Raw genomic sequence first — 51,742 nt, 5'->3', positions numbered from 1 at the left:
GTCCATGAGGGGGTGGGCAGCCGGCCCGAGGGCGAACAGCACGTCGGGGTGGGGGCCCGACTGTTTCTCCTGGGCGGTGTGGCAACAGGCGGGTGAGGGCGGCGGCCTCGCCGGGGGCGAGGGAGGCGACGGTGTGGCCGCAGCCCAGCAGATTCGGCCGCTGCTTGGGGTCGAGCAGGTCGGGGTGGTGCGGCGTACCGCGTTGACCTGCCCGGATGGCGTGGCCGTGTACTGCGGCGAGGAGGCCCTCGCCTTCGGCGAACCGAGCGTGCGGGCACCCCTCCGCCGACCGCGGCCGGCGGAGGGAACGGTGGAGCTGCTCTTCGGGAACGCCCCGCGGTGCGCCATGGCGTTTCCCGCCGCGGCGTCGCGTGCAGGGCTCCGGCCCGCTCCCCTCGGTCCCGACACCGGCGCCCCCCGTTCCGCCGCCTTGTGAGGAGCTGGGAACGCTGACGGCCATCGGCGACGCGGCGCGCCCCACTGACCGCCCACGGCCGAGAGGATCCGGTCTCGGTGGCGGAGCGCTCCTCGCCCCCCTGCCGACGGTCCCGGCCTACCGGCGGTGGCCCCCGGCGCGCCGTTGCTGTACCAGAACACGTCCGGTTCCCGAGGCCCGAAGGCTCAGAATACTCCCGTGCCGCCTGCCAGCGGTCTCCTTTCCCACCCGCGCAGTGACACCCGGCATCCACGGGAATCCTCAACGGTGCTGCCAAACGAGCGTGTAGCGCCAAAACAGCCGACGACGCAGTCGTACACCGGGCAGAACCGAACGGGCCTCGCGGACGATGTCGGGGAAGCTCACTTCCGCCGGCCGGGTCGAGGCCGTCATCGAAACGGGACAAGGCGCCGTACGGCCCCTGTTCTTGAGCCATCCCACGACGGCGTTGAGCGGGACGGCCGCGGCTCCCAGCAGGTGATCGCCTGGGGTCGTCGGACGCGACAGACCAAGAACCACAAGAGGTCCTCCGGGCGCCAGGTGCCGGCGAAAGACGGTCAGAGCAGCGGACAACGGCAAATGGTGGATCGCGGTGACGCACGTGATGACGTCGTAGGAGACTGCCGGGATTTCGGTCAACGCGTCCGCGGTCGTGAAGGTGACGGCAGACGCCGGGGAGGTCAGTTCCCGTGCCCGGGCGACGATCTCCGGATCGCAGTCGATACCGTGCACCGTGCTCGCGCGTCCGGCCAAGAGCCTGGCCAGGTCCCCGGCTGCCGCAGCCGACGTCCAGGGCATGGCCGAAGCGCCGAGGAAGCCGACGCACAATCCAGGAGTGATAGTGGGCGTTGTGATCCCAGGGGTGAGCGGCATTGAACCGCTCAAGAGCCTCCAGGAAACGGTGCGGCCGTGTCGTCATGGCGTCACTCCGTCAAAAACTTCGGCGCGCCCATATTTCAACAGCCACACCGAAAACACCTCAAACGCCCGGGAATGAAGAGCCGGCCCGGCGGAAGAGCCGGACAACAACAGGGTGACCGGTTGAGGCAACGACACCGTCCTGTCCGGGGCCAGTCCCCACAGAACAAGACACGTCCGCGCCGGTCAAGTGGAGTTCGGGGGCACGGATGGATGCTAGCGCTGCGGCTCGGACAGACCGACCACACAACCGCGCACCCCTGCCAGCCGAAGATCGCCTCGGACCGGTCGGTTCTCCTTCCGCCGGTCGAGAGCGCATGGATCACGACCGAGTCAACCGAGAGGCAGGAGCCGAGACTCACTCCCCGGGAACGGGCACACCCGAAACAAGCTGGAACACCCCAAAGGTACGGCCCACCGGCCTTCGCTGAGCACCCCAAGCCACACCCCGCCCCCGGCAGCAGATACTTTTGGCATCCGCCGCCATCCCCCCTGTGCGAGGAGGAAACGCCTATGGCCGAGCTGATCCAGCGCGAAAGCGGCGAGCTTTTCATCGAATACAACGTCTTCACCGTGCTCGATCCCGACGTCATGGACGACTTCTCAGCCGACTTCAAGGAGACTGGTCTGCTCACCGTGGTCGAGGGCGGTGCCGCCGTTCTCTGCGGTACGCACACCGGCACCATCGAGGCCACGGCCGAAAGCTGGGACGGAGCACCGCCCCTGGACACAGCCCCCTGGCAGGACGTGGCGGAAGCGACCCTCCGGTGGCCGGGCCAGCGCATGGAGGTGTGGGGCGCCGGATACACCTACGACGAGGAACTGCCCCTCGCCATTCCCGGCCCCGGAACCTACCGGCTACGCGTATCCGGCCGGCACCGCGACGACGGCGAAAATCGCCACCGCGAGGGCACACCCACCGAGCATTACCTCCTCCAGCTTTGGACCGCGCCGCCCGCTCCCACCATCATGCACAAAGCCACCAGCGCCCTCGGCACCCGCTGGCGCTCCAGCCCTCCCACCAGCAACTGATCCCGTACCTTCCGGCGAGCGACTTATGCCAAAGTTCCCTGAAGCTCCCTGCCACCCAGCGCCATGGCCAAGAAAGCGAGCACGCGTCGGAGCACACGGGAAGCGAACGACCGACAGGTGGGGAAGACATTGGTCTGCGGCCTGCTGATCTTCAGCTCTGCCGCAGCCGGTGTCACCGACCACCCCCAATAGGCACGACCCTTCGCCTCCGGTCGCGTAGAGCGCATCCCCTGCGCCATGTCTTCTCCGGTTCCGTCTTCTCCCCGCGCATCAAGCGTCGCCGCCGCCCGGAAATACCCCGCGTCCTCGCAGCCCTCAGCCGCCCTCCGAGCCCCCTCGCGTACACCGGCCGCCGCGCGGCGGGGGAGGATGGGGGTCATGAACGAGATCCACACCCCCCGTCTCCTGCTGCGCCGCTGGGATGACGACGACCTTGCTCCCCTGGCGGACATCCACGCCGACCCGCACGTCATGCGCTGGATCGACGACGGCTCCGTCCTCGACGAGGACGGTACGGCGGAGACCGTCGAGCGGTGGGAAGAGGAGTGGGACGAGGAAGGCTTCGGCGTCTTCGCCGTGGAACTGCTGGGGTCGGGCGAGCTGGCCGGGGCCGTCGGTCTGTCCGTTCCGGAGTTCCTGCCGCAGGTGCTGCCCGCGGTGCAGATCACATGGCGGCTCGGCCGGCCGTTCTGGGGGCAGGGCTATGCCTCCGAAGCCGCACAGGCCACCTTGGAGTTCGCTCTCCAGGACCGCGGCCTCGACCGGGTCGTCGGCATCGTGCGCCCAGGCGATGAGAGCTCGAAGAACGTGCTGCGCAAGCTCGGCATGGTGCCGGAACGCGAAACGACCCACCCGGTCCACGGCTTTCCCCTGCATGTCCATTCCATCGATCTCACCGAGTACCAGGCCTGAGCACACGACGCACCGCAGGGCCCCACACCGCCCCGGCCGGACCCCGGCCCTCGTCGGCGCGCCGCGCCGTTTCGGGACGGCGTCGGTCCTGGGCCGAGCCGAAATCCGGTCGCCTCAGGGACCGCCGGACGGACATAATCCGGATGTTGTGAGGAGACCGGACGTTCCGGGACGGAAAGGCGGCGGCAGGTGGCGGACGTATTCGTGTGCGGGCGATGCGACAACACGCTGACCACGCCCGTGACACGGGTCGTTCTCCCCGACCACGCCCGCTTCTCCTACGGACACGAACTGCTTCCCGTCCTGATGCGGTTGGGGACGTACGCCGTCGATCCCGAGCCGTGGAGTCCGCCATGGCGCCCCTGGGACGAGGTCGGCCCGGAGGAAGCCGCCGCTCAAGGGGTCTACGCCCCCGTCCACGCGCTGCCGTCCGGACCCGCCGGGATGATCGCCCTCGCGCCGAGCGACAGCCGGGGCACCGTCCTGATCCCCGAGCGGACCGAGGGGTGCTGCTGCGGGCTGACAGGGGTCGGCGGCCCGAACCTGGCCTGCGCGCGCTGCGGCCGGGAGGTCGGGACGCTCGAGGATGACTGCTCGGTGGGCAGGCGGTGTGGCTGCTGCCGGACGCGGTACGTCCGCGCCCGAGGCCGGACGGCTCCCTCCGCCCGGCGGCCGACTGGCAGGCCCTGGCAGAGGAACAGCCCGGCCCCCCACCGCTCCACCCCGCCGGATGGTGGGATCCGCATTGGGAGATCGCGGCCGGCGCCGTACTGGCCCACCTGCTGGTGGCCTCCCAAGGAAGCCCCGTGATCTTCCCCGACGGCCTCCTCACCGAGATGTTCGACCGCGCGCTCACCGCTCTCCTCGCACCGGACAAGGCGCGCTCTCCGGCCAAGCGAGCGGTTCCGGCCGGTCCCGGTCTGCCGGCCTTCGGCGCCGACATCGCGCTGGTGCCGCGGCATCCGGTGACGGACGAGGCATGGCGGCCGCCCGGCCACGACGGGGCACGTCCGCTGACCGTGTCGCTGCTCTCCTGGATGTGGACACACCTGACCCGCCCGCGCAGCGACCGGTTGCCCGTACCGGCGACCGGCGGCCTCCCCCGGGAAGCCCTGCTCGACTTCCCGCCACCGCCGCGCCCGTGGCGGCTCTTCGGTCCGGAGACCGATGCCTTCCTCCATACCCTGGCCCGTCTGCCGGCCGTCAAGGAGCCCTGGCTCCGTGCGATATACGACCGGGTGCGCGGGCGCCGGTACGGCGGCCTGTTCACGACGGCCGCCGGGTGAAGGCAACGTGACCGCCCGTCCCGTCGGGTGAGTCGTGCGGAGCCGGTCCTCGTCCGACGCCGGTGTCCCTGCCGGGTTCGTCGCCGAATGCCCTCTCCCCCATTGCAGGGCCTACGACGAGTGCGCCAGGGACACCGGGTCGCGCCGTCTACCCGGTACCACGGGGGAATGGACGACGAGACGGACCCCGGCGCCTCGCTCCGCCTCCCCCGACCGCCGATCCGGTTGACAGTCGACGTGGTGGGGACAGAGGGCTATCGGTCGCCGTGCTGGTACGCGCGTGCCAGGAGGCCGGCGAAGGCTGCGGCTCGTTCCACGGTGTAGCGGCCTCCTTGGAGTTGTTGCAGCAGCGCACGGCCCACCTGTTCCGGAGCGAAACCGCCTCTCGCCAGTTCTTGGATCGTCTCCTCCAGGGACGGCGGCGGCGGGGCCTGTTTGGGGGTGCGCTCCGGTGCGGTCGTGGGGCGGGCCGGGGCTCGGACGGCCGGCGGAGGGGACGGCAGCGGTATCTCGAAGGGCGGCTGCCGGTCGCTGGCGGCGCCCCCGGCGGGGCCGTTCCGTGGGGGCCTCGCGTCGCTCGGGAGGAGTTTTTCGTCCAGCGGCCGGAGGTCCGGTCTGGCGCGGACCAGAACGTTCTGGCCGAACGGCAGGGTGCCCCAGACATAGGTGGCCTGGTGGCTCGCGGCCTGGGTGCCCGTGGGGGTGAGGGGTCCGAGGCCGGCCAGCGCCGGTCCCATGGGCGTGCGGCCCACGAGGTCGAGGGTGGCTTTGGGGGGGCTCCAGCGGAGCAGGTCCGGATAGGCGAAGGTGCCGGCTTCCCGTCCTTGCGAGATGTCCCACATGCGGCGTGCCTCGGAGTCGATGATCTGGGCGTCCTGCACGGCGCCGGGCGGGGGGGCCGCCGTGACGGCGCCCAGGAGCGCGCCGGCCATGGTGGCGATGGTGTCGGTGTCCGAGCCGAGCGTGTTGGCGGCGAGGAGAAGGCCGGCTTCGGGCGCGTCGGCGTAGGCATGGGCGAGGACGGCGGCGAGCAGGGTGGTGACCGTGCCCGATCCGCGTGTCGCGTCCCGGAAGCCGCCCCAGCGTTCCACCAGGGTGGCGTAGGACTCCGCGGTCAGGGGCGTCGTGGTGTCGAGGACTTCGAGTGCGGTACGGCACTCGTCAGCGACCGTGTTCGCGGCCGACGGGAAGTCGGTGCCCGCAGCGGCGCTCCAGCCGGGCAGCCACAGGTACGCGAGTTCGTCATCCTCCGCGATGACGTCCGGCACCTGTTCCAGCCAGTCGATGGCGGCGCGCCACCGTTCGGGCCCGGGGAGCTCACCGGTGTGCAGGGCGTCGGCCAGCAGGAGGGCGTGCAGGACGGCGCCGAGGATGCCTCGGGGGTGGCCGTGGGTGCTGACGGCGTTGCGTACGACGTCGCGGGTGAGGCGGGCCCGGTCGGTGAGGTCCCGTGCGGACCAGACGTGCGGCTGGATGCGCATCGCGGCCCCGTTGCCGCCGATGTCGACGTAGCGGGCGGCCTTGGTGGCGAAGACGTTCTGCGACCACTTGGCGTCGACTCTCATCAGGCCGGCGGCCGCGGCCTTCGTCCCGCGGCCGCCTCCCAGGGCGTAGGCCTGCCAGGCGACGACCTCGATCTTCGCGAAGGCCTCGGCGTCGAACTCGCCGTCGCCGCGGATGGCGCGGGAAGTGGCCAGGCGCAGCTGGGTGTCGTCGGAGTACGCGCCCGCGGGGAGTGGCATGTCCTGTCCGTAGCGCCCTCCGACGCGCCGTCTCCAGGGCACGGTGGCGACGACGTCGTCCCGTCCGATACGGCGGCGCACGCCGGAGGCGTCGGTCAGCTCGGTGATGAAACCGAGTGCGTCTCCGTAGGCGGCCCACTGGGCCGAGGCGCGAACGGCCTCCCACTGCATGGCGTTCACCGTAGTCCTTACCTGCCGAACGTGACCGGGTCGACGATGATGTCCACCTCATCATGTCCGCTGGCACTGACAATGGCCTCGGCCTTCGCCGCGTCCTCGTGCGTGAGGGTGTAGACGCGTCGTAGGTACCGGGTGGGGACGGTGCGCGGGTACAGCACTTCGGCCTGGGGGTTGGTCGGCAGGTGAGGCGCCCGGTCGCGGCGGCGCCGCATCGTCTTGCCGAACCCTTGGGGGACGTGTTCGGCGAAGAGGGCCTCGGCGCCGGCCCGCCCCGCGGCGGGGGTGATGCCGGAATAGCCCATGTTGCCGGGAGCGAACAGGACGCCGGGATGCGTCATGATCACCGGGTCGAAGCTGAGGACGGCCCAGAACAGGTCTTCGTGCGCCCACCAGTCCTCGCTGCTGATGCGGAGGAAGCGGTGGTTGGGTTCGCTGACGCTGAGGTTGACGTAGGTCAGGTAACGTCGGTCTTCCCTGCGGTACTTCGTGTTCTGGTGGTAGATGCTCTCCAGGTACTCGTCTCGCGCCAGGAGGGCCCGCGCCTTGCACTCCCGCTGTACGAGGATGCCGAGCAGGCCTCGATTGGTGGTGAAGTGCACCACCTCGGTGATCTCGCGTTCCTCGACGAGCACGCCGACTCCCCCGGCGTCTCTCTCGCCGTCCGCTACGGACGGGCCGGGTTCCGTGGTGGTCATGCGGTCTTCACCTCGTAGGTCTCCGGGTCCATACAGGCGATGAGGTCGCTGGCCTCGGAGGGCTTGTAGGTGATGGTCAGCGTCTTGCGGGCGCGGCCGGCGGACATGGCCAGCAGGCGCAGGTGGGCGTCGCGTTCGCTGTCGCCGGGTTCGGTGGCGTGCGGCATGACCTCGCTGTTGAGGCCGACGACGATCACGTGGTCGAACTCCAGCCCCTTGGCGGAGTGCATCGTCGACAGCGCGACGTTGACCGGTCCGGTCGGCCACTCCGCGTTCCGGGTGAGTTCCACGTAGGCCAGTCCGGCGGCGTTCAGGCGGTTCTTGACCTCGCCGAACCAGCCCTTGGGGTGCAGGATGGCGACGGACTCGTCGTTGTCCGGCCCGAGATCGCCGAGAAACCGCACCACATGGTCCAGTTGCCGGGTGAAGGCGCCCTCGACCAGCAAGGGCTTGTCGCCGTCCTCCGTGCAGGAGGTGAGGTCGGGAATGGCGGCGTCGTCCGTCGTCTCCACGTCCTTGAGCAGCGGTGCGGCGAAGGCGGCTATCTGGCGGGTGTTGCGGAAGTTCTTCGGCAGCAGCTTGCTGTTGTGCGGGCCCACGTGCAGGCCGACCTCGCTCCAGGTGAAGCGCTGCGGGTAGATGCGCTGGGCGGCGTCGAGGACGAAGGTCAGCGTGTGCTCGTCGGCGAGGTGGGTCAGGACGGCCCGGACCTGGTTGGCGGAGAAGTCCTGGGCCTCGTCGACCACCACCACGTGGTAGGGGTGGCCCGTACGCCGGGCCGCCATCGCGTTCGCCAGGTCGGACCAGTCCCACGTCTGCCGCTCCCTCTTCCACTCCTGGAACGGTTGGATCACCTCCTCCAGCAGCCGGCGGCGCAGGGGTGCCCGCATTCGCGGAACGCGGCCGCGGCCCTGGCGCTCGCACTGGATGTACTCGGGGAGGCGGTCGGGGGTGAAGCGGCCCAGGACGTAGTCCACTTCCGCGCGCACGAAGTCGGCGGACAGCGGCAGGGCGGCGGCAAGAGCGTCCAGCTTCTCGCGGCGCTCCCGGTCCTGCAGGATTCGCGCGCCAGCGACCCGGTCGGTGGCCCACTTCGCGAAAGTGGAGATCGTCAGCTCGATGTCCTGGCCCTTGAGCTGCTCCCGGGTCAGTTCCTCGATGTAGCCGCGCAGGGTGCGGTTGTAGGTGAGGACCAAGACGCGGACGGGGCCGTCGATGAAGCCGTCACGGCGGCGCCGTTGCCAGAAGCCGGTGGTGAACTTGAGCCGGTACAGGGCCGTGGTGGTCTTGCCGCTGCCCGCGGCGCCCCGGACGACGAACACCCCCGGCTTGTAGTTGTTGATCACTGTGAGCTGTTCGCTCGTCGGTTGTGTCGGCCTGAGCACCTTCATCCGCGCGATCCCTCCCCGTGGCTGCTCCCCCAACCTGATGTCATGTTAGGAAGCGGCCGTCTCGGACGGACCGGAAATCGCACAAGTCGTTCGATGTACGGTCTTCGGCCGGCGGCCGGGGTTTCGCCCTGCTCGGGGGCGGTGCCGCCGTCGCGTGTTCATCGCCGGGCGCGGGCGCCATTGTCGGACTGTGCCCGGGCCCCGATGTCCGGGGCGCGGGCCCTCGGCCGCGCGAACGACGAGAGGCGGCTGCGGATGCCGGAGCCCGGAAAGGCCGAGAACGTCGCCGCGCAACGCGGCAGATTGGCCGAGGAGTTGCGCGCCTACGGAGCGAGTTTCACCGAGCTCGGGCGGCGCTTCGCCACGCTGCTGGGCGTGCACTCCACCGACGCGTTCGCCCTGCTGGAGATCGCCTCGGCGGAGCGGGCGGGGGCCCCGCTCTCCCCCGCCCTGCTCAGCAGGCGGATCTCCCTCTCCTCCGGAGCGATGACCGCGCTGCTCAACCGGCTGGAGCGGGCCGGCTACATCACGCGCACCCGCGAGCACACGGACCGGCGGATCGTGACCCTGCGCAGCAACGGGCGGGCCGAGGAGCTGGCCGACGAGTTCTTCGGGCCGTTCAACGAGCGGCAGGACGCGGTCCTGTCCGCGTACTCCCCGGAGACACTGCGGGAGTTCGAGACGCTCTTGAGCCGACTGCGCAGTGCGCTGGATGACGACGACGCGGGAGCGGACGCCCCGGCGGACGGTGGCCCGTGACGATGTGGGGCGGGGACGTGCGGGTTCCGTGGGGCGCTGCTGTTCCGCGGGGGGCCGCCGTTTCGGGGGGTACGGCCCCTCCGCGGGACGCGGGCGGTTGTGTCGCCTCCCGCGTCAGTGAAGTGCGGGCGCAGGGCCGCCTCGTTTTTTAGCGCCGGCCGCTTCGGTCCCGGCGTTCCTCGCATCCCCGGTGGCGGCGTTCCGGGCCCGGGCCTCGGCCGCCTCCTCCAGCAGCGGCCAGCCGTCCGTCTCCACCGCCTCCGGCCCGCCCGGCTCCCACCCTCGGGCCGACGCGGCGTCGAGCAGGGCGCGCACGGCGCCCGGTTCGTGCAGGTTCAGGGAGGGCCCCCGGACGTACCCCACGTCCCCGGAGCCCAGCGGGAAACCGCCGGGGACGTACCGGTCCGGCCCCTCGGCGAACACGATGCGCAACGCGCCGCCGGTGCCGGCCGGCTGCGGGAACAGCGCGAGGATCTGGCAGCAGCCCGCCGGTCGGCCGTCCTTCCGTTCGTGGTGGCTGTGGCGCAGTGTCCACAAGTACGTCCGTCCGCCGGCGACCAGGCGGCGCGGCTTCTTCCGGTGGCGGGCCATGCCATCGACCTTACGCCCGACCGAGCGGCGACGGTCCCGTCACCCCGGGAAGTGGCATCCACCCGCACAGCCTCTGCCGTACGGCGGGGGCATCTCGCCTTGCTATCGCTTCGGGATGGGTCGGTCTACGTCCGTCCGCTGTCCGAGGCCCCTTCATGACGAGTACTTGCGGCTCGGGCCACGACCGTGGCGACCGGCCGGAGTGCCTGCCCAGCCGTCCGTCTCCCGTGGGAGATACCGCTCTGACCTGGTCCTGTAAAGCGAGCATCAATCATATTGACGGATTTCCATGAAATTACCTGTCATGACTGTTACGTGGGTTGGCGTTTGCCGGGCGGGGCATCTCTGCCAGCGTGTGCACCCCTCACACCGACCGAATACCGACCACATCGAATACCGGAGGAAAAATGCGATACGGAAACGCCCTGCGCGACGAGATCACACTGCCCGGCACCACGCCCCTCATCGGCATTTACGACATGCACTCGGCTTCCATCGCCGCCCGGCACTACAACGGATTCTTCGTGTCCGGCTTCGGATTCGCCGCCTCTCACTACGGGCTTCCCGATATCGGCTTTGTGGCCTGGCCGGATATGGTCGGCTTCGTGGAACGGCTGCGCCCGGCCTTCCCCGAGCACCATCTGCTGGTCGACATCGACGACGGCTACGTCGACCACGAGGTGGCGTGTCACGTGGTGCGCCGACTGGAACGGGCGGGCGCCTCCGGAGTCGTCCTGGAAGACCAGAAGCGTCCGCGCCGCTGTGGGCATGCGGAGGGGAAGGCGGTTCTGCCGTTGGACGAATACCTGGCCAAACTCGAACTCGTGCTGGCCGCCCGTGACGACCTTGTCGTCGTCGCCCGCACGGACGCCACCGAGGAACGGGAAATCCTGCGCCGCGCGGAAGCCTTGGCGAAAACTTCGGCGGACGTCGTCCTCGTCGACGGCATCCGCAGTACCGAACTCGTCCGTGAGGTAAGAGACGTTCTCGGAAACAAGCCGCTGCTGTTCAATCAGATCGCCGGCGGAAAATCCCCGCGTCTTTCCCTCTCCGAACTCGACGAGCTGGGTGTGAACGTGGCTGTCTACAGCACTCCGTGCCTGTTCGCGGCCCATGACGCGATCGACCGGGCACTGGTCGAGCTGAAGAAGGAGGACGGCCGGCTGCCGAACACCACGGAGGAGGGCGGCATCGGGGTCGAGGCCGCGACCCGGCTGCTGGAACGGAACCTTGGCGGACACCGGCCGGTCCGGTCCGAGGTCCCCGCGTGATGCGCCGCGTAATTCCCCGCGCGGTCGGTGGTACCGCTTCGGGCACCGCAGGAGCTGTCGGAGCTGTCGGAGCTGTCGGAGCTGTCGGAGCTGTCGGAGCTGTCGACCAGTGTTCGGCCGGGCAGCGCGCCGCCGGCCGTTCAGCTCAACGCCAGCGTCGCGCGCAGCCGGCGTTCGGTCTCGTCGGTCCAGGGGCCGTCGGGGCCACTGATCAAGTAGCTCCATCCGCCGCCTACGGCGGGGTCGTTGACGATGACCACGCCTTGGCCCCGGCCTTGGTCGTAGGCGAGCCCCGCGCGCCGCAGCGCGGCGACCCCCTCCTCCAGGCCCGGAGGAGACGCCGAGGTGGGAGGCCGGGTGTCGGTGATCCACACGGAAGGCGGCGCGTCGGACGCGTAAGGATGCGAGGCGGCCAGCCGGCGCACGAGGGCGTGCAGCGTCGTCGTCCCGGTGCGGCGCACATTGCTCTCGACCGCGTACACCCGCCCGTCGGGAGTGGTCAGCGCGTCGATCGAGAACGGCCCCAGGTAGCCGTGTCCGGCCAGGTACTCCCCCAAGGACAGGGCCATACCGGCCAACTCCGCCCGGACGGACGGCCGGCAGCGCGCCGGCGAGCGGTAGCCTCGGAAGGACGAGCCGCTGACGCGCATCTCACCGTCGTAGAGAACCCGGACGCCGTCCGTTTCCACCACCGCCTGCGCACTGACGTCGCGCGCCGGGCCGACGCGCTCCTCCACGACCCACCCGCCGGGTTGAGCGGCCGTGCGGGCCAGGTGTTCGGCGAGCTGACGCCGGGTTTCGTCCTCTCCCGCGCCGCGTCTCAGCCGCAGAATGCCGTAGCCGTTGGCCGAGCGGGCCGGTTTGACCAGCACGTCATGGCCCGCGGCCAGCCTCCCGGCACGGGCCGGCAGGTCCTGTTCGTCGACGTGGTCGTACCCGGGTGGCACAGGGATGCCGAGCGACCGTGCCACGGCGCGGAACCCGCTCTTCGTGTTCAGCCGGTAGACGGCCTCCAGCACGCCGTTCCGCACGCCCTCATGGCCGTACGGGTGGAGGGGGACCCCCAGCGAGTCGGCGAACCGGACGACCGGGCCGTCCAGGGCGTAAGGCAACAGCCGTACGCCGGGCCGCCGGGCGAACGACCCGACCAGCCGGTCGACCGCCCCGGAGCGCCGGATCGCGGCGGTCAGATCTCCCTCGGCGGCGTTCGGCACGGTCAGCGTCCGGACGTCCGAGGGGGAGAAGCCGAGGGATTCGGCGGCGTAGGCCAGGAACGGCTCCGGTACGGGGACGGGGGCGACCAGCAGGTCGCCGGGCCGCAGGAGCCAGACCTTGCGCAGTGACTGGCCGACGCTCTTCGCCGCGAGGGACGGCGGCCAGGTGTCGGCCACGACCTCGCTTATGCGGTTGGCGAGGACGAGGGTCGGCCCGTCCCCTCCGCCCGGCCCGGCCCGTCCGCCCGTGCCACCGCCGACCGTGGGTGTGGGCATCAGGCGCTCTCCAGGATTCCGGGGTCACGCCCCTCGGTGCTCCCGGCGGCGGTTGTACTGTCGCGGTCGCGGTCCCGGCGGCTCCCCCGGTCGCCGAAGCGCGCCACCCGGACGGCCACGTCCTCGCTGTGCAGACGCAGCGCCTGTTCCAGGGCGTACTCCGCCATGTACTCGCGGAACGCGTCGACGGGCTCCTCCGCGAGGGAGAGCATGCGGCGGTTCGCGGCGACGGCGCGGTCGTCGAGTCTGGCGACGGCGCGTGCCGCCGCCGCGTCGAGTTCGCACGGTTCCACGACCTCGTCGAAGAACGTCTTGGCGTCGTCCTCGCGCGCCTGGATCCGACGGCCGTGGAGGATGAGCTGCCGGGCGAGACGGCTCCCGGCCTTCCGGCCGAGGCGCAGGTTGGACGCGCCCGGCACGATGCCCTCCTGTGCGGCGGGCAGGCTCAGATAGCTGTCCGCGCCGGCGAGTACGTAGTCGAACAGGGGCAGGATCTGTGCCCCGCCGCCGATGGCGAACGCGTCGACGACCGCCACCCAGGGCTTGGCGACCGCCCCCTCGGGCCAGACCCCCTCGGGCCGGACCCGCTCCGGACGGGCCCTGTCCGGAAAGGCCCTGTCCGGAAGGGACGACCGCCCTGTGCCGGGTGGTGTGTCCGGCCCCGCCGTCCGCCCGTCCGTCACGATGCCGCGCATCAGCTTGTGCACATACCCCAGCTCCCTGCGGAGGAAGAAGGGAAGGAGCGAGATGCGGCCCCGGTGCAGGTCCTTGAGGTCGATTCCGGCGCTGAACACGCGGCGCCCCAGGTATCGGGGGTGTGTCATCGGCGCGCCGCGCAGCAGCCCCACCCGGACGTCGTCGTCCAGGAGCGCGAGGTCGACGGCGGTCTCCATAGCCTCGACACACGCGCTGTTCTCCGCGTTCAGACAGTGCGTCCGGGTGGCCGTCACATGCGCGACGGAGTCCCGGCGCTCGATCGTCACCGTCTCCAGGTCCAGGAAGCCGGTACGCCGGAACCGCGGGAGCAGCGCCTTGGCCCGTGCCGTGGGGCGCAGCGCCGCGTCCAGCAGCCACGGTCCGCCGCGCGGGGAGCGCAGCAGGGCGCGGAAGAGGACGCCGTGGGCGATCTCCAGGCCTTCCTTGTGTTCCAGCGGCAATGCCTGTTCCTCGGCGAGCCGCTCGCGGACGGGCACGAGACCGGGGAAGCGGCGGGCGGCGGTGTCCGCCAGGTCCTCCAGATCCGTCGGCGGGGTCCTCCCGTCGTCGGTGAGGTCCTGGTGGACCCGTTCGGCGTGCAGGTCGAGGAAGCGGGCCCGCAGGCGGTGGCAGTCGTGGTGGACCGTTCGGGCGATCCCGCGCTGTTCCCCGTTCCGCTCGGGGGGTGAGGGCAGCGCGGCGAGGAGCGCGTCGGCGGCCCCGGTGTGGCGCTCCAAGGCCGTGCCGTCCGGGCCGGGAGCGCCTGCCAGGACCGGCGCCGCCCGCCGCCATCGCTCGATATCGGACATCAGCATGCGGAACTCCCAGACGAGGCTCTCCGGTCATTCAATCGCAATCCGTGCGAGCCGCACCTTCGCGGCCGTGGGGCGGCGACGGCCGGAAACGACGGGTGTGACGCGGTTGTGGGCCCTCGTCGTCGAGGTGCGCGAGCCGTGGTACGAAGGCCGGGCCGGTTGCCGCCGGGCCCCGTCGGGGCGCCTGGGTCTCGGAGCCGCGGGCGTCGCGTTACGCGGAGTCCGGCGTGGAACGTGCCTCGCCGAGGACGATGCCCCGGCCGGCGTAGAGGCGGTCCAGTCTGTCCCAGGGCACCGGAAAGTCCCGCTGGGAGGAGCCGGGGAAGCCGGAAGGATTGTGGATCAGCACATGGTGCTCGGTGGCCCCCACGGCGAGCACCAAGTGGCCGCCCTTGGCGGCAGGGGGCTCGCCGTCCGGCCGGCGGATGGACGGGTGCACCGACAGGACCGCGAGTCCGCCTCCGGCGAGGATGCCGGGGATCTCGGCGGCGGGCAGTTCGGGGCGCGACTCCGCCTCCAGCCCGAACCGTTCCCGCACCCAGGAGGCGAACGGCGCGTACAGCAGCCCGTGCAGCCCCTCCTCGTGCCTGACGTAGCCGCCGGCGGCGGTGCACTCCTGGGCGAGTTCCATCGCCTTCGGCGCGGACCGCCCGAAATGTTCGAGTGCCATGCGCAGGCAGGCGATACCGCAGAGCCTCCAGGACCACCACTCGTACTCCTCCGGGCTGGACGCACCGTAGTCCGCCCAGGCCGGGTCCTCGCTCGCCCGTATGCGGCCGGTCACGATGTCCTCGACGAGGTGGGCCGACGCCCACTGGGCGTGGTACGGCACCGGCCGCACAGCGGTGTTCGCGTGTGTCATGGGACTGGAGCCTATCCGCGTGGCAGGTGGGGCTACTGGCGCTGCTGGCGCTGTTGCCGCTGTCCCCCGAGCCGACCGGGGCGGTGTGCGCGCGAGGAAGACCCGCGCCCCGCGAGGGGAGACGTGCGCCGCGAGGGGAGACGTGCGCCGTCCTGCGTGGTCCATTCCCTTAAGTGGTGTGCCACTGCTGGTGCGAGCCGAGGTTGCAGTCCCAGAGGATGACGGACGCGCCGTTCCCCCAGTTGGCGTTACCGATGGTCAAGCACCTGTTGTACACCGGGTTGCGCAGCCGGGCACCGTCCCAGACCCACTGCTGTGGGGCCCCGCCGTGGCAGTCCCACATGTTGAGCGCGGCGCCGTTCTCGCTGTTCCCGGTGACGATGTCGAGGCACTTCCCGTTGAGATCACTGCGGATGGTGGAGCCGTCCCAGTACCAGCGTTCGTTCGAGCCGCCGTGGCAGTCCCACATGTCGACCAGCGCGCCGATGCCGGTGTTGCCCGCTCGGATCTCCAGGCATCTGTTGTTCATGTTCGATGCGATCATGAAGCCGACCTTGACAGGAGTCGTGTCGGCACGAGTCGGGGCCGGCTTCGTCACCGGGGCCGGAGCCGCGACCGTGGAGGGGGCCGTGGACGGGACCGACGCCATGGCCGGTGTCGTGAAGAGGCCGGTCAGGCCCAGCCCTACCGCTGCCAGTAATGAGCCAGACCGTCGTGACGTGCTCACAGGTGCCTCCAGGTGGGCGCACGGGCGTTCGTCGGCGTCGACCCTACGAGCCGGGTCCCGCCACAGGTGAGGCGAAATCCCGTCGCCTCGGGGGCGGTGGAGTCGGGCGCCGCCCATCCGGCGCGGCCGGCTCGCGGCGGAGGCGGCCGACGGACGTCGCTGCCGTCCTCCCCCTCCCGGCGGCTCCACCGGCTTGTCAGACCCCGGCCGCATCATGGAACCGAGCCGGGACGCGACCGGGTTCCGCGCGAGGAGCCCCGGCTCCGCCCGGTCGCACACCCCGTCACGGGAAGGGAAGAGGGGAGGTCCTGAAAGCATGAACGACGACGCGACCGGGTTCCGTGCCGCCACAGGTGACGAGGAGGCGCCCGCGCCCGGCCGGAGCGCCGAGGGGCGCGCGGCCGACGTGCGGCAGGCGATGGACGGCCTGCGGCAGATCCGGAAAGTGGTGAACCCGCCCGCCGGCAGGCCGCTGTCGGCACCCGCCGACTGGGAGCGTCTGCGGCCCGTGCGCGCCGTCGCGCTGGCGCTGGAGGCGGCCGGCATCCCGCCCTCCGCTGTCGACGCCGACGGCGAGCGCGTGGCGACGGGCTACCGGGTGCGTACGCACGAAGGGGGCGTCCGCGTCGAGTGGACCGGCCCGCCGGGCAGCCGCGTTCGGTATCAGCGGCCGGACGCCCTCCGGCGGTGCGCGGAAGCGCTCCGGGACATGGGCTGGCAAGCGCTGGAGTACCGCGGGGCGCGGGGGGACCGCTGGCTGGAGGTCGAGCCGCTGTGACCGGAGGGTGTTCGCGAGCTTTGTGCCGAGCGGCCACGGGCTCCTACGTCGACGGCGTGTCCGAGGGCCCAGGACGGGCCACCGGCCGGGAGACGGAGTGCGGCGCGGCGGTGACCGCGGATCTCCCCGGCCGACCGTCCGAGGCTCACATGTGGCGGGTTCCGGTGGCGTGCACGAGCACCGTTTCGGGAGCCACTCCGGCTCGGACGCGCGCCCATCCTGACGACCGCGGCGCACGCAACCTGGGCGCGGTCCGCTCGTTGTCCGTGTGTCGCGCAGCCGGCGGAGCATGCTGGATCGGGGGCGGAGATGCAGCGGCGGTGGGCACTGGTCTGGTTGCTCTGCGGTGCCTCAGTGCTCGTCCTGCTCATGGTTCTGATCCGGGAAGTGCCACGGGATCAGGAAGTCGGGGGCGCGGCAGCCTCCGTGGTGATCGCGGCGGCGGGGCTGTTCGGCGCGCTCGCCATGTGGGCGTGGCGAGCACGGCCGCAGACCAGCCGCTCCACGCATCGCCAAGTGGACGACGCTGCCGAGGCGTTGGCTCTCCTCGTGCACCGGCAGTGGGAACAGGAGGCCATGCTGCGGCAGTTGTTCTCGCCCGCGCCACTTCCTGTCCTGTGGTGGGACGCGGCGCTGCCCGACGCCTCCGACCACCGCCGGCTGATCGGCGACCCCGTCTCGTGCCGGGCGGACACGCCGGAGGATCTCGCGGTCGCGTTCCTGCGCCTGCCGCACCGTCGGCTGGTCGTTCTGGGCCCGGCCGGATCGGGCAAGACCACGTTCGCCGTCCTGCTGACGCTCGCGCTGCTGCGCGACCGCGCTCCCGGCGCCCCTGTGCCGGTGCTCCTCTCCCTCGCCTCCTTCGATCCGGTACGGCACAGCGCCCACGACTGGCTGACGCGTCAGATCGCGGGCGGCTATCCGGCGCTCGGCGACGTCCGGTCGTACGGGAACACCGCCGTGGACGACCTGCTGGCCGCCCGGCTGGTGATCCCCGTCCTGGACGGTCTGGACGAGTTGCCTCCGCCCAGCCGGCCACGCGTACTCGCGGCCCTGAACGCCGCCTTCCCCGCCCACGCGCCGCTCGTCCTCACCTGCCGCACCACCGCGTACGCCCGGGCGGTCACCGAGTCGGGCGTGCTGACCGCGGCCGCCGTCATCGAGCCGGCGCCCCTGGACGCCGTGGACGCCCTCGAATCGCTGCGGCTCGCCGCACGCCCCGGCCCGGCGCAGCACCGCTGGGATCTTCTGGCCCGGCATGTGGCCGAGCATCCCCAGGGGCCCGCCGCGCAAGCCCTGCAGAGCCCCTTGCTCACGGCCCTGACCCGTACGGTGTACGCGGACGCCGGTGGCGATCCCGCCGAACTCGTCGACGCCCGCCGCTTTCCCACGGCGCACGCGATCGAACAGCATCTGCTCGACGCGCTCGTACCCAGCCTGCTCGACCGGGCCCGCCACTCCGCCGGCCGGCCCGTCCGGTCCGCTCCGCGCCATCTCGCCTACCTGGCTCACGGGCTCAGCCGTCAGGGCACGCACGACCTGGCGTGGTGGCAGCTCCACCAGTGGGTTCCCCTGCTGAACCGCACCTGGATCCGGGCCGCGGCATGGAGCCTCGTCGCGGCCGTGGCCGCCCTGTCGGGGTACGCGCTCCACCACGCGGCCGGGCCCCGGCCGCAACTGGAGCTGCCCGGTTTCCTGATGGTGACGGGCGGGGTCGCCCTCGCTCTCTTCGCCATGCAGTGCCTCGCGGCCCGGACCACTCCCCCGGTCGACGTACGCCCCCGCCCCTTGCGCACCGCCGCGCTGACGGCGTCGGTCGGGGCGCTGACCAACGCGCTGTTCCAGGTGGTGACGCGGCGGGCGTTCACCCGCGTCGGCACGCTGGAGGCCGTCCAGCACAACCTCAAGCACCTCACCGTCTATGGTCTGGGCATCTTCCTGGTCCTCCTCGCGTCCGGCCCGCCGGCCCCGCCTCAGATGCCGAGCCGGGGCTCGCTCACGTTGCCGCACTGGCGGGAACGGCTGCCGCGGGCCCTGGCGACGGTCGCCGGGGCGGCCGTCCTCATCGGCGCGGCCCTCCACCTGTACGTGCTGATCGGCATCTGGCCGTCGGACCCGTGGACGCGCAGGACCGCCGTCTCCACCATGGCCGTCTGGGGTACCGGCATCCTCACCGGGGCTCTGTGCGGGGCCGTCCTCGGGTTCGTCCGCTCGGTCCGGACGTCCGCCTCGGGGCTGGACGTCACCACTCCGGTCGACTCGGTGCGGGCCGACCGGACGGTCACCCTCGTCGGCGTGGTGGCCGCGGCCCTCCTCTTCCATCTCCCGGACGACGTCGCCCTGGTGATGAGCCTCGCCACCGGGCGCGGTCCCTCGCCCTCGGTCTCCGACATCGCGCTGTTCGCCCTGTCCGAGCTGCTGCCCGTGGGGATGGTCCTCGCGCTCACCGCCTTCGCCTGGCCGCACTACAGCGTGGCGCGGCTCGTTCTGACCGCCCAGGGGCGCCTGCCGTTGCGCTTCCAGGCGTTCCTGTCGGAGGCCCACCGGCTGGGCATCCTGCGCCAGGTCGGCTCCGTCTACCAGTTCCGGCACGCGAGCCTGCAGCAGCGGCTGGCGGCCTCCGCTCATGTACCGCGCCCGTGCGTCCGGCGCGGCGGGTCCGCGGACGCTCCGGCGCGGGGTGACTCCTAAAAGGTCGCCGGGCACGTCCCCGGCGAGCCGGAGAAAGCCGCCGGCACAGGTGGCCCCCTGCACCGCCGCATCGGCTCGCATGGCGTCCGCCCCCGGCTCGGCGGAGGTCCGGGAGAACCGGCTGCCCCGCCCCCCCCTGCGGGAAGGGGTGGCGCCGCGAGCGGGCAGCGCGCCTCGGGGATGCCGGGGCAGGGCGGGTCGGTAGGGGACGGTCCGGAGCGCTACGAAACCGCCGCCGCCGGAGGCGCGGGAGCGCGGTTCCAGCGCATGCGGGACCACGGCAGGGCCAGGCCGCTCGGGTCGGACACTTCGTCCGGGGCGAGGTCCGCGATCGGGACGGCGTCGCGGTGGCGGGCGTGGACGGTGTCGACGTAACGGTGGCCGGTGTCGGCGGCGATGAACAGGACCGTCCGGTCGGGCGAGCGCTCGCGTTCGTGGCGGGCGGCGAGGTAACCGGCGCCGGTGGACAGGCCCGCGAAGACCGCGTGCCGCCGCAGGAGGTCGACGCTGCCCGCCAGTGCCGCGTCGAAGGAGATCCAGTGCAGGATGTCGTACGACGCGTGCGAGACGTTCCCGAAGGGGATGGAGCTGCCGATCCCGGCGATGATGATCTCGGGGTCGGCCACGTGTTCGGCGCCGAAGGTGACGCTGCCGTACGGCTGGACGCCGACGAGTTCGACGTCGGACGGTCCGTCGGCACCGCCCGTTCCGTCGTGCCCGTCGCGTCCGCCGGTTCCGCCCGTTCCGTCGGGTCCGTCGCGGAGGTGGCGGGCGAGGGCGCCCGTCGAGGCCCCCGATCCCACGCCTCCAACGATGGTCAGCCTCTCCGTGCCGACCGTCCGCCGGATCCGGTCGGCCACCGGCCGGTAGCCGAGGTAGTGAATGTCGTCGTGGTACTGACGCATCCAGTGGTACTCGGGGTGCTCGGCGAGGATTTCGTGGATCCGTTCCACGCGGCGCTTCTGGTCGAGCTTGAGGTCGCTGCACGGCTCCATCTGTTCCACGGTGGCGCCCAGCGTCCAGTTGAACGCGCAAGGTGTGGTCCACCGTCGTCGATCCGACGATGTGGCACCGCATGCCGTGGCGGTGGCAGGCCAGGGCGAGGGCGTACGCGTAGATGCCGCTGGAGCTGTCCAGCAGGGTGTCCCCGCGCCGTACGGCCCCGGTGTCGAGCAGATGACGGACGGCCGCCAGGGCGGAGACCACTTTCATGGTCTCAAAGCGCAGGCAGACGAGCCGGTCGTCGAGGCGTACCAGGTCGGGCCGGCCGATCGCCTCGGCGATGTGCTGGTCCATGCGAGACCTCCTGTGAAGTGGGGGTGCCAAAGGTGTCGAAGGTGCTGAACGTGGTGAAAGTGCGGGTCACGGGGATCCCGTGGGCGTCCAGGGCGCGTCGGCAGCCGCGCACGCGGTGCCGTACGCCCGGCGTGGCCGGGTCGAACAGCGCGCCCGCCACCGCGCCGCTGTGCGCGATCTGCACGCCCACGGCCCCGCACCGCCGGGCGATACCCGTCAGTACCTCGAACTCCGGGTGGCGCAGCACCCGTTGGCCACGGGTCGCGCTGGCGGTGGCGACCTCGCCGAGCAGCCGCGCGTCACCGGTGGCCACCGCCCTGCGCAGCAGCGTCCGCAGCCGTTCGCAGGTCCGGACGTCGTGGTCGTCGGCCTCGTGGGCGGGCAGGGACAGGGTGTCGACGGGCGCTCCTCCGCCGAGTGCGCAGCCGACGACGACCAGCGGCGGCAGGGCCGGGCCGAGGGTCTCCAGGATCCGGCCCTCGCGCTGGGCGAAGAGCACCGGGCGGCCGTCGAGCATCAGCGGGTCACTGGCCCGTTCGGCCCGGACGGAGAGCCGGGCCACCGTCCCGGCGGGCAGCCGCAGGCCGTAGGAGTCCGCGACCGCGCGGACGGCGGCGATGACGTCGCTCGTCGAACTGCCCATGCCCAGACCCACCGGTACGTCGCCGGCGAGCCGCAACTCGCCGCCTTCGGGGGGCCGTCCGGTCCGTCGGGCACATTCGGCGACCGTGAGGGCGGCGGCCCGGGCGGCCTTCGTACGGCCGGCGGGGACGACCGTGAGCGCCTCGGGAGGCGTACCGGTCCGGCGGATGAACTCGGCGGTGCTGCCCCGGCCGGCCATGGGCAGGGTGACCAGCCCCGCGCACCGCCGGCCGGCACCGTCGAGGAAGACACCTTGGAGGATTTCGCCATGGTGGCAAGGGGCGTACCCGGTGCCGGTGGGCGGGTCGAGGTCGGCCGGGTGAAGGGGGCCGGCACCGGCAGGGCGGCGGGTGCCGGGCGCGGCCGGGCGGCGGACGGCGGACTTCATGCGTGGCCCGCCGCTGCCCGGTAGCGATACAGAACCGTTTCCTCCGCGCTGAACTGCGAGTAGGGAAACGGTTCCGCGGACAGCGCCGTCACGCCCGAGCCGATGAAGGCCCGGGCGACGGCGCTGCCGGTCTGCGCGTACACGACCAGCGGTACGCCCCGGGACCGGCACCGCTCCAGGATGACGTCGAACGAGCCGTTGCTCAGCGTCATTCCGGTGGCGACGACGGCGTCGGCGTGGTCCAGCACCTCGTGCATGTCGTCGGTGACGGGGTCGCCCCACTGGGTGGTCTTGAGGTTGAAGTCGCAGAGCAGCGGCCGGCCGCCGCGCTCGCGTACCGCCGCGACCAGCGGGTTCACCACGCCGATGAGGCCGACCACGGCTCCCTCCGCGATGTCCAGCAGCCCGGCGACGGCCGCGTCCCGGGCCTTCGCGCGGACCTCGGGGGTGCCCGCGGGGAGGACGACGGCCTCGGCCTCCCCCGCCGTCGCCGCCGCGCGGTGCGGCCGGACCCGGGCGAGGTAGGCGTCGAGCGCGGCGATCCGCAGCGGACGCGGCGCGTCGCGCAGCAGGACGTCGAGCGGGGCGCCGGAGGATTCGCGGCAGACGGACGGTTCGATCTCCCCGGCCTCGAAGGCGCACCCGCCGAAGGAGTCGCCGAGGCGGACGAGGACGTACTGGTTGAGGTACGTGGTGTCGCCACCGGCCAGCCGGGTGCCGTGGTGGAGCCAGAACACGCTGGTGACGGTGGATTCCGCGGGGAGCGGCCCGTGTTCGCCGGCGAGCACCGAGGCGGTGAGCGCGTCGACGGCGGGGGGTGCGGTGGTGGCGCGGGTGAGGGTAGGGACGGGAGTGGGTGCCGTGGGGATGCGGCGGGGACTTGACGGGTTCGTGGGGGTCATGGGGTTCCTTCGTGGGTGTGTGTTGTCGCGGTGCCGTCCCTCGTGGGGAGAGGCATCGGCTTCTTGAGAGAGGGATCGGGACGGGTGGGGTGGTGGGGTGAGCGGGCGGTGAGGGCTCGTGGGCCGGCGCGGGGCGGATCGCGCGACCGGCTGCCCGCCGCCGGCTGAAGGCCGCCCGGCGGGCACGAGCGGCCCGCTCGGTGACCCGGTCGGTTCCTCCGGCCGGACGGCGTCTCGGAACTGTCAGGCTGTTTTCCGCCGAACAGCCCCTGCTTCGGCTGAACGGTCCCGGCTCCCTCGGGGGACGCCTTCGGGCGTCGGCGTGCCGGCGTCCGACCCCGTCGCACCTTCCCGGACCGCCGCTCCCCCGCCCCCGGCCGCCGCTCGCCCGCGGCCGGCGCCCAACGGTCCGCCGAAGGCGACCACCGTGCGCCCCCGGCCGTCCGTACCGAGCGAGGCGTCCACTTCGAAGACCTCGGCGAGCCGGCCGGAGGTCAGAACGGCGGCCGGAGGGCCGGAGGCGACGAGGCGGCTCTGGTGCAGGAGCAGCAGCCGGTCGCAGTACCGGGCCGCGAGGGACAGGTCGTGCAGCGCGACGAGGACCGTCTGCGGGGTGGCCGCCAGCAGTTCCATGAGTTCCAGCTGGTGTTTGACGTCGAGGTGGTTGGTGGGTTCGTCGAGCAGGAGTGCGCGGGGCCGTTGAGCCAGCGCGCGGGCGATGTGGGCGCGCTGGCGTTCCCCGCCGGACAGCGCCTTCCAGGAGCGGCCGGCGAGGGCGGTGAGTCCGACGCGCTCCAGCGCGGCGGCGACCACCGCGCGGTCCGTGGCGTCCGGTCCGCGCCACCGGTCGCGGTACGGCGTCCGGCCCAGGCCGACGACGTCGGCGACCCGCAGCTCGCTGTCCGCGCCCGCGTCCTGCTCGGCGAAGGCGACGTGACGGGCGATCCGGCGCGCGGTCCAGCCTCGTACGCACGCGCCGTCGTACCGGACCGTGCCCGTGTCGGGGGTTCGCAGCCCGGCCAGGCAGCGCAGCAGCGAGGACTTGCCCGAGCCGTTGGGGCCGAGCAGTCCTACGGTCTCGCCGGGGGCGATGTCCAGGCTGACGTCGCGGACGACCGGGGTGCCCGCCACCGACCACGTCAGCCCTTCCGCGGTGATCCTCACGGCTCTCGGTTCCCTTCGTATGGCGCGGTCGGCATCACAGTTCACCTCTCCTGCGCAGGACGAGGAGGAAGAGCGGCACGCCCAGCAGGGCGGTGATCACGCCCACGGGGACCTCGCGGGGCGCGAAGGCGACGCGCGCCACCGCGTCCGTCCATACGAGGAACACCGCGCCGGCGAGCGCTGCGTACGGCAGCAGGACCCGGTGTGACGGCCCGACGAGGAACCTGACGCCGTGCGGGACGATCAGCCCGACGAAGCCGATGGCGCCGACGGTCGCCACCGCCACGGCGGTCAGGACGGCCGTCACCACGAGCAGCAGCGTTCTCGTGCGCCGTACGCCGATTCCGAGGGAGGCGGCGGTGTCGGTGCCGAACGCGAGCCCGTCCAGGGCGTTCGAGGAGAGCCACGCGAGCAGCAGCCCCAGCGGAGTGACGACCGCGCAGACCAGGACGGTGTCCCAGCGGGCGGGCGCCATCGAGCCGAGCAGCCAGTGGGTGACGGCCCGCGTGGTGTCCGCGTCCGCCGAGGCCATCAGGACCAGCGAGGTCAGCGCCGTGAACAATTGGCCGACGACCACGCCGGTGAGGACGATGCGCGTCGCGTCCGGCCCGGTGCGCCGGAGCAGCAGCAGGAGCAGGCCGAAAGCGAGCAGCGCGCCGAGCAGCGCACCGCCGGTGGTCCCGAGCGCGGTCGCGCCGACGCCGAGGACGACGACGGTGACGGCCCCGGTGGACGCGCCCGAGGAGACGCCGAGGAGGTAGGGGTCGGCGAGCGCGTTGCGGGTGACGGCCTGGAGCACGGTGCCGCAGACGGCGAGCGAGGCGCCGACGAGGGCCGCCATCAGGACGCGCGGCAGTCTCAGGTCCCAGACGAGGGAGTCCACGAGCGGGGGCAGCGGCTCGACGTCCAGGCCGAGACGGGTGCCCAGGGCGCGGGCGAGAGCGGTCCACCCCACGTCGGTGGTACCGAGGCGGACGGCGGCCGCGAGTGAGCCCGCGAGGGCGGCGAGGGCGAGCAGGAGGAGGCCGGCGCGGGCGGTCGCGGACCGCTCCCCCGACGTGCCGGGCGCTTCGGCGACCGTGTGCCCCCGGGCCGCCGGGAGCAGGAGGTCCACCGGATCCCTCCGGACGGCGGGCTCAGCGGACACGGCCGGCGTCCTTCAGTCCGTCGGCCAGCAGGCCTAGGGCGTGCACCGAGCGTACGGAGGGGTCGAGTTCGATGCCCGGCACTTCGAGGATCCTGTTGTGGCGGACCGCCGCGAGCCGGGAGACCACCGGGTGTTCGGCCATCGCGGTCCGCTTCTCGGCGGCGCTGTCGCCGGGACGGCCGCGCTCGGAGAGATCGCCGATGACGATGACGTCCGGATTCCGCTTGGCTATCTCCTCCCAGGAGACCTCCGGCCAGTCCTCCTTCACGTCGTCGAAGACGTTCTTCGCGCCGACGATCCGGCTCATCTCGCTGGGCAGTCCGGTCCCACCCGCCACATAGGGCGTGCCGTTGAAAACGGAGTAGAGGTAGACGACGGTGGGCCGGTCCGCGTTCCGGGTGGTCCGCGACGCGGTGTCCCGCGCCTTGGCGACCGCCGCCCGCTGCTCGGCGGCGAGCCGGCCCGCGCGCCGCTCGGCGCCGAAGACCTTGCCCAGGTTCTCGTAGTCGGAGAAGAGCAGCTCGAACGGGGACGTGCCGCCGCGCCGGTGCTGTGGGCAGTCCACGGCGCTGACGAAGGTGGGGACCTTGAGGGCGGCCAGTTCCTCGCGGGTGCCGGCCCGGTCCTTGGTGAAGAGGTCCGCGGATCCCGCGAGGACGAAGTCCGGGTTGGCCGACCGGAGTTGTTCCCCGGTGGCGATCTTGGGGGCGATGACGGGGACCTTGGCGTACGCGGTCGCGTACCGGTCGGGGATCTTCGTCTTGATGTTGGCCGTACCCGCCATCCGGTCCTGGAGGCCGAGCTCCAGCAGGATCTCGGTGGACGTCTGGTCCAGGGTGACGGTCCGCTTCGGCGGCCCGACGAAGGCCAGTTGGCGGCCGCAGCTGGTGACGGAGGTCTTCGCGGAGGCGGAGGCGGAGGCGGCGCCGGCGTCGTCGGACTCGGCGCCCGGCGCGCCGCAGCCCGCGGCGGTGAAGACGACGATCAGGCACCCGGCCAGGGCGGTGCGGAGGCGATTGGGGTGACGCATAGGGGCTCCGATACGGAAGGGAAGGAGGAGGGCGCGGGAGAGGGCGTGCGGGTTGTCGTGCACGGGACGAAAGTGCCGCGTTCGAAGGGTACTGTAATGGTATTCATTTTCATTAACGAGTCCGGGTGCGGTTCCCGGAACCGCCGCCCCCGCCCTGAGGAGCATCCACACCGTGACGACCACATCCGTCCCGCCGGCCGCCGAGTCGGCGTCCCCTCCCCCGCGTTCGGTCCTCCGCGACCCCGCCTTCCTGCGCCTGTGGGCGGGAACCACCGCTTCCGGTCTCGCGACCTGGGCCCTCCCGTTCGTCCTCGGGCTCGCCGTTCTCCACCACGATCTGAGCGCCGCCGGGCTCGGTGTGGTGCTCGCCACCCGCACCGCCGGCTTCCTCGCCGCCGTCGCCGTCGGCGGGGTGCTGGCCGACCGGCACGCACGCCGCGCGGTCGTCCTGTGGTCGGCCCTCGCCGCGGCGGTCGCCGCGCCCCTGCTCGGCGCCGGGCTCGGCCACTCGCTCGCGCTGATGACGGCCGCCGCCGTTCTCGCCGGCGCCGGACAGGGTGCCTGCCGCCCGGCGTTCCAGGCACTCACCGCCGAGACCGTCGCCCCGGAGGACAGGCAACGGGCCAACGCCGCCATGACCCTGGCGGTACGGACCTCCACCCTCGCCGGCCCGGCCCTCACCTCGCTGCTCGCGGCGTTCCTGGGCGTCCGGTCGCTGCTGCTCGGCATCGGTCTGTTGTGGCTGGTGGCCGCGTTGGTACCGGGCCGGGGTGCCCGTGGGAGCGCGTCCTCGACCGTCGCTGCGGAGGTCTCCGCCCACCCCGTCGCCTCGACGGCACCGGCCGCGCGGTCCGGCTTCCGCGCCGAGTTCCTCGACGGGATACGCGAGGCGCGCCGTCACCCGTGGTTCCTCGCCGGACTGGCCGCCCTCGTGGCGGTCGTGGCGCTCGGCTATTCCGCCACCGCCGTGGCGCTGCCCCTGGTCAGCCGGGACCGTTACGGCACGGAGTGGGTGCTGGCCGCGTCCACGACCGCGTACACCCTCGGCGCGCTCGGCGGGGCCCTGCTCGTCGCCCGGTTCCGGCCTCGCTCCCAGGGGTGGGCCGCGTTGGCGGGCCTGGCGGCGTACGGAGTCGCCCCGCTGAGCCTGACGCTGCCCGTGCACCCGGTCGTGGTCGTCGCCGCGTACGCCGTCGCCGGGGCCGGGATCGAGCTGTTCAACGTGCCGTGGTTCACGGCGACACAGCGCGAGGTCGCCCCGGACAAGCTGGCCCGGGTCTCTTCGCTCGACTTCCTGGTCTCCTACGGGCTGGCGCCGGCCGGTCTCGCGCTCATCGCCCCGGCTGTCGACGCGTTCGGGGTCACGCCCGTCCTGGCGGTGTGCGCCGCGGCCTGCTTCGTCGTTCCGGCCGCCGCGGCGCTGGTGCCGACCGCGCGTCATTTCGCGCGCGGGGTCCCGCGGGCGGCGGACTGAGGCCGTCCCGTGCGGGGGCGGGCCGGCGAGTGCCGATGTCAGCGGCCCCGGAGGAGGCCGCGGCAGTCATCTCGCCGATCGCCGCCTCGGCGTTGAGCGAAACCGTGGGGTGGGTCATCAGCGGGACTCGCCGGCCGTCGGCGGTCGCCGCGCCGAACGACGGGGAGCCGGGCGCGCCTCCCCTGTGCCCGAACCCCACCCCCGCCGCCGCAGGGCAGCGGCGGCCGGTCGGCCGGTCCGGGCCCAGGCCGTACGGAGCGCGGGCGCCCGGCGCTCCCTCCCTCCGAGGGGGTCGCTCCCGCCGGCCTGGCCGCCCCTGAGCCTCCTCAGTTGGTGAGCGTGACGCAGGGCAGCCCCACGCTGCTGTCGCCCCGGAAGCCCTCCGCGCAGAGCCGGGTACCCGCCGGGAAGTGGCGCTGGGGATAAGCCTGGTCGCGGTAGGTCCTGAACTTCGCGACGTCCTCCACCTTGGTGCGGGCGCTCCAGCCGTTGGTGGTCCACACCCGGGCGCTGATGCGGTTCGGCTGGTTGGTGTTGGTGACCGACACCTCGACCCGGCCCAGGTAGGTGCCCGTGTCGTAGGTCTCGATGCAGACGGAGTGGTTGCACCACTTGCCCGCCGCCGCGGCGGGCGGACCCGTGACGAGGACGCAGCCGAGCGCCGCGGTCACGGCCCCGATTCCGGAGAACACCTTCTTGGCGATGGCGTGCATGGTGAGTGGGCCTCCTGTACTCGTCGACCGTGTCGTCGATCCTCCCGGCAGTGTGATAGTCGACGGTGGGTGCGAAAGGCCGCTTCCCCTGCCATCACTCGAACGGGTCGGCGCAGCACGCGGGCCGTTGATGGGGGCGGTGCCGAGCGCCGTGCGACGGCCTGACGGCTTGCCAAGCGCTTTGCGCCGTAGCACTCTTTGCAAAGTGAGTGAACGCAACCGTCACACCCCAGCCGCCGCGGGCCCTCGGTCCGACCGCGCCCCGCGGTCCCTCCCGGATCACCCGGTCCGGATCGCCCTGTTGGACCTCCTCGCCGAGACGGGCACCCTCACCTCCAGCGAGGCCGCCGCCCGCCTCGGCCACAGTTCGGGTCTCTGCTCCTTCCACCTGCGCCAGTTGGCACGGCACGGCCTCGTCGAGGAGGCTCCGCGCCAGGGCGGCCGGGCCCGGCCGTGGCAGTTGCGGTGGGGCTCGCCCGAACAGCCCGGGGAGCTCGTACATCCCGATCGGACGGGCCCTGGCGGCCGCCTTGAGGAACCAGATACACGCCCCGACGTCGCCCGCGCCTCGGAAGGCGGCGGCCCCCGGCGCCGGGCGGCCCGCCCGGACCGGACTCCCGCAGCGTGGCAGCAGGACGAGTCTTTCAGCGCCGTACTCCACCTCACGTCGGCGGAGGCGGCCGAACTCACCGCCTCCATCCGCCGGTTGGTCGCCGACTACCGCGACCGTGACCGCCGTACGGACCGACGGCCGCGGGACGCCGTGGCGGTGGCCGCCGTGACGCGACTGCTCCCGCTCCCCGGCGGAGAGCCGGCGACGACTTCGACCGGCACGGCGGTCGACTGATACCTACCAGAGGGCATCGCACCCCCTCTGCCTCGTCGGCCGCCGCGGACGGGCCCGTCCCGGATCTCGTACGGCGAACCCTTGCCCGCCGGGGAGGGGAGCGGGCCGCCCCCCGTACCCGCTCAGGCCAGGCTGCCGCCGTCGATGGTGAGGACCGTACCGGTCACGAAGGAGGCGTCGGGGTCGGCGAGGAAGAGAACCCCGGCGGCGATCTCCTCGGGCCGGGCGTAGCGGCCCAGCGCGTTGACGGATCGCTGGCGGTCCGAGGTCGGTCCGTCCTGGGGGTTCATGTCGGTGGCGGTGGAGCCGGCCGCGACGACGTTGACGGTGATGCCGCGCGGCCCGAGGTCCCGTGCGGCGCCCTTGCTGTATCCGACGACCGCCGCTTTGCCCGCCGCGTAGTCGGCGACGCCGGGGAAGGCGGTACGGGCCGCGAGGTTGGACCCGATCGTGATGATGCGTCCGCCGTCGGCGAGTACCGCGGCGGCGGAACGGATGCCGGCCACGACGCCGCCGACGTTGACCTCGTACTGCCGGTCCAGTGCGGCGGTGTCCGCGTCCGGGTCGCCGACCGCTCCCGAGGCGATCACTCCGGCGTTGTTCACCAGGACGTCCAGCCGGCCGAAGTCCTCGGCGACCGTGGTGACCAGCCGCGCGACCTGGGCGGGGTCCGCCTGGTCGGCGCGGTAGGCGGCGGCCCGGACGCCGAGAGCGGTCAGCTCTTCGACCACCGCCTCGGCCCGGCCGGACGACGCGGCGTAGGAGACGGCGACATCCGCCCCCGCTTCGGCCAGCATCCGCGCGGTGGCCGCTCCGATGCCCCGTGATCCGCCGGTGACGAGCGCGACCTTGCCGGTCAGCCGCCGTCCGTCGCGGGGGCCCGCCTCGCGGAAGGCCGGGGTGTTCGCGGCTTCCGCGTTCGCGCCGGGCGCGGTGTCGGCGGTGTTCGTCGCATTCGTGTTCATGGAAAACCCTCCCCAGTTCTGTACCGATCGGTACTGAACGAGGACGCTACCATACCGATCAGTACAGAACCTGGACGGAGACAGCCCATGACGACCGGACGCCCACGCGAATTCGACCTCGACGAACGGCTCGACCGCGCCCTGCGGGTGTTCTGGCGGCAGGGATACGAAGGCACGGCACTGTCCGACCTCACCGAGGCGATGGGCATCAGCCGGCCCAGCCTGTACGCCGCCTACGGCAACAAGGAGGCGCTCTTCCGCAAGGTGCTCGACCGCTACATGGAGACGGCCGTCCACGTACGGGACGCGCTCCGGCAGCCCACCGCCCGAACCGTCACCGAGACCCTGCTGCGCGGCACCATCACCGCCGCCACCGGGGAGGACGGCCCCGGCTGCCTCATGGTCCACGGCGCCCTGGCCACCGGCGGGCAGGCCGACGCCGTCCGCGCCGAGGCGGCCGCCCGGCGACACGCCTCCGAGGACGCCCTGCGCGAACGCTTCGAACGCGCCGTCCACGAGGGCGACCTGCCCGCCGATACCGACCCCGGCGACCTGTCCCGTTACGTCTGCCTCGTCTGGTACGGCATCGCCGTCCAGGCGTCCTCCGGCGCGACCGCCCAGGACCTCGGCCGCGCGGTCGACCTCGCGATGCGGGCCTTCCCCGGCGCGGGAGACTGAACCGGCGGCGGAGGAGGAGCGGAGAGCCGGGGGATGCCCGGTCCGTACAACTCTCGTGCACCTGCCGGGGGTTAGCGGTCCCACGAGCGCCGCGAGGTGAGCGCCGACGAACAATCGGCTCCACGATCGACCCTGTCCGCTACGGAGCACCGCCTGGGCCCGCCCACGACATCGAACCCGCTCGGCAGCATCTGACGGCACGTACGGCGTGAGCCCGGGGACGATGACGGTCCGCCACCCGTCACCGCCTCACCGCTTTCTGGCCTGCCCGGCCCGCTCGCCTCGCGCCCCGGGCGCGTGAAGGCGCCCTCGGCGTCGCGCGAGCGCGCTCCCGCACCCCCATGCTCGAGGTTCCCCCCGCCTCATGCCCGGGGGCGCCCCCGCGAGGGAAGATCCGACCAGGCACACTTTCCCTTACAGCACGTCATCGCGTATGAGGAAGAGAGCTCATGATCACGCTCACGAAGGAAGACGGCCCGGCGGACCTGGACGGCGTCACCCACCTGTCCATCGGCGTCTCCTGGGACCCCAGCTCCGGCAGCGCGGGCGGTCTGATGGGGAAGTTCAAGCGGAAGCAGGGCACCGACCTGGACCTGATCGCCGTCGCGATGCAGGGTTCGGACCCGGTGCGCCTCGCCGGTCTCGACTCCCTGGACCCGATGGGCAACGGCTCGCTGGTGCACAGCGGCGACAACCAGACCGGGCACGGGGAGGGCGACGACGAGACGGTGACCGTGGAGTTCGGACGGATACCGGCGCAGGTCACCTCCATCGTGTTCATCGCCGCCGCGTTCAAGAAGAACAGCTCCTTCCAGAGCGCCCGGAACATCAGCTTCAAGGTGTACGACGCGACGGGCGGCAGCAGCCAGCAGGTGGCCGACATCTGGCCGAGCCTGCTCAGCACCGACAACGGCTGCGCGGTCGCCAAGGCGATCCGGGTCGGCGGCAGTTGGAAGCTTCAGGTCATCAACGAGACCGGGAAGATCAAGCAGGGGGACGAGCACGCCCTCATGCGCTTCGCCATCAGCAAGTAAGGCCGGCGGCGCCGACGGGCGGCGGAGGTTCCGGTCAGACGGCCGACGGCCGCCCGTACGGGCCGGGGCCGGCCGGCGCGGGGGTCCACGGCTCGCGGGGCCGGTGCTCATGAACCCCCGTCGCCGGAAGCCGGCGGTTCGGCCGTCTGCCGGTGGAGCCCGGTGAGGCCGAGGTAGAGGCGGGCCGCGGTGGCGATGGCGTCGAGGTCCTCGCGGGTGGCCGTGCGTACGACGGTCGCCGTGGGGCCGGCCACGACCGACCGGGCGGGTACCTGCCGGTTCTGCGGGACGACGGTGCCGGCGGCGAGGAGGCAGCCGGGGCCGATGCGGCTGCCGTCGAGGACGACGGCGCCCATGCCGATCAGGACGTCGTCCGCCACCTCGCAGCCGTGCAGGGTGGCGTTGTGCCCGATGGTGACGCGCGCGCCGACCCGTACGGGGAAGCCGGGGTCCGCGTGGAGGACGGCGCCGTCCTGGACGTTGGATTCCTCGCCGATGTCGATGGTGTCGAAGTCGCCGCGCAGCACGGCGTGGTACCAGACGCTCGCCCGCGCCGCCAGGCTCACCGCTCCCAGGAGCGCGGCCGTCGGCGCGAGGAAGGCGGTGGGGTCCACCCGCGGAAGCCGTCCCGCCACGCCGCGGACGAGCGGTCGTCCGCCCGTTTCACCCGGTCCTTCCACGCGGTTCCCTTTCCGTACGTCCCGGCTCCCCTCCCCCGCCCGGCCCCGCGTCCCGCCCGTGCCGCTACCTGCCCACCAGGGCCGGGAGTAATGCACCTCATCCCCCACACGAGGGATCTATCGAGCGTGTACTCCCCTCTTTACCGAAATCAGGCATCTCACTAGGTTGATGACGACTCGCCGTCTGCCCGGACTTCGCGGCCCCGCCCCCGGCCGAACCACCGGAACAGACCGGAACAGACCCGAGGAGACCTTCGTGCCGCCGATTTCCGCGGCTTCCGCCACCACCGGCGCCCCCGCCGGTGACGCCATCGCCATCGTGGGCGCGTCCTGCCGGCTGCCCGCCGGCATCGACAGCCCGGACGCCCTGTGGTCCGCCCTCGTCGAGGGGCGGGACGTGATCGGTCCCGTGCCGCCCGACCGGTTCGACGCGAGCCGCTGGCTGGACCCCGAGCCGCGGCGCCCGGGCAAGACCTACGTGGCCAGAGGCGGCTTCCTCGACGACGTCCAGGGGTTCGACGCGGAGTTCTTCGGCATGTCCAACCGCGAGGCCGCGCGCCTGGACCCCTTGCAGCGCATGCTCCTGGAGATGGCCGTGGAGGCCGTCGACGACGCCGGGTGTCCCGCCGCATCGCTCGCCGGTTCCGACACCGCCGTGTACGTGGGCGTCTCCAGCCAGTCCTTCTCGCACCTCCAGGGGCTCGACGCCGCCACCGTCGACGCCTACACCATGACCGGGGGCGCGACGGCCAACACGGCCAACCGCCTCTCCTACGTCCTGGGCCTGCGCGGTCCGAGCGTCGCCGTGGACACCGCCTGCTCCTCGTCGCTGGTGGCCCTGCACCACGCCTGCGAGGCGCTGCGCCACGGCCGGTCGGGCATGGCGCTGGCGGGCGGGGCGCATCTGCTGCTCAGCCCCGTGGAGTTCGTCGGGTTCGCCCGTGCGTCGATGCTCTCCCCCACCGGGCGGTGCCGGCCCTTCTCCGCGGAGGCGGACGGTTACGTGCGCTCCGAGGGCGGCGGCCTCGTCCTCCTCAAGCCGCTGGCCCGCGCGCTGGAGGACGACGACCGGATCCTGGGCGTCATCCTGGGCAGCGGCGTCAACACCGACGGGCGCACGCCGAGTCTGACCCAGCCCAGTGCCGAGGCGCAGGAGGCGCTGCTGCGGGAGGTGTACGCGGCGTCGGGCGTGCGCCCCGACGAGGTCGCCTACATGGAGATGCACGGGACCGGCACTCCGGTGGGGGACCCGGTCGAGTGTCTGGCGGTGGGCCGGGCCCTGGGGGCCGGACGCTCGTCGGCGGGTCCCCTGCCGGTGGGCTCGGTCAAGAGTCAACTGGGCCATCTGGAGCCCGCTTCGGGCATGGCGGGCCTGCTCAAGGCGCTGCTGATGCTGCGTCACCGGCGCGTCCCGCCGAGCGCGCACGCCCTTCCGCTCAACCCCGCCATCGACTTCGCGGGGCTGCGCCTGGCCCCGGTCACGGAGCCGGCGCCGCTGCGGGTGCCGCCCGGCGGGCGGGCCGTCATCGGGGTCAACTCCTTCGGTTTCGGCGGCGCCAACGCCCACGTCGCCGTCGCCGATCCGCCGCCGCGGGCCCCGTCCCCCGCCCCGGAGGGGGCCGCGCGGCTGCCGGTCCTGGTGTCCGCCCGGACGCCCGCCGCGGCCGGCGAGGCGGCCCGGCGCATGGCGGCGCGGCTGCGCCGGTGCCCGCCGCGGGAGTTCTACGACCTGGCGCACACCTCGTTCCTGCGGCGCGAGCGGCACGAACACCGCGCCGTGGTGCTGGCCGCGGGGCCCGAGGAGGCCGCCGCGGAGTTCGACGCCCTCGCGCGGGGAGAGCGGGAGGCGGCCGGTGCGCTGAGCGAAGGGGCCGAAGGGGCAGAGGTCGCCCTGGCGTTCTCCGGCAACGGGGCCCAGTGGGCGGGCATGGGCCGGGACCTGCTGGAGGAGGAGCCGGTGTTCCGGGCCGGTGTCGCGGACGCCGACGAGGCCCTGCGTCCGCACCTCGGCTGGTCCGTGCTGGAGGAGCTGGCCGCGGACGCCGGAAGCCGCCGCCCGGACACCACCGACGTGGCCCAGCCGCTGCTGTTCGCGGTGCAGGTGGGCCTGGTCTCCGTACTGCGGGCCCACGGCGTCCGGCCGGCGGGGGCGGTGGGGCACAGCGCGGGCGAGATGGCCGCGGCCTGGGCGTGCGGGGCCCTGGAGCTGGACGCGGCGGCCCGTGTCGTCGTCGCGCGCTCGCGGGCCCAGGCGTCCACGGCGGGTGCCTGGGGCATGGCCGCCGTCGGCGCGGACGCCGACCGGGTCGCCCGGTGGCTGGCGCCCTACGAGGGCCGGCTGGAGATCGCGGGGATCAACAGCGCGCGGGACGTGACGGTCAGCGGCGACCGGGCGGCTGTGGCGGACCTCGGTGAGCGGCTGGGGCGGGAAGGCGTCTTCTTCCGTGACCTGGGCCTGGACTACGCCTTCCACAGCCGGGTCATGGACCCGCTGCGGGAGGGCTTGCTCGACGCCCTGGCCGGGCTGAAACCGGTCCGGGCGCGGTCGCGGTACGCCTCCGCCACCACCGGCACGATGCTGGACGGTACGGAGCTGGACGCCGACTACTGGTGGCGCAACCTGCGGCAGCCGGTGCTGTTCGGCGCCGCCGCGGCACGGCTGCGGGAGGCGGGCTGTTCCGTCTTCGTCGAGGTCGGCCCGCATCCGGTGCTCTCCCGCTATCTGAGCCGGGCGGCGGAAGCGGAGCCGGGCGCGACCCCGAATGCCGTGGTGCCGTTGATGCGGCGGGGCGCGCCGGGGCCGGCCGGGGTGCGCGCCGGTCTGGCCCGTCTCCTGGCCATGGGCGTCCGCTCCGATGCCGGGGTGTTCTTCCCCGTCCGGGGCCGGGTGGTGGATCTGCCGGCCTATCCCTGGCAGCGCGAACGCCACTGGAACGGCCGTCCCGGGCTCTGGCAGGGGGGTTGTGGCGACGGGACGGTCGACCATCCGCTGCTCGGCGAGCGGGCGGCCGTCGCCGAGCCCGCGTGGCACGGGTCCTTCGAACCGGCGCGGCTCCCCTGGGCCGCCGACCACCGGGTCGGGGACGCCGTCGTGATGCCGGCCGCGGGGCTGGCGGAGATGGCCCTCGCCGCGGGACGGCGCGCGTACGAGGGGACCGTCGAGGTCACCAACCTGGGCATCCATCAGGCGCTGCTCCTGCCCTCCGCGCCCGACGAGTGCGGCCCGGAGATCCAGACCTCGCTGTCGCGCGAGGACGGCGTCGTGACCGTGTCCTCCCGCGCGGCGGGTGACGACACGTGGAAACAGCACGCGCGGGCCCGCGTCCGGCGGCTGTACGCCCCGCTGCCGGGCGTCCTGGACGTGGACGGCATCGCCCGCGCCCTGCCCCGCTGCAAGCCGCCCGAGGAGCACTACGCGTGCGGCGAGCGCTGCGGCCTGCGCTACGGCCCCGCCTTCCGGGTCATCGACGAGCTGCGCTTCGACGACGACCGGGTGCTGGCCCGGTACGCCGCCCGCGTCGACGCCTCCGGCTACGAGGCGCACCCCACGATCCTGGACGGGGCGTTGCAGGCGGTCGCGCCGGTCGCCGAGGAGCGGATGCCCGGGGCCCGGTACCTGCCGGTGGCCGTCGACCGGATCCGTGCCTGGCGCCGGATGCCCTCGGCCGGCCACGTCCTCGTACGGGTGCGGCGCTTCTCCGCGCGCGAGGTCCTGTGCGACGCGACCGTGACGGCCCTCGGGGGGCTGGTCTGCCTGACCCTGGAGGGCTGCCGGCTGCTCCGGTTCGACGAGGGCGGCCGGACCCCGACACCCCGTGCGGTCACGGTGACGCGGGCGGCTCCGCGCCCCGGGCAACCGTGCCCGGCGGGTCCGGGCATGCCGGCTCCGGAGGAGATCGCGCGCGAGTGCGCGGACGAGCTGCGGCGAGCCGTCCGGGTGTGGCGAAGCGCCGACGGTCCGGCGGCCACCGCGGTGATCCGCGAGCTGACGGCTCACTTCACCGCGCGGTCCGTGCGGGACCTGCTGTCCGCGGCCGGGCCGGCGGAGACCTCGTTCACGGTCGCGGACCTCGTCCGCGCCGGCATGCCGGCGCAGTACTCCGAGGTGTTCGGCATCCTGCTGCCCAACGCCCGCGCACACGGTCTCGCGGAACCGGAAGGGGACGCACGGGCCGGCAGGTGGCGCCTGACGGGAACGGCCCGCCCGGAGGAACGCTTCCGGGCCCTGACCGCCGCGCACCCCCGGCTCGTCACGGAACTGGCGCTGTACGGCCGCGCCGGCCGGCGGCTGACGGCCACCCTGCGCGGTGACCACGACCCGGTGGAGCAGGTCTTCTCCGAGACCGACCGGCACCTGCTGGAAGACCTCTACACCGACGGTGCCTCACTGGCGTTCCACCACCGCGCGGCCCGTGCCGTCGTACGGGCGCTGGTGCGCCGGTGGCCCGCCGACCGGCCGCTGCGGATCCTCGAGGCGGGAGCCGGCACCGGGGGCACGGCGGCCTGGCTGCTGCCGGAACTGCCGCCGGAGCGCACGCGGTACAGCTACACGGACGTGTCGGCGGCGTTCTTCCCCCGGGCCCGGCACCGCTTCGCCGCGTACGACTTCGTCGACTACCGCACCCTCGACCTCGACCGCGACCCGTCGGAGCAAGGGTTCGCGGAGGGCGACCACGACCTGGTCGTGGTGAGCAACGCCCTGCACACCGCCGGCGACGTGCGGTCCGCCGTGGCGCACGTCCGGCGGCTGCTGGCCGACGACGGGCTGCTGCTGGCGGTGGAGACGCACCGACCGGCCGACCTGGCCCTCATGTTCGGGTTCCTGCCCAGCTTCTGGAACCAACGGGACTCCGGCCTGCGCCCCGACGGGCCGCTGCTGTCCGCGGACGCCTGGTGCCGGCTCCTGGGCGAGGAAGGCTTCGAGGGGGTCACCCGCACGGTCCCGGCGGACGGTCCCGACGCAGGCGAGACCTCCGCCTTCCTGGCCCGGCGCGCTCCCCGTCCCGCGCCGGCGGCACCGGCGCCCTCGGTGCCGGCGGACCGGGAGCACGGCTGGATCGTCGTCGCCGAACCGGCGCGCCGGGCACTCGCGGAGGCCCTGACGGCACGTCTCACGCCCGGCGGCGGCCCGCACGTCCGTCTCGCCGAGCCGACGGACGACGAACGGCACTGGGACACCCTCCTGGCCGGGCAGCCGCGGGCCACCGGCGTCGTCGTCCTGTTGGGCGAGGACCCGGACGGCGGCACGCTGGACGCCGAGCGGGCCGTGGGACACACGGCACTGCTGCGCGCCCTCGCGCAGGCCACCCGCCGCCGCACGGAGGCGGAGGAGGAGACACGGGCGGAGCTCTGGCTCGTCACGCCGCCGACCGGGGCCCTGCCCGCCCCCGAACGTCCCCTGAGCCCCACGGCGGCCTGCGCCTGGGGGGTGGCCCGCACGCTCGGCAACGAGTACCCGAGCCTGACGGTCCGCCGGATCTCCCTGGACGCCACCGACACCGAAGCGGACGCCGACCGGCTGGCCGCCGAGCTCGCCGACCCCGGTCGCGAGGACGAGATCCTGCTCACCCGGTCCGGCCGCTTCCTGCCCCGGGTCCGCGAGGAGACGGACACCGCCCGCGCCCCGCGGACCGGCGGCACCTCCCCGTACGCCCTGCGCATGCGCGATCCGGGCCGTTCCTACCGGCTCGACTGGGTCCCCGCGACCGCCCCGGAACCGGGACCTGACGACCTGCTGATCGCCGTGCGCGCCGCCGCCCTGAACTACCGGGACGTCCTGCAGGCCCTCGGCACGGTGCCCATCGAGGAGCGGCAGGAGGAGGCGGGCGGCCGGGAGTTCGGCACCGGCATGGAGTGCGCGGGCACGGTCGCCGCGGTGGGCTCCCGCGTCACGGGGTTCGCTCCCGGCGACCGGGTGATGGCCTTCGGACACGGGACGTTGCGCTCCCACGTCACCGTCCCCGCCGCCATGGCCGCCCGCCTGCCCGACGGCATGGACCTCTGCCGGGCGGCCACCCTCCCGGTGGTATTCCTCACCGTCCACCACGCCCTGCACGACCTGGCGCGCCTGGCGCCCGGGGAGACCGTGCTCGTCCACGGCGCCGCCGGGGGCGTGGGCCTGGCCGCCCTGCAGTACGCGGAGCGGGCCGGCGCCCGGGTCGTCGCGACGGCCGGCACCCCCACCAAGCGGGACCTGCTGCGGCTGCTCGGCGTGGCGCACGTACTCGACTCCCGGTCGCCGGGGTTCGCCGAACGCGTCATGGAGGTGACCGGCGGCGAGGGCGTGGACGTCGTGCTCAACTCGCTGTCCGGCGAGGCGATGGCGCGCGGGCTGGAGGTGCTGCGCCCGGGCGGGCGCTTCGTCGAGCTCGGCAAACGCGACCTGTACGCGGACGGCAGGCTGCCGTTGCGGCCGTTCCTGAACGGCATCACCTTCAGCGCCGCCACCCTCGACACCCTGGCCCGGGCCCGGCCCGCCGTGCTGGCGGCGACGTTCGCCGAGGTGGCGGACCGAGTGCGGGACGGTGTCTACCGGCCCGTCCCGCACCGCGTGTATCCCGCGCACCGGGTCGCGGACGCCTTCGAGGCGCTGCAGCACTCGCGGCACATCGGCAAGATCGTCATTTCCCTGGAGGAACCACCGCCGCTCCGGGAGGAACCGCGCCCGTACGCGCCGGACCCGTCCGGCACTTACCTGATCGTCGGGGGGCTCACCGGGTTCGGCGCGGCCACCGCGCGCCGGCTCGCCGACCGCGGCGCCCGCCACCTGGCCCTGGTCGGCCGGCGCGGCGCCGCCACACCGGAGGCGCCGGCGCTCCTGGCGGACCTGCGGCGGCAGGGTGTGTCCGTCACGGTGTACGCGGCCGACGCGGCCGACCGGGCGGGCATGGCGGAGGTGCTGAAGGCCGTGGACGCGGCGGGGCCCCCGCTGCGCGGGGTCCTGCACTCCGCCATGGTCGTCGACGACGACCCGCTCGCCCAGTTGACCACCGAGCGGGTCCGGCGGGTGCTCCTGCCCAAGGCGGGGGGCGCGGACGTCCTGCACCGCCTCACGCTCGACCGCGACCTCGACGTATTCGTCCTCTACTCCTCCCTCTCGGCGCTGATCGGCAATCAGAACCAGGCGGGCTACAACGCCGCCAACCTGTTCCTGGAGGCCCTGACGCGCTTCCGCCGCGCGGCCGGCCGGCCCGGTCTCGCGGTCGCCTGGGGTGCCTTGGAGGACGTCGGGTACGTCGCCCGCCACGGCATCGGCGAGGTCATGCGCCGGCTGGGTTTGGAAGGGCTGCCCTCCGGCGAGGCGCTGGCTTCCCTGGAGGCGTCGCTGGGGCGCGGTGACGACGTCGCCGTCGTCACGCGGACGGACTGGGGCGCGGTACGGACGAACTTCGCGGCGGCGCTCGGCCCCCGCTTCGACGCCCTGTGCCCCGCCTCCACCGGCGCCGGGAGCGGGGGGAGGGCGGCGCTCCTGGAGAGCCTGGCCGCCGCGCCGCAGGAAGAAGCCCTCGCCCGGGTGACGGAGGTGCTCACCGACATCCTCTGCCGGATCCTGCAGACCACCCCCGACCGCGTCCCCGCCGACCGGCGCCTGGACCGGCTGGGACTCGACTCCCTGATGGGCGCCGAGTTGCTGACGGGCGTCAACCGGGACCTGGGCTGCACCCTGCCCGCCGTGGAGGTGCTCGACAGCACCACGGTCACCGACCTGGCCCGGCGCTGCCTGCGCCGTCTGCGCCAACCGGCGCGGTGACGCGTCCGGTGCCGCCCTGGGACACCTACCCGGGGCGGCACCGGCTTGGTGAGCGCCGCCGGGGTTCCGTGGCCGGGCCGGGGGCCTGCGCCGTCAGTCCCCGTCCCCGGGCCGCTCGGTCAGCACCACCGGCAGCCGTTCGGTTCCCCACAGCACGCCGGACATCCGCCGGGGCACGGCCTCGCCCGTCGGCGCGGGGCCGTACCGGGCGAGGACCGTGAGCAGGGCCTCCACCTGGAGGCGGGCCAGGTGGGCGCCGAGGCAGAAGTGGACTCCCCTGCCCAGGGCGAGGTGCTGCGGCGACCGCGTGATGTCGAACCGGTCGGAGTCGGCGAACGCCTCCGGGTCCCGGTTGGCGGCGGCGGGCAGCACTCCGACCACCGTGCCGGCCGGCACGCGCCGGCCCGCGACGTCGGCGTCGCGGAGGGCGATACGGCTGATGAGGTGGGTGCTCGGGTCGTACCGCAGGACCTCCTCGACCGCCGCCGGGGCGCAGGCGGGGTCGGCCCGCAGGCGGGCGAGCTGTTCGGGGTGGCGCAGCAGGGCGTAGACGCCGTTGGCCATCTGCAGGGCGACCGGCCGGTGGCCGGCGACGACGAACTGCCCGATCGCCGTGGTGATCTCCTGCTCGCTGAGCGGGGTGTCCTCCGGCCCCTGGGCCAGCAGGGCGCTGACCAGGTCGTCCTGGGGCTCCCCGCGGCGTTCCTCGATCAGTGAGCGGAGGTAGTGGGCGAATTCGAGCCGTGCCGCCGTCAGGCGGGCGGTGTCCTCCTCGCCGAGCAGGTCGGGCGGGACGAACGCCAGGCTCAGCCCGGACAGGGGTCCGTACCACCGCGGCCGGTCCGCCAGCGGAACGCCGACCACGGCGCAGATGAGTTCCAGGGCCAGGGGGACAGCGAGGTCGGCCACCACCTCCGCCTCTCCCCGGTCCGCGGCGGCGCGGACGAGAGCGGTGGTGCGGTGCCGGATCGCGGGGCGCAGCCGTTCCACCGCGCGGGCGCCGAAGGGGGCGGAGACCCGGGCCCGGCGGCAGCGGTGTTCGGGCGGGTCGACGAGGAGGAACGACTGCGACTCCAGCGGGCCGCCGCCCATCCCGAAGCGCGGGTCCCCCAGGACCGCCGAGCCCGCCCGGTATCCGGTGACGAGGACGACGCCCTCCGCCGGTGACAGCGCCGGTCCCTGGGCGCGCAGGCGCGCGTAGGCGGCGTAGGGGTCGGTGAGGAACGCTTCTCCGCGCATGTCGAACGGCAGGTGGTCCCAGAAGTCGGCGCTCACCGCGATACGGCGGGGCTCGGTTCGTCCGTCCATTGCCGCCATCATCCCCCGGAGGCGGGGCGGGCATGCTGCCACACGGCCGCGTGTCCGGTTCGCCCATGAGTACGGGCCGGGGGCGTCCCACCGCACGCCCCCGGCGGTGCCGGAGCATCGCCGTCCCGCGCGCCCGTTCCGGCGCGGGAGGACGTCACCGCGTCGCCGTCGGCGGACGGTTCCGTCGTGGCCCGCCGGCAAGCCCAGGGCTCTTCCGGGCCCGTGTACGGCGGGCGTCCGCCGGAGTGAGCGCGGCGTGCGGGCCGCGTCACTCCGGATCGTTCCGGGTGCCGCCCCGCGCGGCCCGCCACTACCTTCCGGGCCGACGGGCACGTCCTCCCACCCACGGAACGGAAGCCGGCATGCGCCATCTACGGACACTCCTTCTCGGCGGGGCCCTCACCGCCGCCTCCCTCATCCCGGCTCCCGGCGCCCTGGCCGCGCCGGCCGGTACCACCGACGTCGTGCAGAGCTTCAGGAACCAGGCCACGGGCCGGTGCATCGACGACACCAACCAGGGCTTCCGGACCTGGAGTTGCAACGGCTCGACCCCGCAGAAGTGGTCCGTCCACGTCTGGGGCGACGGGACCCGGCAGCTGCGCAGTGTGAACACCGGACGCTGCGTCGAGGACACCGACAACGGCTTCCGGACCGTCGGCTCGTGCGGCTCCGCCCCGGAGCAGAGCTGGTGGGTGAAGGTCTGGGGCGACGGCACCGTCCGTTTCCAGAACCAGGCCACGGGCCGGTGCATCGACGACAGCAATCAGGGATTCCGCACCTGGGCGTGCAACGACAGCCCGTACCAGAGCTGGTCCTGACCTTCCGCCATCCCCCCTCCCCCCACCGTGAGGTGACCCATGCGAGGAAGATCCGAGCGCAAGAGAACTCCCCGACGCGGCCCGGCCGTTCGGCTTGCGAGACGCGGTACGGCGGTCCTGTCGGCCGTGACGGCCCTGACGGCGGTCGTCGCGCTGGGGCAGCCGGCCGCGGCGGGCGGCACCGGCGCCGTCCCGGGCCCGCTGGGGCATCCGGCGCCGGCCGCGGCGTACTGCGACATCCCCGCCGAACGCGACATCGCGGTGACGCGCAAGGTCTACGAGGTGGGCCAGCGCCGCAACGTCTCCGCCAAGGTGATGCTGGCCGGCTTCGAGACCGGCTGGATCGAGTCCCGGATGAACAACCTGAACTGCGGTGACCGGGATTCGCTCGGCGTCTTCCAGCAGCGGCCCTCGCAGGGCTGGGGGACGCCCGAGCAGATCCTGGACGTGGACTACGCGGCGAACAAGTTCTTCGAGGTGGCCCAGCAGATGGAGCCGCGCATGGAGGGCCGCAGCGCGGGCGCGCTCGCCCAGGCCGTCCAGCGCTCCGCCTACCCCGAGCGGTACGACCAGGCCGAGGGCGTCGCCGTGGCGCAGCGGGACGAGGCGTTCCAGCCGTACGGGAGCATAGGGGCGAAGTACGACAGCCTGGGCGGGCCGGGCGGGCCGCTCGGCGGGCCGGTGCGCGCCGAGGAGAACGCGCGCCTGGGCGGCCGTTTCCAGCAGTTCCAGAACGGGATCGTCATCTGGCGTCCGGATGTGGCCTACGCGATATACGGCGACATCCTGGCGAAGTTCTGGGCGACGGACTCCGAACAGCGCTGGGGCTTCCCCACGATGGACGAGGCGGACGCGTCGCGGGCGCCGGACGGGACGCGCGGCCGGTACCAGTTCTTCGAGCGGGGCCTCTTCCTCTGGTCGCCGCAGACCGGCGCGCACCCCGTGCACGGCGAGATCTACAAGGCGTTCCACAACGCCGGCCACGAGGCCGCGCTGGGCTACCCGCTCACCGACGAGACCGACGAAGCGGGCGGCAAGGCCCAGAAGTTCCAGAAGGCCACCATCCACTGGAACCCCTCGCGGGGCACCTGGATCACCGACAACTGACCGGAGGATCTTGATGCGAGGGAGAAGACCGTCGGTCCTCCGGCGGATGGTGACGGTGGCGGCGCTCGCCCTGGCGGCCTTGGCGACCGCCCTCACCGGGGCGCCGGCCGCCCAGGCCTCGGAGCCGGACGGGCCGATCGGGCGCGGCGAGGTCATGGACCGCTCGTGGTCGTGGGTGGCCGAGCGGGTCGCGTACAGCTGGGACGGCTGCTACCGGAACCAGTTCGGCTGCTACCGGCCGGACTGCTCGGGCTACGTGTCGATGGCCTGGAACCTGGGATCGTCCCTGAACACCTGGGCGCTGTGGAACGTCACCGTGGACATCCCGGCGGAGGACCTGAACCCCGGTGACGCCCTGCTGAAGGACTCCGACGGCACCGATCACGTGGCGCTGTTCGTCCGGTGGGCGGACGCCGCCCACACTCAGCCGCTGGTGCGCGAGGAGTACGACTTCGGCCATGTGGCCGAGGAGCGCGTGTGGCGCGACGGGCTCCGCGGCTTCACGCCCCGCCGTTACAACCGTCTGGACGACCTGATGCCCTACGGCTCGATCAGGGCCAAGTACGACGCCATGGGCGGTCTGGGCAGCGTGCTGGGACCGCCGGTCCGGGGCGAGCGCGACTCCCGGCTGGGCGGCCGTTTCCAGCAGTTCCGGAACGGCATCATCATCTGGCACCCGGACGTGGCCTACGCGATATACGGCGACATCCTGGCGAAGTACTGGGCGACGGACTCCGAACAGCGCTGGGGCTTCCCGACCATGGACGAGGCGGAGGCCTCCCGGGCGCCGGACGGGACGCGCGGGCGCTACCAGTTCTTCGAGCGGGGCCTCTTCCTGTGGTCGGCCCCGACCGGAACGCATCCGGTCCACGGCGAGATCTACAAGGCGTTCCACAATGCCGGCCACGAGGCCGCGCTGGGCTACCCGCTCACCGACGAGACCGACGAAGCGGGCGGCAAGGCCCAGAAGTTCCAGAAGGCCACCATCCACTGGAACCCCTCGCGGGGCACGTGGATCACCGACAACTAGCACACAGCGAGCAAGGACCGGCACCGTCGACGACCCGTCGACCGACCTGGAGGTCACGTTGAGCCAGCACCACCCCACCCGTAGAAGCCTGCTGAAGGCCGCAGGCGGCGCCTCCGCCGCCCTCGCCCTGGGCGCCGGGAGCGTCCTCGGCTCCGCGTCGGCGGCCCACGCGGCCGGCGACGGCTTCGGACTGCGCATCGTGGACCGCAACGAGTCCGACCCGCGCATGTGGTACTACCGCTTCCAGACCGCCGAGATCGGCGGCTGGAACCCGGCCGTGAACGTCCTGCTGCCCGACGGCTACCACGCCGACGGGCGCCGCTACCCCGTCCTCTACCTGCTGCACGGCGGCGGCACCGACCAGGACTTCATCACCTTCGACCGGCTGGGCATCCGGGCCTGGACCGCCGGCAAGCCGATCATCGTGGTGATGCCCGACGGCGGGCACGCCGGCTGGTACTCCAACCCGGTCAGCTCCTTCGTCGGCGCCCGGAACTGGGAGAACTTCCACATCAACCAGCTCGTCCGGTGGATCGACGCCAACTTCCGGACGTACGACGAGTACGACGGCCGGGCCGTCTCCGGCTTCTCGATGGGCGGCTTCGGCGCGCTGAAGTACGCGGCGAAGTACTGGGGTCACTTCGCCTCGGTGAGCTCGCACTCGGGGCCGGCCAGCCTGCGCGGTATGGCCGGCGGCCTCGCGGGCGGGGTCGTGCACTGGGCCAACGCCTCCTCGGCGGCCATCGAGCTCGGCGGCGGCATGGTCTACGGCATGCCGTGGGACCAGGCCAGGGTCAGCGCCGACAACCCCGTCGAGCGCGTCGAGAGCTACCGCAACAAGCGCATCTTCATGGTCGCCGGCACCAGCCCGGAGCCGACCTTCTGGGACCGGTTCAACGAGACGGCCGTGCTGGAGACCCAGCGGGAGTGGCGCGGCTTCCTCGGCCGGGCCGGCATCCCCCACGAGTGGCACGAGGAGCCCGGCGGGCACCGCGTCCGCGAGGACCTGTTCAAGCACGACCTCAACGGCATCATCGACCGCCTCCGCAAGGCGTGACCGCGCCGCGCGCCTGACGCCTCGTCCCTGATCCCGCCCCCGCCCCCGTCGCCGTCACCGGGGGCGGGGGGCTCTCTCGCGCCGGCGGACCATGCCCGGCCGTGTCCTGGTGGTCCGGGCGGGACCTTCCGGTTCCGCCGCTCGTGGCGGTGCCGGTGCTCGCGCTCGCGCGGTGGCGCACGCCGTGGGCCAGGGCGCGGCGGTTCCCGCGCATGGCGGAAGGCGACGGCGGGCCCCGGCGGGGTGGGGCCGGTGGCCGGCAGGCGGCCGGGCCGGCGGTGCGCCGGTTCAGGCGGACTTCTGGGCCGCCGCAGCGTCCGGATGGAGGTCGGCGAGGGTCAGCGGGTGCGCCGGCGGCCGGGGCAGGACGGCGTGGCTGGTGGCGGCGTGGTCCGGGCCGACGTGCAGGAGCTCGCCGGGGTCCAGCAGGCGCCAGCGCGGGTTGTCGTCCATGCGCTCGCTGGCGACGACGGTGGACGGGACCGCGCCGAGGTCTCCGGAGTGGACGCGCATCCGGCCGTCGCTGCCGCTGTGGTCGAGGTGGCGGTCACCGTGGTGGCCGCCCGCCGGGCGCCGCAGCACGTACAGGTCGTGGGTGTCGGGGTAGCGCAGGGCCCACAGGTCGGTGGGGGTGGCGAGGACGAAGTTCAGGGCGTAGAGCGGCAGGTGGTCGGCGATCCACGTCACGGCCGCGGCGATGCCCGCGCCCACGTCGCCGCCGTGCGCGCGGATCTCACGGGTGATCAGGGCGAAGACGCGTTCCGAGTCGGTGTCCCCGTCCACCAGCGACCGGTCCGGGCCGAGCCGGGCGTCCAGGGCGTCCAGGCCCTCGACGACACCGTTGTGGGCGAACAGCCGGCCGTCCTGGGCGAAGGGGTGGGTGTTGCGGGCGTCCAGGCGGCCGGTGGTCGCGTAGCGGATGTGGGCGACGAAGGTCGTGGACTCGGTCCGCCGCGCCTGGACGGCGAAGGCCCGGTCCGCGTAGGCGGCCAGGGGCGCCTTGCCGATCCGCGGCGTGCCGTCGGGGTCGAAGTGGCCCAGGCCCGTGCCGTCGGGGTCCCGGTGGCTCTGGGCGCTGAGGCTGTCGGGTGCGTCGAGCAGCCAGAAGGTGGCACGGGTGCGTTCGGGGGCGCTGGTGAGGCCGAACAGGCGGCACATCGGGGGTTCCTCCACGGGCTCGCGGGCTGGGTGGTACGGGCGCCGGTGGTGACGCCGACGGCGCACGGGACGGCGGGGGCGGGACCCCGGCGCCGGGGCCTCGCGCGTCCGCCGCGCGGACCCGGGGCCTCGCGCCCGGGCCGTCTTCGCAGCGCCGCCCTCACCGGGCTCTTGCCCGTGCGTCGCGTACGACACCTCCGCCTTCGTTCGGCCGGACCTCCCAGCGTAGTGCCGGGCCCGCCCTCTCCACGGCGTCCCGCCCTCCCGTCCGCGCTCCGGCGTCGGCGAACGCCGCGCGAAACACCCGCCGGCGACTCGGAAGGGGTGGGCGCGGGCCTGCCGCGGTAGGCATTCGGCGTGCAGACATTTCTCCCGTACCCCGACTTCACACGGTCCGCCACGGTCCTGGACCCGGCCCGTCTGGGCAAGCAGCGGGTCGAGGCGCTTCAGGTGCTGCGCGGCCTGACGGTGCCCGGCTACGGGTGGCGGCACCACCCCGCCGTGCGCATGTGGACCGGCTACGAGGAGGCCCTGGTCCGCTACGGCCTCGACGTGTGCGCGGTGTGGGTGGCGGAGGGGCGCGCCGACACCTGTGCCGCCACCCTGGTCACCGACTTCGCCCGGCATCGTCCCGGCGCCGCCGTCCGCGCCCAGGAGGAGCTGGCCGGCGACGGCGAGCTGCCTCCCTGGCTGGGGGACCCGGACTTCCACCGCAGCCATCAGTCGGCGCTGGTGCGCAAGGCGCCGGACGTCTACTCCCCGCTCTTCCCCGGTGTCCCCGCCGACCTGCCCTACGTCTGGCCGGCCTCCGACCGCGCCCCCTCGTGACCGCAGCGGGGTCGCTCGGGCGACCACGGTCGGGGCCGGGGGCCGCTGCGCAGCGCGCGTCCGAACCGGCAGTACGGACGGCGGCGGACGAGCGTGCCGGATCCGCGGGAACGGCCGCGCGTCCGGAGCTTTTTCGCGGGTCCGTTCGAAGCGGACATGCGGGCGTGGCGCCAATCGGCCGGAGGGTTCTTCTCCTTCGATACGTTGGCGGGTAATCACTCCTTCTGCCCTCCGCGACAGTCCCGCGAGCGGATCGGCTGTCCCTTCCCACCCCCCTCCCCCATGGACGGCACCGATGCCTCTCCCCCGCGTCCTCCCGCGCCGTGGTCCCACCGGCCGGCCCGTGCCCCTGCGCGGCCGCCCGAACGCCGTACTGGCCGTCGAGTCCGTCGCGGTCTTCATGGTCATGCTCGACAACCTGGCGATGAACAACGCCCTTCCGGAGATCGGCAGCGATCTGTCGGTGGGGGTGACCCGCCTGGAGTGGGTCGTCGCGTCGTACACCCTCGTCCTGGCCGCCTTCCTCCTGGCCGGCAGCATCGTCAGCGAACGGGTGGGGCGGCGCAGGCTGTTCCTGGCCGGGCTGGTGGCGTTCACGGCGGGTTCCTGGCTCGGCGCGATGGCCGACAGCTGGGGGACGCTCGTCGTCGGCCGTGTCGTCCAGGGGGCCGGGGGCGCGGCCCTGATGCCGTCCAGTGCCGCGCTGCTACGCCAGGTGTTCCCGGACGGCGCGCGGCGCGCCAAGGCCCTGGGGCTGCGAGGGGCGGCCAGCGGTCTGGGGCTGGCGCTCGGGCCGGTGGTCGGGGGGCTGCTCGTGGACAGGTTCGGCTGGCACAGCGTGCTCCTCGTCAACGTGCCCATCGGCGGCTGCCTGTTGCTGTTCGGGGCCCTGTCGCTGCCCGCCGCTCCGCCGCGGCGCGACCGGGCCCTGGACCTGCCCGGGCAGGCGCTCTCGGCGGCCGGGGTGGGCGGGCTGATCTACGCGCTCGTCCAGGGGCCCGCGCACGGCTGGAGCGACCCCTTCGTCCTCGCCGGGTTCGGCGCGGCCGCCGTCGCTCTGCCGGCGCTCGTGGCCGTGGAGCGGCGTACCGCCGATCCGATGATCGACCTGTCGTTCTTCCGTGACCGGCCGTGCGCGACGGCGGCGCTGGCCTGTTTCACGACGAGCCTCGCGCTCTTCGGCGCGATCTTCTTCCTCTCCCTCTACCTCCAGTACATCCTGGGCTGGTCGGCGGCCGGGGCGGGGGCCGTGTTCCTGCTGGGTTCGGCGTTCATCGTGGCGTCGGCCCCCCTGGTCGGCGCACTCTCGGCGCGCTGGGGCCCGTTCCGGCCCCTGCTGGTCGGGGTCGCGTTGAGCCCTCCGGCGCTCGCGGGTCTGGCCCTGCACGGCGAGAACGCGCGCTACGCCCAGTACTGGTGGGTGCTTCCGATCATCGGTACGTGTGTGGGTTTCACTTTCGTTCCCGTCAACGTCATCGTCATCGAGCGGGTCCGCGGCAGGCGGGCCGGCATGTCGATGGCGATCGTGGAGATGCTGCGGGAGCTGGGCGGGGTGACCGGTGTGGCGGCGCTGGGGGCGGTGCTCAACTCGCGGATGCGCGACTCCCTCATGGACAAGGCGCGCGCCGGTCTTCCGCCGGGCCGGGCGCGGGAGGCCGTCGACCGTGCCCTTGCCCACGGGCCGACGGCGGCGCTCGACGCGCCGGGCGGCGGCGCCTTCGGCCGCTGGTTCCGGCAGGCGTTCGTCGACGGGCTGCACGCGGCGCTGTACACCGGGGCCGCGGTGACCGCGGCGGTGGCGCTCCTGGCGTTCCTGCTGCTCCGCGCGGAGGCGGCGGGTCCGGTCAAGGGGCGGGCGGACGCTCTGCGCCCATTGGGCTGACCGGGGTGCGCCCTGCCGTCGGTTCGGCGGCTCCGCGGGGCGTGGTGACGCGTCGCCGCCTACGGTGCGGGCCCACCCCCTTGCCGTCCGGTGCCGCCTCGTGGAAGTCCCGGCGCCTCCTGGGCGTCAGGACAGATCCTTTCGCCCCAGCCAGGCGGGCCGCACCGGCACGCCGTCCGCGTCCAGGACGGGCTCGCCCGGTCCGGGCCCGGGGCGAGGCTCGGGCTCGGCTTCCGGCTCGGGCTCGGGGCGCGGCTCCGCTTCCGGCTCGGGCCTGGGTTCCCGCTCCGCGTCCGGCTCGGGCTCCCGATCGGTCCGCTTGATCGGCCGAGCGCTGTCCTCCAGCAGCCGCGCCACCGTGAACCGGGCGGCGTGGGACTGCCAGGAGCCGTCGACGACCAGCAGGAAGCCGTCGGCGTTACGGAACAGGCGACGGCGCTTCGGGTTGATCGGGTGCGTGGGCTGGTAGTTCCGGGCGATCTCCTCCAACCGCGCCAGCGCGTCCTCCCGTTCCCCTCTCATCTGGGCCAGCACACGGGCCTCGATGTGCTTGCGGTCCCCCAACGCGACAGTCGATTCGACGATCAGTCCCCATACCGCCATGCCCCGCCCCTCTCTTCGACAAGGGGACTCTAGTTCGTGGTGACCGGTCGTCGGTGTGGCGGTCCTCCGGGCCCCGCCCTTCCCCTCAGACGCGTCACCACCGGACGAGGAGCCGGGCCGGGGCGATGACGTTGATGCCCGGTTCGTCGACACACGGCTGGTCCGGGACCACGTGCAGGGCCGGATGGCGGCGCAGCAGGGCCGTGAACGCGACGCGGACGGCGGTGCGCGCGAGGTGGGCGCCGAGGCAGTAGTGCAAGCCGTGGGAGAAGTGGAGGCTGGCGCCCAAGGCGGGGCGGGTGGTGTCGTGTTCGTCGGGGCACGCGAAGCGCCGCTCGTCCCGGTCGGCGGAGGCGATCATGGCCCACAGGGCGGCGCCGGCCGGGATCCGGACGCCGGACAGCTCGGTGTCGGCGGCGGCCGTGCGGAACACCCCGAGGGCGGGTCCACAACGGCGCATGGTCTCGGCGAAACACGCGTCGAACCGGGCGGCGTCCACCGGCAACCCGTCGTGGCGGCCGGGGTCGCGCAGGAGTTCCCAGCAGAGAACGGTCAGGGCGTAGCCGGTGGGGCCGATGCCGGCCGTGACGACGTCGAAGCTGACGAGACTGATCAGTTCCCGCTCGGTGTAGGCGTCCTGGGCGACGAGGTGGCTGATGAGATCGTCCCCCGGCCGCCGTCCGCGTTCCCGGATGGCGGCGGAGAGGTAGGCCTCCCACTCCTCCACGTCGCGGGCGTAGGCGAGTTGGCGGTCGGGGGGCGGTGTGCCGAAGAAGAACTCGCTGACGGCCCGGTGGTAGCGCAGGATCCGGTCGCGGTCGGCGTCCGGGAATCCGGCCAGGTCCATGATGAGGGCGGTGGCGAACGGGCGGGCGTAGTCGGCGACGAGGTCCGCCGGCGGCGTGGCGGGGAGCCGTTCGGCGTGGCGGGCGGCGAGGCCCCGGATCCGGGGTTCGAGACGGGCGACGGCCTGGGCGGAGAAGAAGGGAGCCGCGGGCCTGCGCAGGCGGTCGTGGGCGGGACGGCCGTCGAAGCCCATGTTGGGGGCCGTGAAGGTGGCGGTCTTCGCCAGGATGGCGCGGACGTCGGGTGCGTGGGCGCCGAGGATCACGGAGCGGGTCGAGGCGGGGAAGAGCTCCGCGTCCTTGAGGATCCGGAGCACGTCCTCGTAGCGGGTGACGATCCAGACGCCGAGCTCCTCGCTGAAGAACACCGGTGCCTGGTCGCGCAGTTGCCTGAGCAGGCCGTGCAGCCCGGCGGAGGACGGCGCGAGGAGGGCCGCGGACACGGCGGCGGACGGCGGGGCCGGGTGGTTCGCCTCCGTGCGGCCGGCACTCCGTTCGGGCTGGGGACGGGACGTCTCATCACTCATGTGTTCCCCCGAGACAAGGCGGCGTGGCGCTGAGGTCGACGCCTTGGGCCGCCGAGTGTGACACAGGCCGGGGGCAGGACGAGGGTACGGACGGCCCGTACTCCGCGGCCACGGAACCCCTTGGGGCGGGCATGGAGGCGGGCCGGTACGCGGCACACGGGCCTCGGCGGTACCGGGCCGGCCCGCCCGCGGGGTACGGCGAGGGCCGCGCGCCTCCCGGCCGCCGGACGCGCTCCGTTCCCCTGCGGACGACGAACGGGCCACGCCGTCCGCTCGTCCACCACATCGTCCGTAGCCGGCCGGCCCGCTCCCGTCTCCCGTCGCGGGGCGGGAACGCGGAGGTGCCGGGTGTTCAGCGGCCGTCCGGCACCGACGACCGGCCCCTGCCGCCGGGCGCCGGCCGCGCCCCCGCCGACCACCTGCGCCCGCGCGCCGACGCCCACCGCCCGGTGGACACCCTGCCGGCGGTGGACGAAGACCGCGTCCTGGCGGGCGTATGGACCTCTGATCTGGCGCTTCCTATCGTGTGGCACCGCACGGACACGCCCCTCCCCCTCCGGAAGCGGTGACCATGACCACCCCGGCCCTGCCCGACCC

At 73.3% G+C, this 51,742-nt stretch carries 39 protein-coding genes and 2 pseudogenes; 19 read left to right on the top strand and 22 right to left on the bottom strand.

Features of this window, described 5'->3' with window-relative positions; all coding sequences use genetic code 11:
- Positions 1 to 697: 697 nt before the first annotated feature.
- Positions 698 to 1,355: pseudogene (locus ACSNOK_RS02380) on the bottom strand (class I SAM-dependent methyltransferase).
- A 512-nt stretch (positions 1,356 to 1,867) separates the two neighbouring features.
- On the opposite strand from ACSNOK_RS02380, the gene ACSNOK_RS02375 reads away from it, so the two are divergent.
- The 3 genes from ACSNOK_RS02375 (at position 1,868) to ACSNOK_RS02365 (ending at position 4,584) form a co-directional block, all read left to right on the top strand.
- Positions 1,868 to 2,386, top strand: a complete 519-nt coding sequence (locus ACSNOK_RS02375) for a hypothetical protein (RefSeq protein ID WP_436778840.1) — start codon at positions 1,868 to 1,870, stop codon at positions 2,384 to 2,386.
- 378 nt (positions 2,387 to 2,764) lie between these two features.
- Positions 2,765 to 3,298: a GNAT family N-acetyltransferase gene (locus ACSNOK_RS02370; protein WP_436778839.1), complete on the top strand. Its 534-nt coding sequence runs from the start codon at positions 2,765 to 2,767 to the stop codon at positions 3,296 to 3,298.
- Positions 3,299 to 3,906: 608 nt separating this feature from the next.
- Positions 3,907 to 4,584: a hypothetical protein gene (locus ACSNOK_RS02365; RefSeq protein WP_436778838.1), complete on the top strand. Its 678-nt coding sequence runs from the start codon at positions 3,907 to 3,909 to the stop codon at positions 4,582 to 4,584.
- Between the two features lie 254 nt (positions 4,585 to 4,838).
- Here ACSNOK_RS02365 and ACSNOK_RS02360 read toward each other — a convergent pair whose 3' ends face one another.
- From ACSNOK_RS02360 to ACSNOK_RS02350, 3 genes are read right to left on the bottom strand one after another with little or no spacing between them, the layout of a single operon-like run.
- A complete protein-coding gene (locus ACSNOK_RS02360; RefSeq protein WP_436778842.1) occupies positions 4,839 to 6,497 on the bottom strand; it encodes an ADP-ribosylglycohydrolase family protein in 1,659 nt (552 codons plus the stop codon).
- Between the two features lie 17 nt (positions 6,498 to 6,514).
- On the bottom strand, positions 6,515 to 7,201 hold the full coding sequence (locus ACSNOK_RS02355; RefSeq protein ID WP_436778837.1) for a DarT ssDNA thymidine ADP-ribosyltransferase family protein: 687 nt from the start codon (positions 7,199 to 7,201) through the stop codon (positions 6,515 to 6,517).
- A complete protein-coding gene (locus ACSNOK_RS02350) occupies positions 7,198 to 8,592 on the bottom strand; it encodes a 3'-5' exonuclease (protein WP_436778836.1) in 1,395 nt (464 codons plus the stop codon). Before ACSNOK_RS02350 ends, ACSNOK_RS02355 begins: the two co-directional genes overlap by 4 nt.
- A 255-nt stretch (positions 8,593 to 8,847) precedes the next feature.
- Here ACSNOK_RS02350 and ACSNOK_RS02345 point away from each other — a divergent pair, with 255 nt between their 5' ends.
- A complete protein-coding gene (locus ACSNOK_RS02345) occupies positions 8,848 to 9,351 on the top strand; it encodes a MarR family winged helix-turn-helix transcriptional regulator (protein WP_436778835.1) in 504 nt (167 codons plus the stop codon).
- A 114-nt stretch (positions 9,352 to 9,465) separates the two neighbouring features.
- Here the strand turns inward: ACSNOK_RS02345 and ACSNOK_RS02340 are convergent, their stop codons facing one another.
- Entirely contained in the window at positions 9,466 to 9,942 is a 477-nt protein-coding gene (locus ACSNOK_RS02340) for a hypothetical protein (RefSeq protein ID WP_436778834.1), read from the bottom strand.
- A gap of 407 nt (positions 9,943 to 10,349) precedes the next feature.
- Between ACSNOK_RS02340 and ACSNOK_RS02335 the strand changes: the two genes are divergently transcribed.
- The gene (locus ACSNOK_RS02335) at positions 10,350 to 11,213 is read left to right on the top strand and encodes an isocitrate lyase/PEP mutase family protein (RefSeq protein WP_436778841.1); all 864 of its coding nucleotides are present in this window, start codon (positions 10,350 to 10,352) and stop codon (positions 11,211 to 11,213) included.
- Between the two features lie 140 nt (positions 11,214 to 11,353).
- On the opposite strand, the gene ACSNOK_RS02330 is transcribed toward ACSNOK_RS02335, so the two are convergent.
- The 4 genes from ACSNOK_RS02330 to ACSNOK_RS02315 all read right to left on the bottom strand — a co-directional run bounded on the left by ACSNOK_RS02330 (position 11,354) and on the right by ACSNOK_RS02315 (position 15,620).
- On the bottom strand, positions 11,354 to 12,703 hold the full coding sequence (locus tag ACSNOK_RS02330; RefSeq protein ID WP_436778833.1) for a hypothetical protein: 1,350 nt from the start codon (positions 12,701 to 12,703) through the stop codon (positions 11,354 to 11,356).
- Positions 12,703 to 14,214, bottom strand: a complete 1,512-nt coding sequence (locus ACSNOK_RS02325; RefSeq protein WP_436778832.1) for an enoyl-CoA hydratase/isomerase family protein — start codon at positions 14,212 to 14,214, stop codon at positions 12,703 to 12,705. The genes ACSNOK_RS02330 and ACSNOK_RS02325 overlap by 1 nt, the downstream gene beginning before the upstream one ends.
- A gap of 211 nt (positions 14,215 to 14,425) precedes the next feature.
- Entirely contained in the window at positions 14,426 to 15,076 is a 651-nt protein-coding gene (locus tag ACSNOK_RS02320; protein ID WP_436778831.1) for a C39 family peptidase, read from the bottom strand.
- Between the two features lie 169 nt (positions 15,077 to 15,245).
- Positions 15,246 to 15,620 (bottom strand): RICIN domain-containing protein, encoded by a 375-nt coding sequence (locus ACSNOK_RS02315; protein WP_436778830.1) that lies wholly within the window; start codon positions 15,618 to 15,620, stop codon positions 15,246 to 15,248.
- 499 nt (positions 15,621 to 16,119) lie between these two features.
- Between ACSNOK_RS02315 and ACSNOK_RS02310 the strand changes: the two genes are divergently transcribed.
- Both ACSNOK_RS02310 and ACSNOK_RS02305 read left to right on the top strand, forming a co-directional pair.
- Entirely contained in the window at positions 16,120 to 16,581 is a 462-nt protein-coding gene (locus tag ACSNOK_RS02310) for a hypothetical protein (protein WP_436778829.1), read from the top strand.
- Between the two features lie 387 nt (positions 16,582 to 16,968).
- Positions 16,969 to 19,272: an NACHT domain-containing protein gene (locus ACSNOK_RS02305; protein ID WP_436778828.1), complete on the top strand. Its 2,304-nt coding sequence runs from the start codon at positions 16,969 to 16,971 to the stop codon at positions 19,270 to 19,272.
- Between the two features lie 221 nt (positions 19,273 to 19,493).
- On the opposite strand, the pseudogene ACSNOK_RS02300 reads toward ACSNOK_RS02305, so the two are convergent.
- The 6 genes and pseudogenes from ACSNOK_RS02300 to ACSNOK_RS02275 all read right to left on the bottom strand — a co-directional run bounded on the left by ACSNOK_RS02300 (position 19,494) and on the right by ACSNOK_RS02275 (position 25,841).
- A pseudogene (locus ACSNOK_RS02300) lies at positions 19,494 to 20,568 on the bottom strand (pyridoxal-phosphate dependent enzyme).
- On the bottom strand, positions 20,489 to 21,598 hold the full coding sequence (locus ACSNOK_RS02295) for a GHMP family kinase ATP-binding protein (RefSeq protein WP_436778827.1): 1,110 nt from the start codon (positions 21,596 to 21,598) through the stop codon (positions 20,489 to 20,491). The pseudogene ACSNOK_RS02300 and the gene ACSNOK_RS02295 overlap by 80 nt, the downstream one beginning before the upstream one ends.
- On the bottom strand, positions 21,595 to 22,500 hold the full coding sequence (locus tag ACSNOK_RS02290; protein ID WP_436778826.1) for a Rossmann-like domain-containing protein: 906 nt from the start codon (positions 22,498 to 22,500) through the stop codon (positions 21,595 to 21,597). Before ACSNOK_RS02290 ends, ACSNOK_RS02295 begins: the two co-directional genes overlap by 4 nt.
- A 243-nt stretch (positions 22,501 to 22,743) precedes the next feature.
- Positions 22,744 to 23,664, bottom strand: coding sequence for an ABC transporter ATP-binding protein (locus tag ACSNOK_RS02285; protein WP_436778825.1), 921 nt, complete (start codon positions 23,662 to 23,664; stop codon positions 22,744 to 22,746).
- Between the two features lie 34 nt (positions 23,665 to 23,698).
- On the bottom strand, positions 23,699 to 24,811 hold the full coding sequence (locus tag ACSNOK_RS02280; RefSeq protein WP_436778824.1) for a FecCD family ABC transporter permease: 1,113 nt from the start codon (positions 24,809 to 24,811) through the stop codon (positions 23,699 to 23,701).
- Positions 24,801 to 25,841 (bottom strand): ABC transporter substrate-binding protein, encoded by a 1,041-nt coding sequence (locus ACSNOK_RS02275; protein ID WP_436778823.1) that lies wholly within the window; start codon positions 25,839 to 25,841, stop codon positions 24,801 to 24,803. The genes ACSNOK_RS02280 and ACSNOK_RS02275 overlap by 11 nt, the downstream gene beginning before the upstream one ends.
- Positions 25,842 to 26,013: 172 nt before the next feature.
- Between ACSNOK_RS02275 and ACSNOK_RS02270 the strand changes: the two genes are divergently transcribed.
- Positions 26,014 to 27,315: an MFS transporter gene (locus ACSNOK_RS02270; protein WP_436778822.1), complete on the top strand. Its 1,302-nt coding sequence runs from the start codon at positions 26,014 to 26,016 to the stop codon at positions 27,313 to 27,315.
- Positions 27,316 to 27,641: 326 nt separating this feature from the next.
- On the opposite strand, the gene ACSNOK_RS02265 is transcribed toward ACSNOK_RS02270, so the two are convergent.
- The gene (locus ACSNOK_RS02265) at positions 27,642 to 28,028 is read right to left on the bottom strand and encodes a hypothetical protein (RefSeq protein WP_436778821.1); all 387 of its coding nucleotides are present in this window, start codon (positions 28,026 to 28,028) and stop codon (positions 27,642 to 27,644) included.
- 205 nt (positions 28,029 to 28,233) lie between these two features.
- Here ACSNOK_RS02265 and ACSNOK_RS02260 point away from each other — a divergent pair, with 205 nt between their 5' ends.
- Entirely contained in the window at positions 28,234 to 28,875 is a 642-nt protein-coding gene (locus ACSNOK_RS02260; RefSeq protein ID WP_436778820.1) for a winged helix-turn-helix domain-containing protein, read from the top strand.
- Positions 28,876 to 28,997: 122 nt separating this feature from the next.
- On the opposite strand, the gene ACSNOK_RS02255 is transcribed toward ACSNOK_RS02260, so the two are convergent.
- Positions 28,998 to 29,840 carry an SDR family NAD(P)-dependent oxidoreductase gene (locus tag ACSNOK_RS02255; protein ID WP_436778819.1) on the bottom strand — a complete coding sequence of 281 codons (843 nt, stop codon included), beginning with the start codon at positions 29,838 to 29,840 and terminating at the stop codon, positions 28,998 to 29,000.
- Between the two features lie 87 nt (positions 29,841 to 29,927).
- Between ACSNOK_RS02255 and ACSNOK_RS02250 the strand changes: the two genes are divergently transcribed.
- The gene (locus ACSNOK_RS02250) at positions 29,928 to 30,518 is read left to right on the top strand and encodes a TetR/AcrR family transcriptional regulator (RefSeq protein ID WP_436778818.1); all 591 of its coding nucleotides are present in this window, start codon (positions 29,928 to 29,930) and stop codon (positions 30,516 to 30,518) included.
- Between the two features lie 449 nt (positions 30,519 to 30,967).
- Positions 30,968 to 31,552 (top strand): TerD family protein, encoded by a 585-nt coding sequence (locus ACSNOK_RS02245; RefSeq protein WP_436778817.1) that lies wholly within the window; start codon positions 30,968 to 30,970, stop codon positions 31,550 to 31,552.
- 107 nt (positions 31,553 to 31,659) lie between these two features.
- Here ACSNOK_RS02245 and ACSNOK_RS02240 read toward each other — a convergent pair whose 3' ends face one another.
- Positions 31,660 to 32,187 (bottom strand): gamma carbonic anhydrase family protein, encoded by a 528-nt coding sequence (locus ACSNOK_RS02240; RefSeq protein ID WP_436778816.1) that lies wholly within the window; start codon positions 32,185 to 32,187, stop codon positions 31,660 to 31,662.
- Between the two features lie 301 nt (positions 32,188 to 32,488).
- Between ACSNOK_RS02240 and ACSNOK_RS02235 the strand changes: the two genes are divergently transcribed.
- Positions 32,489 to 39,982: a type I polyketide synthase gene (locus ACSNOK_RS02235; RefSeq protein ID WP_436778815.1), complete on the top strand. Its 7,494-nt coding sequence runs from the start codon at positions 32,489 to 32,491 to the stop codon at positions 39,980 to 39,982.
- A 93-nt stretch (positions 39,983 to 40,075) separates the two neighbouring features.
- On the opposite strand, the gene ACSNOK_RS02230 is transcribed toward ACSNOK_RS02235, so the two are convergent.
- A complete protein-coding gene (locus ACSNOK_RS02230; protein WP_436778814.1) occupies positions 40,076 to 41,290 on the bottom strand; it encodes a cytochrome P450 in 1,215 nt (404 codons plus the stop codon).
- A 362-nt stretch (positions 41,291 to 41,652) separates the two neighbouring features.
- On the opposite strand from ACSNOK_RS02230, the gene ACSNOK_RS02225 reads away from it, so the two are divergent.
- From ACSNOK_RS02225 to ACSNOK_RS02210, 4 genes are read left to right on the top strand one after another with little or no spacing between them, the layout of a single operon-like run.
- On the top strand, positions 41,653 to 42,108 hold the full coding sequence (locus ACSNOK_RS02225; protein ID WP_436778813.1) for an RICIN domain-containing protein: 456 nt from the start codon (positions 41,653 to 41,655) through the stop codon (positions 42,106 to 42,108).
- A 39-nt stretch (positions 42,109 to 42,147) separates the two neighbouring features.
- The gene (locus ACSNOK_RS02220) at positions 42,148 to 43,215 is read left to right on the top strand and encodes an LGFP repeat-containing protein (RefSeq protein ID WP_436778812.1); all 1,068 of its coding nucleotides are present in this window, start codon (positions 42,148 to 42,150) and stop codon (positions 43,213 to 43,215) included.
- Positions 43,216 to 43,228: 13 nt separating this feature from the next.
- Entirely contained in the window at positions 43,229 to 44,245 is a 1,017-nt protein-coding gene (locus tag ACSNOK_RS02215) for an LGFP repeat-containing protein (protein WP_436778811.1), read from the top strand.
- A gap of 58 nt (positions 44,246 to 44,303) precedes the next feature.
- Positions 44,304 to 45,302, top strand: coding sequence for an alpha/beta hydrolase (locus tag ACSNOK_RS02210; protein ID WP_436778810.1), 999 nt, complete (start codon positions 44,304 to 44,306; stop codon positions 45,300 to 45,302).
- A 288-nt stretch (positions 45,303 to 45,590) separates the two neighbouring features.
- Here ACSNOK_RS02210 and ACSNOK_RS02205 read toward each other — a convergent pair whose 3' ends face one another.
- The gene (locus ACSNOK_RS02205) at positions 45,591 to 46,460 is read right to left on the bottom strand and encodes a class II glutamine amidotransferase (protein WP_436778809.1); all 870 of its coding nucleotides are present in this window, start codon (positions 46,458 to 46,460) and stop codon (positions 45,591 to 45,593) included.
- A gap of 357 nt (positions 46,461 to 46,817) precedes the next feature.
- Here ACSNOK_RS02205 and ACSNOK_RS02200 point away from each other — a divergent pair, with 357 nt between their 5' ends.
- Together ACSNOK_RS02200 and ACSNOK_RS02195 are read left to right on the top strand one after the other, a co-directional pair.
- A complete protein-coding gene (locus ACSNOK_RS02200; protein ID WP_436778808.1) occupies positions 46,818 to 47,288 on the top strand; it encodes an MSMEG_6728 family protein in 471 nt (156 codons plus the stop codon).
- A gap of 295 nt (positions 47,289 to 47,583) precedes the next feature.
- Entirely contained in the window at positions 47,584 to 49,170 is a 1,587-nt protein-coding gene (locus ACSNOK_RS02195; protein ID WP_436778807.1) for an MFS transporter, read from the top strand.
- A gap of 126 nt (positions 49,171 to 49,296) precedes the next feature.
- Here ACSNOK_RS02195 and ACSNOK_RS02190 read toward each other — a convergent pair whose 3' ends face one another.
- The gene (locus ACSNOK_RS02190) at positions 49,297 to 49,773 is read right to left on the bottom strand and encodes a hypothetical protein (RefSeq protein ID WP_436778806.1); all 477 of its coding nucleotides are present in this window, start codon (positions 49,771 to 49,773) and stop codon (positions 49,297 to 49,299) included.
- A gap of 94 nt (positions 49,774 to 49,867) precedes the next feature.
- Positions 49,868 to 51,145 carry a cytochrome P450 gene (locus tag ACSNOK_RS02185; RefSeq protein WP_436778805.1) on the bottom strand — a complete coding sequence of 426 codons (1,278 nt, stop codon included), beginning with the start codon at positions 51,143 to 51,145 and terminating at the stop codon, positions 49,868 to 49,870.
- A 341-nt stretch (positions 51,146 to 51,486) separates the two neighbouring features.
- Here ACSNOK_RS02185 and ACSNOK_RS02180 point away from each other — a divergent pair, with 341 nt between their 5' ends.
- Positions 51,487 to 51,714 carry a hypothetical protein gene (locus tag ACSNOK_RS02180; protein WP_436778804.1) on the top strand — a complete coding sequence of 76 codons (228 nt, stop codon included), beginning with the start codon at positions 51,487 to 51,489 and terminating at the stop codon, positions 51,712 to 51,714.
- The last annotated feature ends 28 nt before the right edge of the window (positions 51,715 to 51,742 follow it).

The organism is Streptomyces sp. URMC 126 (assembly GCF_051386555.1).
GTDB lineage: Bacteria > Actinomycetota > Actinomycetes > Streptomycetales > Streptomycetaceae > Streptomyces.
The sequence above is the reverse complement of the archived record's forward strand: the minus strand, read 5'-3'. Positions and strand labels throughout refer to the sequence as shown.

What these genes read in the sequence shown, in the direction of transcription:
- ACSNOK_RS02245 (WP_436778817.1), top strand. Translation starts at nt 30,968, where the DNA reads ATGATCACGCTCACGAAGGAAGACGGCCCGGCGGACCTGGACGGCGTC.
- ACSNOK_RS02220 (WP_436778812.1), top strand. Translation starts at nt 42,148, where the DNA reads ATGCGAGGAAGATCCGAGCGCAAGAGAACTCCCCGACGCGGCCCGGCC.
- ACSNOK_RS02345 (WP_436778835.1), top strand. Translation starts at nt 8,848, where the DNA reads ATGCCGGAGCCCGGAAAGGCCGAGAACGTCGCCGCGCAACGCGGCAGA.
- ACSNOK_RS02335 (WP_436778841.1), top strand. Translation starts at nt 10,350, where the DNA reads ATGCGATACGGAAACGCCCTGCGCGACGAGATCACACTGCCCGGCACC.
- ACSNOK_RS02330 (WP_436778833.1), bottom strand. Translation starts at nt 12,703, where the DNA reads ATGCCCACACCCACGGTCGGCGGTGGCACGGGCGGACGGGCCGGGCCG.
- ACSNOK_RS02190 (WP_436778806.1), bottom strand. Translation starts at nt 49,773, where the DNA reads ATGGCGGTATGGGGACTGATCGTCGAATCGACTGTCGCGTTGGGGGAC.
- ACSNOK_RS02225 (WP_436778813.1), top strand. Translation starts at nt 41,653, where the DNA reads ATGCGCCATCTACGGACACTCCTTCTCGGCGGGGCCCTCACCGCCGCC.
- ACSNOK_RS02355 (WP_436778837.1), bottom strand. Translation starts at nt 7,201, where the DNA reads ATGACCACCACGGAACCCGGCCCGTCCGTAGCGGACGGCGAGAGAGAC.
- ACSNOK_RS02255 (WP_436778819.1), bottom strand. Translation starts at nt 29,840, where the DNA reads ATGAACACGAATGCGACGAACACCGCCGACACCGCGCCCGGCGCGAAC.
- ACSNOK_RS02375 (WP_436778840.1), top strand. Translation starts at nt 1,868, where the DNA reads ATGGCCGAGCTGATCCAGCGCGAAAGCGGCGAGCTTTTCATCGAATAC.
- ACSNOK_RS02185 (WP_436778805.1), bottom strand. Translation starts at nt 51,145, where the DNA reads ATGAGTGATGAGACGTCCCGTCCCCAGCCCGAACGGAGTGCCGGCCGC.
- ACSNOK_RS02320 (WP_436778831.1), bottom strand. Translation starts at nt 15,076, where the DNA reads ATGACACACGCGAACACCGCTGTGCGGCCGGTGCCGTACCACGCCCAG.
- ACSNOK_RS02295 (WP_436778827.1), bottom strand. Translation starts at nt 21,598, where the DNA reads ATGAAGTCCGCCGTCCGCCGCCCGGCCGCGCCCGGCACCCGCCGCCCT.
- ACSNOK_RS02350 (WP_436778836.1), bottom strand. Translation starts at nt 8,592, where the DNA reads ATGAAGGTGCTCAGGCCGACACAACCGACGAGCGAACAGCTCACAGTG.
- ACSNOK_RS02215 (WP_436778811.1), top strand. Translation starts at nt 43,229, where the DNA reads ATGCGAGGGAGAAGACCGTCGGTCCTCCGGCGGATGGTGACGGTGGCG.
- ACSNOK_RS02250 (WP_436778818.1), top strand. Translation starts at nt 29,928, where the DNA reads ATGACGACCGGACGCCCACGCGAATTCGACCTCGACGAACGGCTCGAC.
- ACSNOK_RS02205 (WP_436778809.1), bottom strand. Translation starts at nt 46,460, where the DNA reads ATGTGCCGCCTGTTCGGCCTCACCAGCGCCCCCGAACGCACCCGTGCC.
- ACSNOK_RS02275 (WP_436778823.1), bottom strand. Translation starts at nt 25,841, where the DNA reads ATGCGTCACCCCAATCGCCTCCGCACCGCCCTGGCCGGGTGCCTGATC.
- ACSNOK_RS02265 (WP_436778821.1), bottom strand. Translation starts at nt 28,028, where the DNA reads ATGCACGCCATCGCCAAGAAGGTGTTCTCCGGAATCGGGGCCGTGACC.
- ACSNOK_RS02195 (WP_436778807.1), top strand. Translation starts at nt 47,584, where the DNA reads ATGCCTCTCCCCCGCGTCCTCCCGCGCCGTGGTCCCACCGGCCGGCCC.
- ACSNOK_RS02360 (WP_436778842.1), bottom strand. Translation starts at nt 6,497, where the DNA reads ATGCAGTGGGAGGCCGTTCGCGCCTCGGCCCAGTGGGCCGCCTACGGA.
- ACSNOK_RS02315 (WP_436778830.1), bottom strand. Translation starts at nt 15,620, where the DNA reads ATGATCGCATCGAACATGAACAACAGATGCCTGGAGATCCGAGCGGGC.
- ACSNOK_RS02230 (WP_436778814.1), bottom strand. Translation starts at nt 41,290, where the DNA reads ATGGACGGACGAACCGAGCCCCGCCGTATCGCGGTGAGCGCCGACTTC.
- ACSNOK_RS02370 (WP_436778839.1), top strand. Translation starts at nt 2,765, where the DNA reads ATGAACGAGATCCACACCCCCCGTCTCCTGCTGCGCCGCTGGGATGAC.
- ACSNOK_RS02325 (WP_436778832.1), bottom strand. Translation starts at nt 14,214, where the DNA reads ATGCTGATGTCCGATATCGAGCGATGGCGGCGGGCGGCGCCGGTCCTG.
- ACSNOK_RS02340 (WP_436778834.1), bottom strand. Translation starts at nt 9,942, where the DNA reads ATGGCCCGCCACCGGAAGAAGCCGCGCCGCCTGGTCGCCGGCGGACGG.
- ACSNOK_RS02310 (WP_436778829.1), top strand. Translation starts at nt 16,120, where the DNA reads ATGAACGACGACGCGACCGGGTTCCGTGCCGCCACAGGTGACGAGGAG.
- ACSNOK_RS02290 (WP_436778826.1), bottom strand. Translation starts at nt 22,500, where the DNA reads ATGACCCCCACGAACCCGTCAAGTCCCCGCCGCATCCCCACGGCACCC.